Origin of the sequence: Prosthecobacter sp. (assembly GCF_044227185.1) — a bacterium.
Taxonomy (GTDB): Bacteria; Verrucomicrobiota; Verrucomicrobiia; order Verrucomicrobiales; family Verrucomicrobiaceae; genus Prosthecobacter.
Genome location: NZ_JBGAFO010000015.1, coordinates 1 through 57,423 on the forward strand (window position 1 = coordinate 1; position 57,423 = coordinate 57,423).

Annotated in this window: 49 protein-coding genes (1 of these 49 only partly in view); 33 read left to right on the forward strand and 16 right to left on the reverse strand. The window is 61.7% G+C overall.

The genetic code is table 11. From position 1 onward, the window contains the following. The first annotated feature begins 453 nt into the window (after positions 1-453). From ACILSQ_RS27290 to ruvB, 4 genes are all read left to right on the forward strand, one after another. On the forward strand, positions 454-1,701 hold the full coding sequence (locus ACILSQ_RS27290; RefSeq protein ID WP_395746862.1) for a phenylacetate--CoA ligase family protein: 1,248 nt from the start codon (positions 454-456) through the stop codon (positions 1,699-1,701). 141 nt (positions 1,702-1,842) lie between these two features. Beyond that, positions 1,843-2,517 (forward strand): ABC transporter ATP-binding protein, encoded by a 675-nt coding sequence (locus ACILSQ_RS27295; protein ID WP_395746863.1) that lies wholly within the window; start codon positions 1,843-1,845, stop codon positions 2,515-2,517. Next, positions 2,514-5,729: an FtsX-like permease family protein gene (locus ACILSQ_RS27300; protein ID WP_395746864.1), complete on the forward strand. Its 3,216-nt coding sequence runs from the start codon at positions 2,514-2,516 to the stop codon at positions 5,727-5,729. Before ACILSQ_RS27295 ends, ACILSQ_RS27300 begins: the two co-directional genes overlap by 4 nt. 39 nt (positions 5,730-5,768) lie before the next feature. Beyond that, positions 5,769-6,782, forward strand: coding sequence for a Holliday junction branch migration DNA helicase RuvB (gene ruvB, locus ACILSQ_RS27305; RefSeq protein WP_395746865.1), 1,014 nt, complete (start codon positions 5,769-5,771; stop codon positions 6,780-6,782). A gap of 9 nt (positions 6,783-6,791) precedes the next feature. On the opposite strand, the gene ACILSQ_RS27310 is transcribed toward ruvB, so the two are convergent. Continuing rightward, positions 6,792-7,376, reverse strand: a complete 585-nt coding sequence (locus ACILSQ_RS27310; protein WP_395746866.1) for a hypothetical protein — start codon at positions 7,374-7,376, stop codon at positions 6,792-6,794. Between the two features lie 122 nt (positions 7,377-7,498). Here ACILSQ_RS27310 and ACILSQ_RS27315 point away from each other — a divergent pair, with 122 nt between their 5' ends. Continuing rightward, positions 7,499-7,987 (forward strand): hypothetical protein, encoded by a 489-nt coding sequence (locus ACILSQ_RS27315; RefSeq protein WP_395746867.1) that lies wholly within the window; start codon positions 7,499-7,501, stop codon positions 7,985-7,987. Positions 7,988-8,273: 286 nt separating this feature from the next. Here the strand turns inward: ACILSQ_RS27315 and ACILSQ_RS27320 are convergent, their stop codons facing one another. From ACILSQ_RS27320 to ACILSQ_RS27340, 5 genes are all read right to left on the reverse strand, one after another. After that, positions 8,274-9,338 (reverse strand): hypothetical protein, encoded by a 1,065-nt coding sequence (locus tag ACILSQ_RS27320; protein WP_395746868.1) that lies wholly within the window; start codon positions 9,336-9,338, stop codon positions 8,274-8,276. A 474-nt stretch (positions 9,339-9,812) separates the two neighbouring features. Next, positions 9,813-11,270, reverse strand: a complete 1,458-nt coding sequence (locus ACILSQ_RS27325; RefSeq protein WP_395746869.1) for an APC family permease — start codon at positions 11,268-11,270, stop codon at positions 9,813-9,815. A gap of 91 nt (positions 11,271-11,361) precedes the next feature. Further along, positions 11,362-11,703, reverse strand: a complete 342-nt coding sequence (locus ACILSQ_RS27330; RefSeq protein WP_395746870.1) for a hypothetical protein — start codon at positions 11,701-11,703, stop codon at positions 11,362-11,364. 51 nt (positions 11,704-11,754) lie between these two features. Continuing rightward, complete coding sequence (locus ACILSQ_RS27335) at positions 11,755-13,107, reverse strand: MFS transporter (RefSeq protein WP_395746871.1); 1,353 nt, start codon at positions 13,105-13,107, stop codon at positions 11,755-11,757. Between the two features lie 187 nt (positions 13,108-13,294). Beyond that, positions 13,295-13,516 carry a hypothetical protein gene (locus tag ACILSQ_RS27340; RefSeq protein WP_395746872.1) on the reverse strand — a complete coding sequence of 74 codons (222 nt, stop codon included), beginning with the start codon at positions 13,514-13,516 and terminating at the stop codon, positions 13,295-13,297. 133 nt (positions 13,517-13,649) lie between these two features. Here ACILSQ_RS27340 and panB point away from each other — a divergent pair, with 133 nt between their 5' ends. Both panB and ACILSQ_RS27350 read left to right on the forward strand, forming a co-directional pair. Further along, positions 13,650-14,408 (forward strand): 3-methyl-2-oxobutanoate hydroxymethyltransferase, encoded by a 759-nt coding sequence (gene panB, locus ACILSQ_RS27345; RefSeq protein ID WP_395746873.1) that lies wholly within the window; start codon positions 13,650-13,652, stop codon positions 14,406-14,408. Between the two features lie 76 nt (positions 14,409-14,484). After that, positions 14,485-15,468, forward strand: coding sequence for a DUF3500 domain-containing protein (locus ACILSQ_RS27350; protein ID WP_395746874.1), 984 nt, complete (start codon positions 14,485-14,487; stop codon positions 15,466-15,468). A gap of 8 nt (positions 15,469-15,476) precedes the next feature. On the opposite strand, the gene ACILSQ_RS27355 is transcribed toward ACILSQ_RS27350, so the two are convergent. Together ACILSQ_RS27355 and ACILSQ_RS27360 are read right to left on the reverse strand one after the other, a co-directional pair. Continuing rightward, entirely contained in the window at positions 15,477-15,632 is a 156-nt protein-coding gene (locus tag ACILSQ_RS27355) for a hypothetical protein (protein ID WP_395746875.1), read from the reverse strand. A 24-nt stretch (positions 15,633-15,656) separates the two neighbouring features. Then, complete coding sequence (locus ACILSQ_RS27360) at positions 15,657-17,390, reverse strand: sodium:calcium symporter (protein WP_395746876.1); 1,734 nt, start codon at positions 17,388-17,390, stop codon at positions 15,657-15,659. 118 nt (positions 17,391-17,508) lie between these two features. Here ACILSQ_RS27360 and ACILSQ_RS27365 point away from each other — a divergent pair, with 118 nt between their 5' ends. The 3 genes from ACILSQ_RS27365 to ACILSQ_RS27375 all read left to right on the forward strand — a co-directional run bounded on the left by ACILSQ_RS27365 (position 17,509) and on the right by ACILSQ_RS27375 (position 21,291). Continuing rightward, a complete protein-coding gene (locus tag ACILSQ_RS27365) occupies positions 17,509-18,831 on the forward strand; it encodes a S8 family peptidase (RefSeq protein WP_395746877.1) in 1,323 nt (440 codons plus the stop codon). 161 nt (positions 18,832-18,992) lie between these two features. Then, a complete protein-coding gene (locus ACILSQ_RS27370; RefSeq protein WP_395746878.1) occupies positions 18,993-21,014 on the forward strand; it encodes an ATP-dependent helicase in 2,022 nt (673 codons plus the stop codon). Positions 21,015-21,072: 58 nt separating this feature from the next. Then, a complete protein-coding gene (locus ACILSQ_RS27375) occupies positions 21,073-21,291 on the forward strand; it encodes an addiction module protein (RefSeq protein ID WP_395746879.1) in 219 nt (72 codons plus the stop codon). Positions 21,292-21,612: 321 nt separating this feature from the next. Here the strand turns inward: ACILSQ_RS27375 and ACILSQ_RS27380 are convergent, their stop codons facing one another. Then, positions 21,613-22,050, reverse strand: coding sequence for an FKBP-type peptidyl-prolyl cis-trans isomerase (locus ACILSQ_RS27380; protein WP_395746880.1), 438 nt, complete (start codon positions 22,048-22,050; stop codon positions 21,613-21,615). 192 nt (positions 22,051-22,242) lie between these two features. On the opposite strand from ACILSQ_RS27380, the gene ACILSQ_RS27385 reads away from it, so the two are divergent. The 3 genes from ACILSQ_RS27385 to ACILSQ_RS27395 are packed head-to-tail and all read left to right on the forward strand — an operon-like array spanning position 22,243 to position 23,767. After that, on the forward strand, positions 22,243-22,710 hold the full coding sequence (locus ACILSQ_RS27385) for a GyrI-like domain-containing protein (protein WP_395746881.1): 468 nt from the start codon (positions 22,243-22,245) through the stop codon (positions 22,708-22,710). A gap of 48 nt (positions 22,711-22,758) precedes the next feature. Beyond that, positions 22,759-23,217: a hypothetical protein gene (locus tag ACILSQ_RS27390; RefSeq protein ID WP_395746882.1), complete on the forward strand. Its 459-nt coding sequence runs from the start codon at positions 22,759-22,761 to the stop codon at positions 23,215-23,217. 16 nt (positions 23,218-23,233) lie between these two features. After that, a complete protein-coding gene (locus tag ACILSQ_RS27395) occupies positions 23,234-23,767 on the forward strand; it encodes a hypothetical protein (RefSeq protein ID WP_395746883.1) in 534 nt (177 codons plus the stop codon). 48 nt (positions 23,768-23,815) lie between these two features. Here the strand turns inward: ACILSQ_RS27395 and ACILSQ_RS27400 are convergent, their stop codons facing one another. Next, positions 23,816-24,418, reverse strand: a complete 603-nt coding sequence (locus ACILSQ_RS27400) for a hypothetical protein (protein ID WP_395746884.1) — start codon at positions 24,416-24,418, stop codon at positions 23,816-23,818. Between the two features lie 218 nt (positions 24,419-24,636). Between ACILSQ_RS27400 and ACILSQ_RS27405 the strand changes: the two genes are divergently transcribed. The 6 genes from ACILSQ_RS27405 (at position 24,637) to ACILSQ_RS27430 (ending at position 33,095) form a co-directional block, all read left to right on the forward strand. Continuing rightward, positions 24,637-26,715: a DUF1549 domain-containing protein gene (locus ACILSQ_RS27405; protein WP_395746885.1), complete on the forward strand. Its 2,079-nt coding sequence runs from the start codon at positions 24,637-24,639 to the stop codon at positions 26,713-26,715. 20 nt (positions 26,716-26,735) lie between these two features. After that, positions 26,736-28,025 carry a DUF1501 domain-containing protein gene (locus tag ACILSQ_RS27410; protein WP_395746886.1) on the forward strand — a complete coding sequence of 430 codons (1,290 nt, stop codon included), beginning with the start codon at positions 26,736-26,738 and terminating at the stop codon, positions 28,023-28,025. Between the two features lie 175 nt (positions 28,026-28,200). Beyond that, complete coding sequence (locus ACILSQ_RS27415) at positions 28,201-29,511, forward strand: Gfo/Idh/MocA family protein (protein WP_395746887.1); 1,311 nt, start codon at positions 28,201-28,203, stop codon at positions 29,509-29,511. Positions 29,512-29,596: 85 nt separating this feature from the next. Next, positions 29,597-29,791, forward strand: a complete 195-nt coding sequence (locus ACILSQ_RS27420) for a hypothetical protein (protein WP_395746888.1) — start codon at positions 29,597-29,599, stop codon at positions 29,789-29,791. A gap of 4 nt (positions 29,792-29,795) precedes the next feature. After that, positions 29,796-30,218, forward strand: coding sequence for a type II toxin-antitoxin system VapC family toxin (locus tag ACILSQ_RS27425; RefSeq protein WP_395746889.1), 423 nt, complete (start codon positions 29,796-29,798; stop codon positions 30,216-30,218). Positions 30,219-30,341: 123 nt separating this feature from the next. After that, positions 30,342-33,095 carry a phosphoenolpyruvate carboxylase gene (locus tag ACILSQ_RS27430; protein WP_395746890.1) on the forward strand — a complete coding sequence of 918 codons (2,754 nt, stop codon included), beginning with the start codon at positions 30,342-30,344 and terminating at the stop codon, positions 33,093-33,095. Positions 33,096-33,236: 141 nt separating this feature from the next. Here ACILSQ_RS27430 and ACILSQ_RS27435 read toward each other — a convergent pair whose 3' ends face one another. Beyond that, on the reverse strand, positions 33,237-34,070 hold the full coding sequence (locus tag ACILSQ_RS27435) for an AraC family transcriptional regulator (protein ID WP_395746891.1): 834 nt from the start codon (positions 34,068-34,070) through the stop codon (positions 33,237-33,239). Positions 34,071-34,187: 117 nt separating this feature from the next. On the opposite strand from ACILSQ_RS27435, the gene ACILSQ_RS27440 reads away from it, so the two are divergent. From ACILSQ_RS27440 to ACILSQ_RS27460, 5 genes are all read left to right on the forward strand, one after another. After that, positions 34,188-38,864, forward strand: a complete 4,677-nt coding sequence (locus tag ACILSQ_RS27440) for a family 16 glycoside hydrolase (protein ID WP_395746892.1) — start codon at positions 34,188-34,190, stop codon at positions 38,862-38,864. Between the two features lie 61 nt (positions 38,865-38,925). Beyond that, complete coding sequence (locus ACILSQ_RS27445) at positions 38,926-40,146, forward strand: nucleoside monophosphate kinase (protein WP_395746893.1); 1,221 nt, start codon at positions 38,926-38,928, stop codon at positions 40,144-40,146. A gap of 54 nt (positions 40,147-40,200) precedes the next feature. Continuing rightward, the gene (locus ACILSQ_RS27450; RefSeq protein WP_395746894.1) at positions 40,201-40,803 is read left to right on the forward strand and encodes an MFS transporter; all 603 of its coding nucleotides are present in this window, start codon (positions 40,201-40,203) and stop codon (positions 40,801-40,803) included. A 36-nt stretch (positions 40,804-40,839) separates the two neighbouring features. After that, positions 40,840-42,861 carry a prolyl oligopeptidase family serine peptidase gene (locus ACILSQ_RS27455; RefSeq protein WP_395746895.1) on the forward strand — a complete coding sequence of 674 codons (2,022 nt, stop codon included), beginning with the start codon at positions 40,840-40,842 and terminating at the stop codon, positions 42,859-42,861. A gap of 7 nt (positions 42,862-42,868) precedes the next feature. Next, complete coding sequence (locus ACILSQ_RS27460) at positions 42,869-43,633, forward strand: formylglycine-generating enzyme family protein (RefSeq protein WP_395746896.1); 765 nt, start codon at positions 42,869-42,871, stop codon at positions 43,631-43,633. 86 nt (positions 43,634-43,719) lie between these two features. On the opposite strand, the gene ACILSQ_RS27465 is transcribed toward ACILSQ_RS27460, so the two are convergent. Then, positions 43,720-44,346 (reverse strand): hypothetical protein, encoded by a 627-nt coding sequence (locus ACILSQ_RS27465; RefSeq protein ID WP_395746897.1) that lies wholly within the window; start codon positions 44,344-44,346, stop codon positions 43,720-43,722. 31 nt (positions 44,347-44,377) lie between these two features. Then, positions 44,378-44,758 carry an ApaG domain gene (locus ACILSQ_RS27470; protein WP_395746898.1) on the reverse strand — a complete coding sequence of 127 codons (381 nt, stop codon included), beginning with the start codon at positions 44,756-44,758 and terminating at the stop codon, positions 44,378-44,380. Positions 44,759-44,843: 85 nt separating this feature from the next. Here ACILSQ_RS27470 and thiD point away from each other — a divergent pair, with 85 nt between their 5' ends. The 3 genes from thiD to ACILSQ_RS27485 are packed head-to-tail and all read left to right on the forward strand — an operon-like array spanning position 44,844 to position 46,974. Then, positions 44,844-45,656, forward strand: coding sequence for a bifunctional hydroxymethylpyrimidine kinase/phosphomethylpyrimidine kinase (gene thiD, locus ACILSQ_RS27475; RefSeq protein ID WP_395746899.1), 813 nt, complete (start codon positions 44,844-44,846; stop codon positions 45,654-45,656). Further along, the gene (locus ACILSQ_RS27480) at positions 45,653-46,759 is read left to right on the forward strand and encodes a S41 family peptidase (RefSeq protein ID WP_395746900.1); all 1,107 of its coding nucleotides are present in this window, start codon (positions 45,653-45,655) and stop codon (positions 46,757-46,759) included. The genes thiD and ACILSQ_RS27480 overlap by 4 nt, the downstream gene beginning before the upstream one ends. Positions 46,760-46,764: 5 nt before the next feature. Then, positions 46,765-46,974, forward strand: a complete 210-nt coding sequence (locus ACILSQ_RS27485; RefSeq protein ID WP_395746901.1) for a hypothetical protein — start codon at positions 46,765-46,767, stop codon at positions 46,972-46,974. Between the two features lie 138 nt (positions 46,975-47,112). Here the strand turns inward: ACILSQ_RS27485 and ACILSQ_RS27490 are convergent, their stop codons facing one another. Further along, on the reverse strand, positions 47,113-48,627 hold the full coding sequence (locus tag ACILSQ_RS27490) for a Gfo/Idh/MocA family protein (RefSeq protein WP_395746902.1): 1,515 nt from the start codon (positions 48,625-48,627) through the stop codon (positions 47,113-47,115). An 81-nt stretch (positions 48,628-48,708) separates the two neighbouring features. Here ACILSQ_RS27490 and ACILSQ_RS27495 point away from each other — a divergent pair, with 81 nt between their 5' ends. The 5 genes from ACILSQ_RS27495 (at position 48,709) to ACILSQ_RS27515 (ending at position 54,247) form a co-directional block, all read left to right on the forward strand. Then, positions 48,709-50,184, forward strand: coding sequence for a sulfatase (locus ACILSQ_RS27495; protein ID WP_395746903.1), 1,476 nt, complete (start codon positions 48,709-48,711; stop codon positions 50,182-50,184). A gap of 59 nt (positions 50,185-50,243) precedes the next feature. Next, a complete protein-coding gene (locus ACILSQ_RS27500) occupies positions 50,244-50,471 on the forward strand; it encodes a DUF433 domain-containing protein (protein WP_395746904.1) in 228 nt (75 codons plus the stop codon). Then, positions 50,468-50,797 (forward strand): DUF5615 family PIN-like protein, encoded by a 330-nt coding sequence (locus ACILSQ_RS27505; protein ID WP_395746905.1) that lies wholly within the window; start codon positions 50,468-50,470, stop codon positions 50,795-50,797. The genes ACILSQ_RS27500 and ACILSQ_RS27505 overlap by 4 nt, the downstream gene beginning before the upstream one ends. A 446-nt stretch (positions 50,798-51,243) precedes the next feature. After that, positions 51,244-52,743: a sulfatase gene (locus tag ACILSQ_RS27510; RefSeq protein WP_395746906.1), complete on the forward strand. Its 1,500-nt coding sequence runs from the start codon at positions 51,244-51,246 to the stop codon at positions 52,741-52,743. A gap of 67 nt (positions 52,744-52,810) precedes the next feature. Beyond that, positions 52,811-54,247, forward strand: coding sequence for a Gfo/Idh/MocA family protein (locus ACILSQ_RS27515; protein WP_395746907.1), 1,437 nt, complete (start codon positions 52,811-52,813; stop codon positions 54,245-54,247). Positions 54,248-54,266: 19 nt separating this feature from the next. Here the strand turns inward: ACILSQ_RS27515 and ACILSQ_RS27520 are convergent, their stop codons facing one another. Both ACILSQ_RS27520 and ACILSQ_RS27525 read right to left on the reverse strand, forming a co-directional pair. Continuing rightward, on the reverse strand, positions 54,267-55,511 hold the full coding sequence (locus tag ACILSQ_RS27520) for a response regulator (RefSeq protein ID WP_395746908.1): 1,245 nt from the start codon (positions 55,509-55,511) through the stop codon (positions 54,267-54,269). A 20-nt stretch (positions 55,512-55,531) separates the two neighbouring features. Then, positions 55,532-56,974: a sensor histidine kinase gene (locus tag ACILSQ_RS27525; protein ID WP_395746909.1), complete on the reverse strand. Its 1,443-nt coding sequence runs from the start codon at positions 56,972-56,974 to the stop codon at positions 55,532-55,534. Positions 56,975-57,269: 295 nt separating this feature from the next. On the opposite strand from ACILSQ_RS27525, the gene ACILSQ_RS27530 reads away from it, so the two are divergent. Next, positions 57,270-57,423: the start of a glycerate kinase gene (locus ACILSQ_RS27530; RefSeq protein ID WP_395746910.1), read on the forward strand. It continues 977 nt past the right edge of the window; the window shows 154 of its 1,131 coding nt (coding positions 1-154); it begins with the start codon at positions 57,270-57,272; its stop codon lies off the right edge, out of view.

A 57,423-nucleotide genomic window follows, 5' to 3' on the forward strand; every position in this document is an offset into this window, starting at 1 on the left:
GGGGCTGGGGCTGGGAGGGAGCGGGGATGTTTGAATGGACTTGTGAAGAGTGATGGCTCGATGGTTGGGGGGGCCATGGGTGGGAGGGGGCAATGGGTGTGCGTGGATTGACGATTGATGAACAGGGATTGTTGATTTTTGAGGGGGTGGTGTCTGGGGGCTTTAGGGCGCGAGGGGGATGGTGGTGAGAGTTTGACCGGACTCGTGAAGAGTGATGGCTCGATGGTTGGGGGGGCCATGGGTGGTGGGGGGCAATGGGTGTGCGTGATTGACGATTGATGAACAGGGATTGTTGATTTTTGAGGTGGCTGAGGTGGTGGCTCGAATCGTCGACGACAACGTGGTGATTTTCCTTATTCATTGGGTTGTCTGACCGCGTTGCTTGACCCCGGTTCATGCCTCGCCATGTCTTGAAGGGTGTCTGAGGGTCCTCCATTGATCGACCGGGTTCGTTTGCGCTCCAACCAGTGGCGCAAACTGCGCTCCATCGTGCTCAATCTGGCCACGACGGACAGTTTTTACGGGAAGAAAATCCGCGAGTGGGAGCTGAAGGTGAGCCGGCTCAACCGCGTGGAGGATTTCATCGCGCAGGTGCCGTTCACCACGAAGGCGGACATTCAGGCGGACCGGCTGGCGCATCCGCCGTTTGGCACGAACCTGACGCGGGCGCTGCACCAGTACACGAGATTTTGCCAGACAAGCGGCACGAGCACGGGAATGCCGATGGCGTGGGTGGACACGCCGGAAAGCTGGGACGCCATGCTAAAGTGCTGGCAGCGGGTGTTTGACGCCGCGGGGCTGGTCAAAGGGCGGGACCGCATTTTCTTCGCGTTTTCGTTTGGGCCGTTTCTTGGCTTTTGGACGGCGTATGAGGCGGCGGCGAAGGACTTCCTGGTGATTCCCACCGGAGGATTGTCGAGCCAGGCGAGGCTGGAGGCGATGGCGCGCTATGGCGCCACGGTGCTGTGCTGCACACCCACCTATGCGCTGCGGCTAGGAGAGCTGATCGGCGCGGCGTCGGGGGTGGAGCGGATGAGCCTGCGCATCAACAAGATCATCGTGGCCGGTGAAACCGGCGGCAGCGTGCCCGAGGTGCGCAAGCGTCTGGAGGAGCTGTGGGATGCGCGGGTGTTTGACCACCATGGCATGACCGAGGTGGGCCCGGTGAGCTATGAGACGGAGGACATGCCACGGCAACTGGTGGTGATGGAGGAAGCGTATCTGGCGGAGATCGTGGATCCGAAGACCGGAGTGGAAGTGGGCGAAGGCGAGTGCGGAGAGCTGATCCTTTCCACGCTGGACCGCACGGCGTGCCCGCTGCTGCGCTACCGCACGGGAGACTGGGTGAAAAAGAAAACTCACCGCGGCCGGCTGATGCTGGAGGGCGGCATCCTGAGCCGTGTGGATGACATGGTGGTGGTGCGCGGGGTGAACATTTATCCCAGCGCGGTCGATGCCGTGGTGAGGCAGTTTCCAGAGGTGGTGGAATACCTGGTGGAGCAGCGCAAGGTGGATGCGATGGACGAGATCGAGCTGGTGCTGGAAATGGACGGCAATGTGGCGAAGCAACTGATCAAGCGGATCGAGGCGAAGCTGAAGGACACTTTTTCCCTGCGCATTTCGGTGCGGCTGGCCGAGCCCAACAGCCTGCCAAGGCATGAGTTCAAGGCGAAGCGCTGGCGGATTGTGACGGCTGAGTGAGTGATGAATGACGAATGACGTGAAAAGGGGCGGCGCTTTCACCCAGCAGACCCTGGCAGTTCATTATGACCTCGTCGTTCCACATTCGTCATTCGTGATTTTCCTGCTGTTCAACTCTCCTAGCGTGCCTAGGCTAAGCCCATGCCACTCCTCCAACTGACCCATGTGTCCAAATCCTACACCGACCCGGGCAGCGGCGCGCAGGTGCCGGTGCTGCGCGAGATCAATCTGAGCATCGAAGCGGGGGAAGCGGTGGCGATTGTGGGCCCGTCCGGCTGCGGCAAGAGCACGCTGCTGAACATTCTGGGCACGCTGGATCTGCCGGATGCGGGCGAGATCACCTTTGACGGGGAGGCGCTGGCGAAGCTGAGCGCGAAGCAACTGGCGGCGGTGCGCAGCCAGAAGATCGGCTTCATCTTCCAGCTTCACCATCTGCTGCCGCAGTGCTCCGTACTGGAGAATGTGCTGCTGCCGACGCTGGCGCTGAAAACGCCGCCGCAGGATGCGATGCAGCGCGCGGAAGGACTGCTGGAACAGGTGGGGCTGAAAGACCGCATGAGCTGGAAACCCGCGCAGCTCTCCGGCGGGGAACGCCAGCGCGTGGCCTTTGTGCGCGCGCTGATCAACCAGCCGCGACTGATTCTGGCGGACGAGCCCACGGGCGCGCTGGATGAGACGAGCGCCGCCGCTTTGACGGACCTGCTGCTGACGCTGCAAAAGAGCAGCGGTGTGACGCTGGTCATGGTGACCCACCACCGCGCACAGGCGGAGCGGATGGGGCGTGTGCTGACGATTCACGAAGGCGCCCTGCAATGAAACTCACGGATTACGTTTTCCAGTCCGCACGTCATTACTGGCGTGGTCACCTGGGCCTGCTCTTTGGCACGTTTCTGGCCGCGACGATCCTGACGGGCTCGATGCTCGTGGGTGACTCCGTGCGCGCCAGCCTGCGGCGCGTGGCGGCGCTGCGGCTGGGGAAAGTGGAAGGAGGCGTGCTGGGTGGCGACCGCTGGTTCACGGAGGCGCTGGCGCGCAAAACGCACGCCGCGCCGCTCATCATCGCCACGGGTGCGGCGAGCGCCGCCAATGGCAAGGTGCGGGTGAACGGAGCGCAGGTACTGGGCGTGGAGGCCGGATTTTGGAAGCTGAGCACGAGCACGAAGAACATCGCCTTTGATAAATCGGCGGTGGCCATCAATGAGCCGCTGGCGCGGAAGCTGGGTGTGAAGGCGGGAGACACGATCCTGGTGCGGCTGGAGCGGCCGAGCGCGATCTCGCGCGATGCGCCGCTCTCCGGCAGCACGAACCAGGATGTGTCACTGCGGCGCACGGTGGCCGCGGTGCTGAGCGCGGAAGACTTTGGCGCCTTTCAGCTCACGGCCTCGCAGGTGCCGCCGGACTCCGTGTTTGTGAATCTGGCGGACCTGCAGACGCAGATTGAAATGGACGGGCGGGTGAACGCGCTGCTGCACCCGCAGTTCAACGTGCTGCGCTCGCATCTGGAGGAGCACCGCACGCTGGAGGACTTCGCGCTGAGGCTCAAACGGATCGAGGGCGCGAAGAAGGAATGGGAGATCAGCACGAGCCGGGTGTTTCTGGACCGAGGCGTGGCGGAGAAGCTGGACGAATTTAAAGGATCGTACGGAGTGCTGACCTATCTGGTGAACGGGATCACTTCGAAGCAGGGGGCCACGCCTTACTCCATGGTGACGGCGACGGGGCACGGCAAGGATGATGAGATCACGATCACGCAATGGCTGGCGGATGACCAGAAACTGGCCGTGGGAGATGAACTGGAGGTCAAATACTTCGTGGTAGGCCTGGGGCGCGATTTGAAACAGCAGTCGGCGAAATTCAAGGTGGGGGCGATTCTGCCGATGGATGATCCGAAGGTCACGAAGGCGTGGACGCCGGAGTTTCCAGGTGTTTCGGACGTGGACAACTGCCGTGACTGGGAGCCGGGCATCCCGATGGACATGAAGGCGATCCGCGACAAGGACGAGGAGTACTGGGATGAATTCAAAGGGACGCCGAAGGGGTTCATCACGCTGGAGGCGGGGCAGAAGCTCTGGGGCAACCGCTTTGGCCAGCTCACCGCCATCCGTCTGCCCGATGAAGGGCAGACGCCGGAGGCGAAGGCGAATGTGCTGGCGCTGCGGCTGCAGCTCTCCGACATCGGGCTGGTGCCGCGGGATTTCAAGCGTGAGGCGGGAAGCGCGGCGAAGGGGAGCGTGGACTTTGGCGGGCTGTTCATCGGGCTGAGCCTGTTTTTGATCGCGGCGGCGCTGGTGTTTGCGGCGCTGCTGTTTTTGTTCACGCTGGAGCGGCGGGCCTCGCAGGTGGGGCTGCTGCTGGCGCTGGGGTGGACACGCGGCCGGGTGCGGCGCGCGTGGCTGCTGGAGGCGGGCGTCATCGCGGTGGCGGGCGTTTTGCTGGGCGTGTTTGGGGGCATGTTTTACACGGAGACGGCGCTGCATGGACTTACCGCCGTGTGGACGGGAGCGACGCAGGGGCTGCCGCTGGTGTTCAGCGCAAGCTTTGGCACGATCTTCAATGCGGCGCTGGGCACGCTGGTGGTGGTGGTGCTGACTCTGGCGTGGGCGAGCCGGAAGCTCTTCAGAGTGCAGGCGCGCGATCTGCTGGCAGGCTCGTGGAGCGAGGATTTGAAGCAGGCAAAGAAAAAGGGCGGGAAGAAGATTCCGCTGCTGCTGGTGTGTCTTGCGGGAGGACTGCTGGCGGGCGGGTTTGTGGTGAAAAATCCGGAGGCGGTGGCGGGGATGTTCTTTGGCTCCGGCATGCTGATGCTGGTGGCGGGGCTGCTGCTGCTGCTGCGGGGATGGATGCGGCGTGACAGCGGCACTCTTGCGCGATCTCTCTCACAGATCGGCTCGCGGAACATTTCGCGCCGGCCTTCGCGCAGCCTGGCGGTGATCGGCATGATGGCCGGGGGCATTTTCCTGGTGGTGGCGGTGAACGCCTTCCGCATGAGCGCCGGAGACAGCACGGCGCGCGACTCCGGCACCGGGGGCTTTGCCCTGGTGGGCGAGTCTTCGCTGCCAGTGTATGAAGACCTGAATGCGAAGGCGGGATGGGATGCCTTTGGCCTGGACGAAAAACTGATGCCGCAGGCACGGGTGGTGCCCTTCCGCGTACGGGAGGGTGATGATGCGAGCTGCCTGAACCTGAACCGTGCGCAAAAGCCGGTGCTCGTGGCGGCGGATCCCGCCAAGCTGACGGGGCGCTTTGCGTTTGCGTCAGGATCGTGGGAGAGCCTGGCGCCGCTGGGGGCGAGCGACGGAGCTGGGGAGCAGCCGCTCCCGGCGATCGCGGATCAGGCGACGGCGATGTGGGGGCTGGGCAAAGGGGTGGGAGACACGCTGGACTACCAGGACAGCGCGGGGCGCACGTTTCATGTGAAAATCACCGGGCTGCTGGCGGGCTCGGTGCTGCAGGGGAAGATGATCATCACGGAGCAGGCGTTTCTCTCGAAGTATCCGGATGCCGCGGGCTACCGCTTCTTCCTCATTGATGCGAAACCGGAGCAGGCGGCGGATGTGTCCAAGGAACTGACGCAACAGCTTGAGCAGCGGGGGCTGGCGCTGGAGCCGGCGAAGCAGCGGCTGGAATTGTTTCTGAGCGTGCAGAACACCTACATCGGCATCTTCACGGTGCTGGGCGGCCTGGGCGTGCTGCTGGGGACGGCGGGGATCGGCGTGCTCATCGCGCGGCATGTGCTGGAAAGGCGCGGCGAGCTGGGGCTGATGCAGGCGCTGGGATTCCGCGCGGGAGCGCTGCGGTGGATGATTCTGGGAGAGCACGGCGTGCTGCTGGTGCTGGGGGTTATTTTAGGCGTGATCACCGCCGCGCTGGCGGTGCTGCCGCAACTGATCGAACGTGGAGGCGGGCTGCCCATTGTTTTCCTGGGCGAGCTGATCGCAGCGGTGCTGGGATGCGGGCTGGTGGTGTGCGTGTTTGCCGTGAGCATGGCGGTGCGCGGGCGGCTCACCGAAGCGATCCGACGGGAGTAGAGCGCACACCGCCTTGCACTCTGCGCGGCGCACGCTCCTATGTGGGGAGTGAATCCCGCGCTCAACGAACCCGACTCTCCCTTTGATCTCGCCCTCCGCCCGGCGGATTTTTCCGAGTTTCATGGCCAGACGAAGGTGAAGGAGCAGCTTCTGGTGATGGTGGAGGCCGCGAAGATGCGCGGGGAGTCGCTGGACCATGTGCTGCTGTGCGGGCCGCCGGGGCTGGGCAAGACGACGCTGGCGAACCTGATCGCGAATGCGGTGGGCACGAAGCTGCACACCACGAGCGGACCGCAGATTGACCGTGCCGGAGATCTGGCCGGCATTCTCACGAACCTGCAGGAGCGGGACATTCTTTTCATCGACGAAATCCACCGTCTCCATCCAAGCATCGAGGAGTACCTGTATCCGGCAATTGAAGACTACCGGCTGGACATCATCATCGACCAGGGGCCGAAGGCGCGGACGATCCGCATCGACCTGCCGCCGTTCACGCTGGTGGGGGCCACGACGCGGGCGGGCATGCTGACGGCGCCGATGCGGTCACGCTTTGGCATTCCGAACCGGCTGGACTACTACACTGCGGAGGAGATTCAGCATATTTTGATCCGCTCCGCGCGGCTGATGAATGTGGGCATCGAGCCCGCAGGGGCGCTGGAGATCGCGCGGCGTTCACGCGGCACGCCGCGCATTGCCAACCATCTGCTGCGCTGGGTGCGGGACTATGCGCAGGTGAAGGCGCAGAACATCGTGACCGAGGAGGTGGCGCGCCAGGCGCTGAGCATGCGCGACATCGACGAGTCCGGACTGGATGACATGGACACGCGGATTCTGGAGGCGATCATTGGCAAATTTGACGGCGGTCCGGTCGGGATGGGCAGCGTGGCGGTGGCGGTGGGTGAGGACACCAGCACGCTGGAGGATGTGCATGAGCCCTATCTGGTGATGCAGGGCTACCTCAAACGCACGCCGCGCGGACGCGTGGCGATGCCGGCGGCGTATCGCAAGCTGGGGCTGATCCCGCCGAACACGGGGCAGTCGGAGCTGTTTTGAGCGGTGCTGTTACTTCACCAGCTTGAGGAGGACGACGGCGGCTTCCTCGCGCACCCAGCGGCCGTGCACTTGATGCCAGACGTGGACTTCATGGCGGGCGGTTTGCTTGAGGATCTGGGCCAGAACATCGGGTGAACCGGCGGCGGGCGCCTGCTTCTGCTCCTTGTTTTCAAACTGGGCCACCAGCCATGACCGGGTCTCGGAAGAAACGGAGCGTGTGCTCACCTCCACCCGGATGTTGTTCCCGGTCCGCTGCAGCGAGACGATTTCGGTGAGTTCTTCGTCCGGGTTTTTGAAGGTGAGACCACCGTCGTGAACCATGTGCGGGTCGATGGAAACCGACGCGGAGCGGATTCTCTGGACGGCCTGGGCCAGGGTGCGGAGGCGGGCGGAGAGCTTGTCGGTCGCACTGGTTTCGATCATGTGGCTGACCAGCTTGCGCTCCTCCGGGGTGCTGAAGCAGGCGGCGAAATTCACATCGTGGTAAAACTGAGTGATTTCCGCGGGAGCCGCCACGGCGGGAAAGACGGGCTCGGCCGCCGAAAGCCAGGAGCCCAGGGCGAGGAACAGGGACAGAAGAAGGCCGGTTTTCATATGGATTTAATTAATAATATGGTAATTCTAACAGAAACAGACTGTTTCGTCAATTTTCTGTTTCTGTTTCGGCATGATGCCCGGCCTTGCGTGCGGGTTCTTCGGCATTACAGCATTGCCGCATGTGGCGCGAACTCACCACCCTCTGGCAGAGCATCTGCGATCCGGAGTATTTGCATTTGCTGCTGGAGCCGCTGCCGTTGTGGGGGCTGGGGATCGGGCTGACGTTTTTGATGGTGGCGTTCATGTTTGGCGAGAAGAAGAGCCGGATGCTGGCGCTGGCGGTCATCTGTGTGTCCTGCGCCAGTGTGTGGCCCTATCTGGATCTGCGGGACAAGGCCACGCCGCGCATTCTGGCGACGCGCTCGCCGGATTTTGCGCCGCTGATCCAGGAGCAGACGCAGCGGCGGAAGGACTGGGCCTGGCCCTACTATGCCATGGCGCTGCTCAGTTTCGCGGCGGTGGTCACGGCGCGCTCTCCCAAAAACCGGCTGGTGGTGTTTGTGGTGGTGATTTTTGGCGCGCTTCTGTTCTGGTTCAGCATCTGGATGCACAAGAAGGAGTGCGAAGTGTATCACCGCAACATCGTGCGCTTCGTGCCGGTGAGGTGAACTGAGGAGACCTTGAAGTCCAACTCCGGAATTTCCGACCACGGATCACACGGATTATCACGGATAATACCACGATCGTTTGAAAACGGGCCTGTGGTGAGGCGTTCGGTGCTCACCTGCAAGCGGAGCGGCACCCAGAGCCGGTTAAAAACCGGCGCTCCCAGTACGGGGGGCTGGCTCGGCCGCGCAGACCTGTTTTCAACTGCTTCTGGTATAACTGAACTGAAGCACAGGATTAATCCGTGCTGGTCGTGCTATTCGTGGTTTAAATGAGGTTAAAGCTCCTTCACTCCTCAGCGTAGGAGTCGCCTTCGGTGGGAATCACGAGCTGGTTTTTGATGAGATCGAAGTACTGCCCCTTGCCGTAGGAGTGGATGTAAAGGCGCTGTTTGCGGCGTTTCAGACCCTCGAGCACGATTTCAACCTGCTTGAAGTCCACCTTGTCCTGAAAATCGGAGAACCAGTAGAGGCCGTCCGCGTTGCGGACTTCGTCGCTCAGCAGGGCGAGCCAGGTGAAGCCGACACCCACATTGTGGACGAAATAGGTCTGCGGGCGGCGGGAAAGCTGAAGGAAGAGATCCTTCATGGGGATGGGCTTTTTGGGGTCGATCTTGTAAGCAGCCGTTTCCATGTAGGTGGCGCCGCCCATGCGCCAGAATTTTTCGAACTCGATGGCCGAAGTGCGAAAGACCCTGGTACCGACGAGAGGTTTCTTCGGCTCTTCCAGGCCGCAGCCGAAATAGAGGACGACGACGCTGCCTTTCGCCACCTTGTCCACCTCCCGGACGACGCGCTCCAAATGAGGGGTCATGGAGGAGGAGACGTCGAGGACGACGGCGAGTTTGCGGGCCTTGATGTTCAGACCAAACAAGGGGCCAAAGGTCATGCCATTCTGGGCGCCCAGGCCGACACCTTTGCCAAAGCCGCCGCCGGCACCGGCGAGACCGAATCCACCCCCACCCGGGGAGCCACCCAGCGGCTTGGATGACGGGGAGAAATCGAGCATGTCCGGCACGTCCGCGGGCAGCGAAAGGTTGCTCATGCCATTGACGGCGATTTTGCGGATGGGCACCGACTGCTTGAGCCAGGGGTTTTTCTTCTGCTGAATCTTATGCTGCAGCGCCTGCTCGGCCTGGGCCCCCTGCACCGAGCCGCCGCCCGGGAGGAAGTCGATCTGCCGGTCCATAACCTGATGCACCACGATCAATGCGGCGGCGATCAACAGCAGCGCATGGACGCCGATGCTGAGTGCGAGGGAGCGGCCGCCCCACTTTTCCCAGCGCTGGCGCCAGGAGCTCTGCGGCGGTGCATCCGCAACTGTGACGAGGGCCCGGGGCGACCTCCTGACCACTGACTTGAGGGGTGGGAGGGATGGAGCTCTGTGGGGTGTTTGCGGCGGAGGACTCGGAACATCCGCCGAGGCGGGCATTCTTTGAGTGGCTTTGTTTTTCGGCGGCGAAGCAGGAGGTGCGTCCGACGCGGCTGCGGCTGCTGGCTCGGGCTGACTCGAGCGTGATCTGAATGAGACCCGGGGGGACTCGCGGCCCTGAACCAACATCCGTTTATGGCTGACTTCCTTGGACAGAGAACCGCCGCCCGCCTCTCCCGCAGCCGAAGGCTCGGAGGCCGGCGTGGGGGGCGGCTTTTCCACGGCCTCTTCATCCACCGATGGAAGGTGTGTGAAGTCCTCGGGATGGGAAGGCATGGCAGGTAACGATGAAACCGTCCCCACGTTCCCGAATTTTCAGCCAACTGCGAGAGCGGAATGGAAAATCTGCGGTGCAGGGCAGCGGCCTACACCGGACCACCTGAGCCAATCACGACCTCAAGGTTCCTTGCGCAGCTTGCTGTGCTTGATCCCGTAAAGGAAGTAAATGACCAAGCCGATGGTCATCCAGACAAAAAGACGGATCCAGGTGTCCGGAGGGAGGAGGACGGTCTGGGCCACGCAGATGCCAGCGCCGAGAATGGGCACCAGCGGCACCCACGGTGTGCGGTAGGGGCGCGGCATGCCGGGGTTGGTCCTGCGCAGCACGATGATGCCGATGCAGACCACGGTGAAGGCCATGAGCGTGCCAATGGAGACGAGCTCCCCGAGGAGGTTCAGCGGCAGGAAGCCCGCCAGCACCGAGCACAGGAGACCTGTGACAATGGTGGTGATGTGCGGCGTGCCGTATTTCGGGTGCACCTTAGCAAACATGGGTGGCAGCAGACCGTCTTTGGCCATGCTGAAAAACACGCGCGGCTGTCCCATGAGCAGCACCAGGATGACCGAACTGAGGCCGGCCAGCACTGCGATCTCGACCGCCATGCGCAGCCATTTCAGGCTGTCTCCGGCCACTTTTTCCAGCGCATAGACCACAGGGGCGTCCACATGCAGTTCCTTGTAGTTCACCATGCCGCAGAGCACGATGGAAACCAAAACAAACAGCACGGCACAGATGGCCAGAGAACCGATCATGCCCCAGAACATATCCTTCTGCGGATTTTTGGTCTCCTGCGCCGCCGTGGAGACAGCATCAAAGCCGATGTAGGCAAAGAAGATCACACCTGCGCCTTTAAGGATGCCCGGCCAGCCGTATTTTCCCAGCTCCCCGGTTTGTTCAGGAATAAAGGGGGTGAGGTTGGCGGGATTGATGTAGCCCCAGCCGAGGCCGATGATGAGGAGAATGATGACCACCTTGATGGCCACCATGATGTTGTTAAAACGCGCGGACTCCTTCATGCCCACCACGAGCAGCCAGGTGATGACCCAGATGAGCAGCATGGCCGGAATGTTCACGAAGTGGGAAGTGTGAACGATATGACCGTCCACATAGTCGAGCGGCGCGCGGCACCATTGCTCCGGGAGATCGACGTTGAAAAAGTCCTTCATAAAGGGAAGGAAGTGCTTGGACCAGCCCACGGCCACGGTGGAGGCGGCAAACATGTATTCGAGAATGAGATCCCAGCCAATGAGCCAGGCCACCAGTTCTCCCAAGGTGGCGTAGGAATAGGTGTAAGCGCTTCCGGCAATGGGAATGGCCGCCGCGTATTCCGCGTAACAAAGTCCGGCAAATAAACAGCCCAGCCCCGAGAGAACATAGGAGAGGGCTACGGCAGGTCCCGCAAAGTCAGCCGCCGCGTGGCCGGTGAGAACGAAGATGCCTGTGCCGATCACCGCACCAATGCCAAGGGAGACGAGCGCCCAGCGTGAGAGCACGCGCTTCAGACCGTGGGAATCGTCAGAGGACTCGGCGGCAAGCTGAGCGGTGGATTTGGTGATGAAGAGACCTTTTTTCATAAGTGAGGGGCGGCAAAAGCGGCGCGAGTATGTGAGGAAGCCCACGAAGCCGCAATCATTAAAAGTGCCAAGGAACCGGCTATTTCTCCCATCAACGGGCCGCCGCCCAGACGATCATGCCGCAGGCGCAGACGGTGCCCGCCAGGCCGACGAGGAAGACGATGTCCGCGGCAGACTCCACGCGGTGCATGCGGCGGATGCTGCGAGTGCGCAGGGCCCAGTAGGAGAGCAGGCAGGCGCAGAGGAAGACCATGGCATTGACCGCCAGGATGTCATCCACGAGCGTGCGCACCTGCTCGGAACGCGTGAAGGTCTGGACGATGCTGATGACCGTGAGGCACACGCCCACCATGGCGGCGGAGGCACTGAAAATATGGATGGCGATGTCCCGCTCCAGCGGAGCATCGGGCTTGTTTTGCTGACTGGGTTTCATGTGGGGGCTGCAAGGAGAGCGGGCGAGATCTGGCCGGATCAAAGCAGAGCATCAAGTTTTCACATCATCCGAGTCCGCCGCCTTTTTCCTCATGGCAAAGAAGCTGAAGATGATGGAGGCGGAAACGAGCGCGGAACAGCACATGTAGTACAGCCCGCCCACATAGGAGCCGGTCATTTTTTCCACGGTTCCGAGCAGGGTGGAACCGCAGAAGCCACCCAGATTCCCCAGCGAATTGATGAGCCCGATGCTGCCAGCCGCCGCGGCCGCGGTGAGGAAGAGATTCGGCAGAGCCCAGAAGGCAGGCATGTAGCTCTTGAACCCGGTGAACGCAGCCATGAAGCACACCACCGTCAAAACCAGATTTCCCTGGGTCTGCGGCAGGAGGCCGAGCGAAACGGAGCCCAGGATGATGGGCACGATGGCATGCCAGCGGCGCTCCTTGTGGCGGTCCGAACTCCAGCCGGCGACAAGCTGACCGACCAGCGCCGCCGCCGGTGGCAGCGTGATGAGCCATTTCAGCGTGTCGTCCTTCAACTGATACCAGTCTTTGAGGATGCTGGTCATGAACAACTCCATGCCAATGCTGCCGGTGGTCATGCAGAAATAAGCCAGAGCGAGCAGAAGCACCTGGGGATGCTGGAGGGCTTCGAGCACGGTCAGGCGCTTGCCCCGGCTGGTGAGTCCGCGCTCACGCTCCAGTTCGTTCTGCAGCGCCAGTTTCTCCTCGTCCGTGAGCCAGGCGGCATGCGCGGGCTTGTCCACCAGCTTGTAGAAAACGAAGCCCCCCAGGAGGAGCGCCGGGAGGGCCCAAAACACATACACCCATTGCCAGCCGACCATGCCCAGCAGCGCCGGATGCGCGGTGTCAGCCCCAATCTTGAGCAGCTCAAAGGAAACGAACGGGCTCAGGATCTGCGCCAGCGGCGCCGCCACGAGGAAGATGGCGAGAGCACGCGCGCGGTCGCGGCTGGGGAACCAGTGGGTCAGATAGACAATGACGCCGGGAAAGAAGCCGGCCTCCGCCAGTCCCAAAAGAAAACGCACGGTGTAGAACTGCCATGGGGTTGTGACCGCAGCCGTAAGCCCCGCCATCATACCCCACGTGATCATGATGCGGCAGATCCACTTCCGCGCGCTCCAGCGCTCCACCATCAGCGTGCCGGGAATCTCCAGCAGCACGTAGCCAATGTAAAAAATGCCCGCGCCAATGCCGATGACCGCATTGTCAAAGCCCGCCAGATCCTTGGTCATGGTCAGCTTGGCCACCGCCACATTCTGCCGGTCCACGTAGGCGATCATGTAGCTGACAAAGAGGAGCGGCAGCAGACGCCAGTAGGCTTTGCTCCGGGCACGATCAAGCGCCGCAGAATGAGGAGTGTGGTCCGGAAGGCTGGGTGGCATGGGCGGAATCCGAACTCTATCCAGCGGGAGGATGTGAGGTCAATGAGTCAAGGGATGAAGAGGTCAAGGCGGGGCGAAGAACGGTGTGGAGGAGCGTGGGGACAGAGCCGGGGAGGACGCGACGTCCCCGAAGCAACACGGCCTGGCTCCTTGACCGTTTTGACTTCTGGCTTGAGCGCTGAGCGCCTCAAGACTTCGGCTTCACCTGAAACTTGTTCGGGCTCTTGTCGAACTTCTCCTTGCACTCGGCCGTGGCGAAGATCACGCGCTTGCCAGCCACGGTGCTGCGGAAAATCAGGCGGGCGTCCTTGTGGCAGACGGGGCATTCAGAGTTCACCGGGGCATCGGCGGCGAGGCCATTGAGCGTCAGGGATGCCGTGAAGGCGACGAGGGTCAGCAGTGTTTTCATGGTCAGTGGGTGGGTGGAAAAGCAAACCTTGCCTCATTCAACGCATGGGACGCGAGCTGTCACGCATGATTTTCCACGCCCGACAGTTCACCCGCTTGAATTTTGCCCTGCGGCGACGATGAACTGGAGGTTCATGCTCACCTCACTCGCCGATCTTCCAATGCGCAAAGCCAGCGGCCCCAAGCTGGCCGTTTTGACCGCGTATGACTACCCCACCGCACGCGTGCTGGATGAGGCCGGGGTGGACCTGCTGCTGGTGGGGGACTCACTGGGCATGGTGGTGCTGGGCCTGCCTGACACCACGGGGGTGACGATGGAGATGATGCTGCACCACACCACGGCGGTGTGCCGGGGAGCGAAGCGCGCGCCGGTGATCGCGGATCTCCCTTTCGCGAGCTATCTCACTGCGGAGACGGCGGTGAGCAATGCGAAGCGGCTGATGGAGTGCGGCGCGGCCTGCGTGAAACTCGAAGGCGGCGTCTCGATGCTGCCGCAGGTCGAGGCGATCATAGCGGCAGGGATTCCTTTCGTCGGGCATGTGGGCATGCTGCCGCAAAGCGTGAAGGAAGAAGGGGGCTACAAGAAAAAGGGCAAGACGACCGAATCCATCGAGCATCTGCTGGCGGATGTGCGCGCCCTGGATCAAGCGGGCGCGGCCGCGATTGTTCTGGAGAGCATCGTACCCGAAGTGGCCGCGCGGATGACGGCCGAGGTCAAGGCCAGCACCATCGGCATCGGTGCGGGCAGCGGCACCGACGGGCAGGTGCTGGTGACGCCGGACCTGCTGGGGAGTTTCCCGTGGTTCCGCCCGCCGTTTGCCAAAGCACGCGCTGACGTGGCGGGGGAAACGCTGCGGGCGGTGCGGGAATACATGGCTGAAGTCCAGGGATGACGCGCCCAAGGGGGGGGGGCTGGCTGCCCGGTATTTCGCGCTGGCCTTTTCCGCCAGACTCTGAGATCATGCCGAGATGAACCCATCCCCTGCCCTTCTGAACGGGAAGCACGTCAGCCGCCGCGAAATCCTCCGCACCCTGGGCGCGACCGCCGCATTTGCAGCCTTCCCGTCCCTGCGAGCAGCCGCTGCGGCGGGCAAGGACTCGCTGGCCACGCAGTTTTACAAGAGTCTCAGCGAGGAGCAGCGGACCAAGATCGTGCTGCCGCGCGACCACCCGCAGCGGGGCTATGTGAGCAACTGGTGGTACATCTGCCCGGAGCAGAGGCTGCATACGTTTTACAGCAAGGACCAGCAGGACCTGGTGAAGCAGATCTTTGAGTCCCTGCACCATCCTGAACACCGGGAGAAGATGAACTGGCAGGTGCAGAAGGATCTGATGGGCAAGATCAGCAACACGCCTTCCGTCGGCTTTTTTGGCAAGCCTGAAGACGAGGATTTTGAGTTCATCTACACCGGCCATCATGTGACGCGCCGCTGCGACGCCCACACCGACAAGGGCCGCGGCTTTGGCGGCCGCCCGATTTTCTATGGCAACTTTGCCAAGGGCTTCAACGAGTCGAAGGACCATGAGGGAAACCCGTTCTGGTACCAGGGGCTGGTCTTCAATGAGTTCGTCCAGGCGCTGGACGGCAAGCAGCAGGAGAAAATCCTGGTGGGCCGCGAGCCACGGTCGGAGAGACCGGAGAGGGTCATCGAGAAACGGAAGACCGACCTCCCCGGGCTTTCAGGAGCGGATCTCAGCAAAGACCAGCAGGCAAAGCTGCTGGAAACGATCCGCCGCATGCTGGTGTGCTTCCGTGAGGATGACGTGGCAGCAACCATGAAGACCATCACGGACAAAAAGCTGGTGGAGCGGGTGTTTGTGTCCTGCTACGGCGGAAAGTACGACGTCGGCGCTGACAAGGTGTGGGACACGTGGCAGATCGAAAGTCCGGAGTTTGTGTGGTACTTCCGCGGGTACCCGCACATTCACGGTTACTTCCATCTGCCGGTCTGAGGCAGAGGCTAGCTGCGCTCGTCCATATCCGGGGTGTGGAGATCCACGCCGTGAATTTTTTCGGCTTCGCGGGGAGTGGTGAGCACCTTGTAAACGCACCACGCAAAAAGCGTGGTGACGGTGCCGACGGAGAGCAGCATGACGATGAGGCCGGAGGTGGTCATGGGGAGGAAGGCTGTGGCGATTAATCACTCGTGTTTGTCGAGGCCCTGCTGAGCGCGCCTGAAGGCGTGGGAGCGCGCGGCCATGACGGAAAAGAGAATGAGGAAGAAGACGATCAGTCCCATGCTGAGCTGCGCGGGCAGCCTGGCTTTTTCTCCCGCCAGATCGGTGATGTAAGAGGAGGCGGGGCCGGGCTGGAAGGTGGCGAGATCGAACCCCAGGACCTCCTTCAGCAGCCAGAGCGCGAAGATGGAGAGCAGGAACGCCGGGCAGACCCAGCGGATGACGGGACGGAAGAAGCGCGGCACGGGGAAGGCCGCGCCCTGGTTCATTTCAGCGAAGCCGCGATCGATTCCCCAGACCCAGCCGAACACAAGGGTCTGAAAGGTGGCGAGCATGAAGATGAGAAAGGTGCCGCCCCAAAAGTCCAGGGTGTCGAGCGCCTTCAAATCCTGGGTGAACCAGGCCACGAAACCGGTGCCGAGGGTGGTAAGCGCACCGAGCAGAAGCACCGAAACACGACGCCCAACGCCGAGCGCCTCCTCAATGAAAGCGATGCCGGGCTGCAGCATGGAAATGGAGCTGGTGATGGCGGCAAGGAAAAGCATGAAGAAAAAAGCGCCGCCGAAAAAGGCCCCGGCGGGCATCCGCGCAAAGACCAGCGGAAGCACCTTGAAACCCAGGCCCACACCGGCCTGCCCGGCGATGCCTGCGACTCCGAGAAAGGCGACCGCCGCCGGCACGGTGATGAGGCCGCCCAGCGCCACCTCGCAGAACTCATTCGCACTGCTGGCGGTGAGGCCGCTGAGCACGACGTCATCCTTTGGCCGCATGTAGCTGGCGTATACGATGATGATGCCAAAGCCCACGGCGAGGCTGAAGAAGATCTGCCCTGCCGCGGCGAGCCACAGGCTGGGATTGGCGAGCTGGGCCCATGGCGAGGTGGTTTTCATCACGAGCCTGCCCTGACTGGATGCCACGGCGGCCTGCGCCTCCGCCACGGCCTGCGCGCCGACGATCTCGCGAGGTTTTTTATCCGAGCCCGGTGTGGTGTCCACCAGCAGCACCTTGCTGGGATTCCACATGTAGCCGAGACCGTTCTGCACATTGTCATGGGGTCTGGCGGGATCTGGAGCGCCGAGCGTGAGCACGCGCACCAGCACCACCATGGCGAGCACGATGAGCAGCGGCAGGCCGATGTTGCACATCTTTTCGATGCCGCCGGAAAGCCCGCGATAGATCAGCCAGAAATTGAAGACAAAGACGAGGAGCAGCCAGGGCAGCGTCTTGTCCATGCTGAACTCCAGCGAGGCGGCATCTGCCGCAGCACCGGTGAAGGCGTTGTAATAGTCCACGGTGCCCTGTGCATCGGGCAGGTGCAGGCGGCCTGACCAAAAATTGAAAGCGTAGCCGAGGCACCAGCCTTCGATCACCACGTAGTAGAGGTAGATGACGACGGGAACGATGACGCCAATGACGCCGGCGTATTTGGCCCAGGGTCTTTGAATGATGACGGCAAAGGCGCCGGAGGCGGAATTGTAACCACGGCTGCCGGCGTAGCGGCCCATGGCCCACTCCGCCCAGCCGACGGGCAGGCCGATGATCAAAAAGGAAATCGCGTAGGCGAGCATGAAGGCGCCGCCGCCATACTGAGCGGCGAGGCCAGGAAAGCGGAGGAAATTGCCCAGGCCCACCGCGCTGCCAGCGACGGCCATGATGACACCCAGGCGTGAGCCCCAGGCTTCTTTGTTTTGCGACATGTGGGCGAGGTTAGGCAGTGCGGCGAATCACAACAAGGCAGGAGTTTGCGAAAGTGCTGTGTTTCGGCAAAAGCAGAACTCGCGCCAGAGCGGTGATGTGCGAGATTTTCACCTGTACATGCGCACCAACCGCCTGCCCGTCCTGCTTTTTGCCACCGCCGTGCTGATGATGGTGGGCTCGGTGCTGTGGCTGCTGTGGGAGTCGCGGGGGGCATCCCCCGCCCAGGCGGATGTGACGCAGGCCAGGCGCAGCGGGAACTCCGGAAAGCCGACGGCGTTTACAGCAATGCCGCAGACGCAGACGCCTGCGGTGAGCGCCCCTGCCCCGCCTGCACCCGTGGCAAACCCAGCGGCAGGGCCCACCATCGCCACGCTCAATGTGCCGGGGTCCATGCCGAATGAGGCGCTGCTGACCTTTCGCACACCGGAGGCGCTGGCGGCATTCCGAGAGCGGGCGGCGGCGCTGGGTCTGGAAGTCATTGGATACGACATCAAACTGCGCACGGCGCGGGTGCGCTTTCGTGATACGCAGGGGCTGGAGCGTGACCTGAACGCGCATGCCGAGGACTACACCTACATCGGCCCGAATTTGATCACGCGGATTCCGGGGCTGCCGCCGCCGCCACCGGCCACGGACACTGCAAATGCGGGCGGGAGCGTGCCCTTTCGCAGCCAGGGTCTGGAAGCCATCGGTGCGGGTGGTGATCGCACGGGCTGGGGCCAGGGGGTGACGGTGGCGGTGGTGGACTCGGGGATTTCGAATCACCCCTCGCTCGCGAACACCCAGATCACCCATTACGATCTGGTGAAGGATGGGAGCGCCTTCAATGGTCACGGCACGGCGATGGCTTCGCTGATCGCGGGGAATGATGCGAGTGTCGGTGGTGTGTCACCGGCGGCGAAGCTGCTGGATTTCCGTGTGGCGGACAAGAACGGAGAGAGCAACACCGCGCTGGTTTCCTCCGCGATCATCCAGGCCACGGACCAGGGTGCGCGAGTCATCAACATCAGCCTCGGAGCGACGGGGGACTCGCCGGTGCTGGACGAAGCGGTGCGCTATGCGCAGAGCCGCAATGTGGTGGTGGTGGCCGCGGCGGGCAACGAGCAGCAGACGGCGCTTTCCATGCCCGCGGGCATCCCGGGTGTGCTGAGCGTGGGCGCGGTGGATGCAAACGGCACGCAGGCGTATTTTTCCAATTCCGGCGAAGGGCTGGTGCTGGTGGCGCCAGGGGTCGGGATTGTGTCTGGCTATGCGGATGGCAGGCTCGTGATCGGCAGCGGGACCTCGCAGGCCACGGCGATCACGAGCGGGGTGGTGGCGTATCTGCTCGGGCGTGGCTATTATGGGCCGAACATCATTCCGCTGCTGACTCGGACGGCGGAGCCGCTGCAGGCACCGGCCGCGGCGGTGGGTGCGGGGTTGATTCAACTGCCGAAGTAAGGGGGAGGGGCTGGATCGGCGAGAAGTCGAGGTGAACCGTGGTGCGGAGCGGCTTGATCGAGGACGAGTTCGAGTAGGAGGACGAGGACGAATTTTCTTCAGCGGCACACCTTGGCTGTTTGCCCCTCTTGACCTCCCGACCTTCTCCCTCTACTTCCCCCATGGCCCGCAACTACACGCTGCACAGCACGCACGAACCCAGCACCCGCATCGACTACAAGGCGGAGCTGAACGAGCAGCAGCATGCGGCGGTGACGAGCCCGCCGGGGCAGGCTCTGGTGATTGCGGGCGCGGGCAGCGGCAAGACGCGGACGCTGACGTATCGCGTGGCGTGGCTGCTGGACAACGGCATCCAGCCGGAGTCGATCCTGCTGCTCACCTTCACGAACAAAGCGGCACGCGAGATGCAGGAGCGTGTGCAGGCGCTGGTGACGCATGACGCGAGCCGCATCTGGGGCGGGACGTTTCACTCCATCGGCAACCGCATTCTGCGATACAACGCGGAGCGCCTGGGCTACCGCAAGGGATTCTCCATCATGGACCGGGAGGACCAGAAGGACCTGATGGAGACGGTGCTGGGCAGCAGCGGCATCGACACGACGACCTACCGGTTTCCGAAGGCGGAGGTGCTGGGGGACATTTTCTCGCTGGCGGACAACACGCTGTGCAGCGTGAAGGAGATCATCCACACGCGGTATCCTTACTTTGAAGAAGTGGCCAGCGGGATCATCAAGATGCGCACGCTGTATCAGGAGAAGAAGCGTGAGACGAACTGCATGGACTTCGACGACCTGCTGGCGCTGACGGTGCAACTGCTGGAGGAAAACGAAGACCTGCTGGAGCGCTACCGCAGGCAGTTTGAATTTGTCCTGGTGGATGAGTATCAGGACACGAACAGCCTGCAGTGCCGCATGGTGGAACTTCTCACGGGGCCGCAGGGGAACCTGATGGTGGTGGGAGATGATGCGCAGTCGATTTACTCATGGCGCGGCGCCGATGTGTCCAACATCCTCGAATTTGACCAGCACTGGCCGAGGGCACGCGTGCACAAGATCGAGGTGAACTACCGGAGCGTGCCGGAGGTGCTGAACCTGGCCAATGCGGCGATCGCCATGAACCGGGGGCAGATTCCGAAGAACCTGGTGCCGGCCCGGGCTTCGAAGGGGGTGCTGCCGGCGCTGGTGTCGCTGGACAGCTCTTCCGCGCAGGCGGCGTTTGTGGCGCAGCGCATCCTGGAACTGCAGGACGGAGGGGTGGAGTTGAACGACATCGCCATCCTCTACCGTGCGCATTTCCACAGCATGGAAATCCAGATGGAGCTGACCCAGCGCGGCATCCCGTTTCAGATCACCAGCGGGCTGCGGTTCTTTGAGCAGGCGCATGTGAAGGATGTGGCGGCTTTCATGAAGTTTGCCGTGAACCGGCAGGATGAGGTGAGCTTTATGCGCATGGTGCGGCTGTGCGAGGGCATCGGCAATGTGAGCGCGGCGAAGCTGTGGCAGGAATGGCTGAAGTCCGAGGCGGCCCGGGCTGAGACGATGCCGGGCACTTTTTCCGAGGTGCTGCTGCCGCTCAAGGTGCCGAAGAAGGCGAAGGCGACCTGGGACCAGTTTGCCTACACGCTGGATGAACTCATCGACAAAGAAGGCAAGGCCGTGGCTCCGGCGCAGATGATCCGCAGCATCACCGAAGGGGTGTATGAGGATTACATGAAGGCGAAGTTTAAAAACTACGAGCAGCGCCAGCAGGACCTGGAGCAGCTCAGCAACTTCAGTGACCGCTTCACTGATCCGCTGGAGTTTCTCAGCCAGCTTTCCCTGCTCAGCGGGGTGGACACCGACAACAATCCGGCGCAACAGGCGCAGCAGGACCGCGATGCCGTCACGCTCACCACGGGGCACCAGGCGAAGGGACTGGAGTGGAATGTGGTCTTCGCGGTGTGGCTGGCGGACGGCATGTTTCCGCACAAACGTGCCATTGATGAGGGCGGTGACGCTGCGCTGGAGGAGGAGAGGCGCCTCTTTTACGTCACCGTGACACGCGCGAAGGATGAGCTGTACCTGACATATCCCGTGATCAACCACCAGGCGAGGGATGGAGACATCATGATGCGGCCCTCACGGTTCATCACTGACCTGCCGAAGGATCTGGTGGAGGTGTGGAATGTGAAGAGCGGGTGGTGAGAGGGTGGAATATCCGGGTTGTCGTTTGCCTGTTCTCATGCAATTATTACTCCCTGTCATGATCGCCGAGAAACTTCCCTCCATCGCTGGGCTCAGCATCGAAGAAAAGTGGACCCTTGCCGTGGAACTTTGGGACGAGGTTAACGAACGTCAGAGCGAGCTGCCGACAAATCAGGCCATTCTTGATGTGGTCGAACAGCGTTTTGCCGACTACGAACGCGACCCCAGCACGGCTCTGACTCTGGAGGAGTTCAAACGCAAATACCGCCTGCCGTGAGCGGGCATGAGATCATTCTCCTGCAAGGAGCCCAAAGTGATCTCCTGAGCATTTATGCCGTCCAGGGGCGAGAAGACTTATCTGCGTGTCGATCAGGCTCTCGGCATTCTTCGGCTCTTTCCAGAGGCAGGCCCCATGCACTATAAAAACCGCGTGCGACGGCTCGTCGTCACGCGAACTCATTTTGGTGTTTTTTACTCTGTCACAGGGAACCGTGTGCAGATCGGGGCGGTCATGGATTTGCGACAATCACCCAAAGTGATCGAAAAGAGGCTTCACGACTTATAGAAAGCACGTGGCCGCGGAGCGGTCTCACACGGCTCAATCCATGATGTCGATCAGTTCCACGACGAAGTGGAGGGTGGCGTTGGGGGGGATGCCGGAGGCGGGCTGGCCCTGGAGGCCGTAGCCTAGGTAGCCGGGGATCTCGAGTTCGATCATGCCGCCTTTGTTGATGTGCTGCAGGCCTTCGGTCCAGCCTTTGACGACCTGGTTCAGGCCAAAGGTGATGGGCATGCCGCGAAGGTAGGAACTGTCGAAAACGCGGCCGCTGAAGAGCCAGCCATGGTAATTGACCTCCACGCGCTGCTGCGGTGTCGGCGCGGCGCCGGAACCCGCACGCAAGACGCGGTATTTCAGGCCGGATTCGGTGGTGGTGAAGGTCTTGGGCGCCTTGGGGTCAATGGTGCCCGCGCCTTCGGGGAGCTTGGGAAAGGGAACGGCCTCATCGGCGCGGGACCATCCTGAAGTGAGGAGCATCAAACCGCAAAGGGTGAGACTCAGGAGACGACACGGAAGAAGAGCGAGGCGGGAGCAGGAGCGAGGGGCGTTCATCCAACAGAACTGAGCGGAGGGAGAACATTCGTCAAGCGTTTCCAGGTCGTGAGCGCGGAGTGCGTGCTCGACAAGCGAGGCTGTGCCCCTGTAAGGTAGGCAAAGCCGCTATTCAGCATGCACCATTCTGTGGAAATCACGAAAGTGACCGCCGTTCCAACGGCGGTGATTCGCGGGCGCGTGCCGCAGAAGGAACTGCCGCGGTTTGTGCCTGCCGCCTGCGGGGAGGTGTGGTCGTTCGCCCGCGCCGCAGGGCTGCCGAAGCCGGGGCGGCATGTGGCCCTGTATTTGGACCGTCAAGGAAGCGTGGAAGTGGGCGCGGAGGTGTCGGAGCCCTTTGCGGGCAATGAGCGGGTGCACTGCTCCGAACTGCCCGCAGGCCGGGTGGCGACGACGGCTCATTTCGGCCCCTATTCCGGCCTGGGCGAGGCGCATGCGGCGATCCGGAAGTGGTGCGACGACCAGGGGCTGAGATTTCAAACCGTTTGCTGGGAAGTCTATGGCCACTGGGAAGAGAGCTGGAACGCCGATCCCGCCAAAATCCGCACGGATGTGTTTTACCTGCTGGCCGACGGGCAGGACTGATGTGCATGCGACAACCTCCCCCAAACCCGCGCCCAGCCTCAACCTGACATGCCTGAATACAACACCATCAGCACCGAGCAGTGGCAGATCATGCTGCCGAGCGACTGGGCGCAGAAGCCGCAGACCGACGGGCCTGCATCATTTTATTTCGAGTCCAAGGACGGGACCAAGGGGGCCTATATTTCCGTTTTTACGCGGACCAATCCCGGCTCCCCTGCGCTGGCGGATCTGGCGGCCTGGAGGGACACGGAAATCCGCAACCTGCATGCAATGCCCGACCACCATTGGGAGATCCTGGAGGAATGGCAGCATGACGAAGGCGGCACCGCCATATCAGCGAGCGACTGCCTGGACCGCAGCGCCAACTACCGCATCGTCTGCCTGCGCATGACGCAGTTTCCCTGGCTGGTGCGGGTGAGCCTGCATGATTACAACTGCACGGACTATGAAGCCTCCAAGCAGGCCTTTCTGCCCCTGATTGATTCGTTTGCGCCGGTCATTGAGTGAACCATAGCCCCCTCCGATGCAGCCAGCCACCCACACTTTCCGCATTCTTGCCTGCTTGAGCCTGCTTCTCACCGGCTGCTCCAGTCACAAGAGCTCTCGCGGTGAGCAGCGGGTCAACTGTGACACCCCTGCCATCTCTGACCTCCGCACGGCGGACAGCCTGACGCTGTACTCTCTCCTTCCGCTAGAGACATGGAATCTGGATAATGATCCGAAGCGGACTGCGGCCCGATTCAAGCGTCTGCCGACCTTTCATGACTTTCCTGTTCTTGGCAGCTTCACGGTTTCGCCTGGAAAGGAGACACGCGTCTGGCAGAACTTGCTGGTGGAGCGGCCACGATTCCTGTGTGACTTCATGCCCCGGCATGGGGTCCGGGCGGTCAAAGATGGAAGGCACACTGATTTCCTGATGTGCTTCTCCTGCGGGGATCTCCTGGTATACCGGCATGGCGGGCCTGAAACAGACCATCGTCCAGTGTGGTCCGCAGAGGTCAAGGTCCGCCTGAATCGAGAGTTTGATCAACGCCACCTCGAACGCGACAAGCCCTGACCAAGCTTTGGAAGCGGGCCCTTCCCTGTTTTTGTTCCAGCCGGTTGCTCAAAGGGACGCCGTGGTGGTGGCCGCCGCGGCCTCGAATTCGTCCACATAAGGCTCTCCGGTGATCTTCTCGATCTTCTCGCGGTTTTCCTCGGCGCTGAGAGGCGGCTCCTCCTCCCCTTCCTTGATGGCGCGGCCGTGCCAGGTGAGGTGCCAGTCCACGCGCTTCCAGCCGCCGTCCACCCGTTTGAAGGTGTAATGGAGCTTGGGTCTGCGGAAGCCAAAACCGTCATCGATGGGGCCGATGGTCATTTTCACTTGGAGCGGCTCACCATCGGCTATCTGCTTAATTTCGATAGGAGCCTGGGACTTGTCACCTTTGAGCAGGAAATGATTTTCCTTCTCCTCGGTGAGGCCATGGCGGTGGAAGGCATTGATGGACCAGTCGTAGGCCGGAAAGGTCTGGGCGATGTCCCACATGGTGGGCTCCTTGTCTTCCGGGAGTTGCACCACATCCTCGATGATTTTTTCCGCCATGGCCGGCCGCTTGAAGGCAAGGAAGCGCTCGTCTCTGCCCCTCTGCGCCCGGTGCTCCGGGGTCTCACAAGCTGGGAGGCAAAGCGTCAGGCACAGGGCTGTCAAAAGAGGGGTGCAGGGATTCATGCGGAGAGTGCCGGCGGCACGCGTCTGATACAGAAGGATGCAGGCCAGTTTTTCCAAGATTCAAAGGGTGATAAGTCTGCCACAAATCCCTACCAGTTTCCCGCTCCGGGCGCAAGCGGCCAGCCCGAGGCGGCTAAAGGATTCGGAAAAGAGGTGAAACTTCCGAGCGCCCTTTTCGTTTAACCCGGCATCGAGCTGAATCAGCGGCCGATCTCACCATGAAAACGCGCCTTTTCCTCCCCTTCGCCTGCGCACTGTTTGTCACCACCACCAGCCTTCAGGCAGACAATGAGGTCTATCGAACCTGGACGGACGCCCAGGGACGAAAACTGGATGCCACCTTCCGCGGCATCGAAAATGGCAACGTCTTCCTGCAGGTGCGCAATGGCTACGTCTATCGGCTGCCGCTTGATAAACTTTCCGCCGCCGATCAGCAGGCCGCCAAAACCCTCAAGCCGGAAGGTCTGGGAATCCCCTCAGACCCCAATCTGGCGCAGGCCGCCGCGCAGATCGACATGCTGGTGGAGGCCGGGCTGAAGAAGGCCGAGCAGAAGCCCAACCCTCTGGCCTCGGATGAGCAGTTCGTCCGCCGGGTGTTTCTGGACCTCGCGGGCCGGATTCCCACCCGGGAGGAAACGCTGGAGTTCATCAACGACCCGAGCGTCTCCAAGCGCGCCCACGTCATTGACCGCCTGCTGAAATCCGATGGATTCAACAGCCATCTGTTCAACTACTTTGCCGACATGCTGCGCATGGCGGACGTGGCGCAGAAGGCGCGCTTCTACACCTACCAGGACTGGCTGAAGGGGCAGCTCGCTGACAACGTGCCATGGAACAAGATCGTGTACTCCATGATGACTGCGGACGGCAAACTGCTGGAAAACGGCGCCACGGGCTACCTGCTGCGCGATGCCGGCATGCGGCTGGACAATCTGAGCCTGACGCTGAGCACCTTCATCGGAGCGAACGTCTCCTGTGCGCAGTGCCATGACCATCCCTTTGCCGACTGGACGCAGAGGCAGTTCTATGAAATGGCGTCCTTCTTTGGCGCCACCGAAACCTACGGGGCCAAGGGCAACACCCCGGGGGTGCAGGGCATGCGCAAAGTGCTCGCCTCCCTGGGAGACAAAAAGCTGGAGAAGCAGGCAAAGAACCTCCTGCGGGTGAACGGCCTGATGGTGGAGGACACCACGGAGAATGACCTGAAGCTGCCGGACGACTACAAATACCCTGACGCCAAGCCCGGAGAACATGTGGTGCCGAAACTGATCACCTGGAGCGATGACAAGAACAAGAAAGCCTACCAGGGCGTGCAGACCACCAAGCATGATGAGCAACTGCGCACGCAGTTTGCCAAATGGATGACCTCGCCTGACAACCCGCGGTTTGCCATGACCATCGCCAACCGCATGTGGAAGCACATCTTTGGCATCGGGGTGAAGGAGCCGGTGACGGACCTGGATGACCCGGCCGCGAGCGTGAACCCGGCTCTGCTGCATCATCTGGCCAATGAAATGGTGCGCCTGAAATTTGACCTCAAGCAGTTCCTGCGCGTGCTGTGCAACACCCAGACCTACCAGCGCGAGGCGACCAGTCATGAACTGGCTGACGGCACCCCGTACCTCTTCCCCGGCCCGATCCTCCGGCGCATGACGGCCGAGCAGGCCTGGGACTCCTGCGCCACGCTGGTGGTGGGCGCCGATGTGGACAAGTTCAAAGGGCATCGTGGCGCAACCTACGCGAAGGCGATGAACATCGATCTCAGCGGCAATGCCTCGCCAGACGTCGTCAAAGGCCAGATTGAAAACGCCATTGCCAGCATGCGCCAGTTTGGCGGAGGCGGAGGCAACCCCAAGAACAACGCGAAGAAAAAGCGTGCGATGAACCAGGAGGAGGACCTCACCGTGGCGCCGCCGGTGCGCAACGGCATGGTGCTGGCCCGTGCCTCGGAACTGCCGCAGCCTGAAAAGGACCAGCATTTCCTGCGCATGTTTGGCCAGAGCGACCGCCAGATCGCCGACAGTGAAAGCGAGGAGGGCAGCATCCCGCAGGTGCTGATGCTCATGAACGGAGAGGCGCAGCGGGTGATCGGCCAGAATGACTCGCTGGTGGTGCAGACAGCCAGCGCGCAAAAGACGCCCGAGCAGCAGGTGGAAAGCCTCTACCTCAGCTTCTTCAGCCGCAAGCCCCGGCCGGATGAACTGGACAATGCAGTGGCAGGGCTGAGCAATGGCATGACCATGCGCGACCTGACCTGGGTGCTGTTTAACACCCGTGAATTCATCTTCGTGGAATAACCCCCTTCCCCTTCACCATCATGAAACTTCAGAACCAGCTTGATCCCATCACCCGGCGTGCGTTTTGCGAGCGCTGGGCCAGCGCCGCGCTCGGAGTGACTGTGCTGCACGGTCTGGGTGGCAGCGCGTTTGCCGCGGAGGCAGCCAAGACCGCGGCCCCGTCCGGCCCCGGCTTTGGCAAGGCGAAGAACGTCATCTTCCTCCAGATGATCGGCGGCATGACGCACATCGACACGCTGGATCCAAAGGAGGGGCCCACGCAGGGCCCGAAGAAACCGATCAAAACGAAGGCTGACTTTCAACTGGGCGGCATCATGGAGAACCTGGCCAAGCAGGCGGACAAGATCAGCATCATCCGCAGCATGACCTCCAAGACCGGAGTGCATGCCGCCGGGCAGTACGTCATCCGCACCGGCTACGAGCAGCGTGGCACCATCAAACATCCCAACATTGGCGCGTGGGCGCAGCATTTCCTGGGCTCCAGCCACAAGACGCTGCCCTCCAGCGTGTGCGTGAACCGCCAGCCGCAAAATGGCAACGGCTTCTTCCCCTCCAGTTTCTCCCCCCTGCCCATTCTGGACCCCGATGCGGGACTGCAATACGCGAAGAGCGAGGCCACTCCGGAGCAGATGATCAAGCGCCTGGTGATGCTGGATCAACTGGATGCAGGATTCCGCGACCGCTTCCAGACCTCCGAGGTGAAGAGCTACACGCAGTTTTACGACAAGACGATCAGCATCATGTCCAGCACGGACCTGGAGGCCTTCCATCTGGACGAAGAACCGGCCGCTTTGAAGGAAAAATATGGCAAAGGCAAGTTTGGCCAGGGCTGCCTGCTGGCGCGCCGACTGGTGGAGAAAGGGATCCGCTACATCGAAGTCGCCAAAGGCGGCTGGGACATGCACAACAACATCGACGACGGACTCGATGAACACGGGGCCGAACTGGACCAGGCGCTCTCCGCGCTGCTGGAGGATCTCAAGGAACGCGGCCTGCTGGAAAGCACGCTGGTGGTGCTGTGCTCGGAATTTGGCCGTGGTCCCAAGATCAACGGCAATGGCGGGCGCGACCACCATCCGAAAGTCTTTTCCACCCTGCTGGCCGGTGGCGGCATCAAGGGCGGCTTCATCTACGGCTCCAGCGACAAGGAAGGCATGGCCGTGGCCGACAAGCAGGCCAGCCCGCAGGATTTCCTCTCCACCATCGGCTGGAGCCTGGGCCTGCCGATCGATGAAGTCGTCATGTCCCCGAGCAACCGGCCGTTTACGGTGGGAGACAAGGGCAAGGCGATCATGGAGGTGTTTGCGTAGAGACGGCGGAGGTCAAATGACGAAATCAGAATGAGGAATGACGAATCAATGGGTCAATGAGCAATGTGGCCCTCATCGGTTCACCAGCCTGTCATCCCATCCATTCATCATTCGCCATTCTGGTTTCGTCATTTCCTCGCAAGCCTCTTGAAATGACCGCCGTTTTTTAGGCCTCATGACCTCCCGCCGCCATTTTATTTCCGCCACTTCCGCTGCGTTTGCCGCCTCTTCGTTTCACATCTTCGGGGCAGATCCGGCAAAGAAGTACCGCACGGCGCTGATCGGCTGCGGCTGGTGGGGCATGAACATCCTGAAGGAGGCCATCGCCTCAGGGCGTGCGAAAGTTTGCGCCCTCTGCGATGTACATGAAGATGTGGCTTCGAATTCCAGTGATGAGGTCAACGGCCTCAACGGAGACGAGCCCAAGCTCTACAAGGACTACCGCGAGCTGCTGGACAAGGAGAAGCCGGAGATCGTGATCATCTCCACCCCGGACCACTGGCATGCGCTGCAGAGCATCGCCGCGTGCAAGGCGGGGGCGCACGTCTATGTGGAAAAGCCCACAGGACACACGATCAATGAGAGCAAGGCGATGGTGAAGGCCGCGCGCGAGGCTGGAGTGGTGGTGCAGGTGGGTCTGCACAGGCGCATCGGCCCGCATCATGTGGAGGCCATGAAGTTCCTCAAATCTGGTGCCGTGGGAAAGGTGGGCATGGTGCGCGCGTTTGCCGACAGCAAGGGCGGCCCCGAAATGGCCAAGCCCAACAGCCAGGTGCCGGAGGGCATGGACTGGGAGATGTGGTGCGGCCCGGCCCCGCTAAGGCCCTTCAACACCAAGCTGCACCCCGGCGGCTGGCGCAACTTCATGGACTACGCCAATGGCACCATGGGGGACTGGGGCGTGCACTGGCTGGACCAGATCATGCTCTGGAGCGGCGAGAAGGGACCGAAGAAAGTCTTCTGCACCGGAGGGCGCCCCGTGGCGGGCCCCGCGGTGCTGAATGACAAGGAGCAAACCACCGACGCACCGGACCACCAGGTGGCCACCTTTGAATTTGAGCAATTCACCGCCGTGTGGGAGCACCGCAAGTTTGCCGACAACAACAACGAGAAGCACAAGATCGGCTGCTACTTCTACGGGGAGAAAGGTGTACTCCACATCGGCTGGCGCGATGGATGGACCTTCTACCCCGCGGACCCCAAGAGCCCCGAGCAGCACGGCAACCACCAGCTTCAGGAGCCGCACGGCCACAACATAGCACTGCTCTGGACCGACTTTATCGACGCCATCGAAAAGAAAAAGCAGCCCGTCGCCGACATCGAAAGCGCTCACCGCTCCTCCTGCCTGCCGCTGCTGGGGATGATCAGCTACAAGGCGGGGCGCAGCATCCAGTGGGATGCTGAGAAGGAGCAGATCATTGGAGATGAGGAAGCCTCCAAGCTGATGAGCCGGGAATACCGCACGCCCTGGGTATATCCGGTTTAAAAGCAGTCTTCGCCTCCGGGCTATCCAAAGTGGCCGCAAGATATTTGAGATTGCGAGCCGCGTGGCAGCAGTGCATTTTATGGATGTGAGCACGAACTCTGAAACTGGCAAGCCAGTGGTCTCCCCAACGGAGGCCACGCAGCCAAGGCTGCGCTACGAACCAAAGCCGAAGGGCTCATGGAAAAAGCTGGTGGGTGCCATGAAAGACTGTGACCTGTCCGAAGAAGCTTTTCGTCTCGGTGCCGAATGGCGTGAGCAGATGAATCGCGAAGGCAGGTAGAGCCATGTTTGTAATCTTGGATACCAATCACTACCGGGAATTGGTTCATGAAACCCCGCTTGGAGACCGATTAAGGCAGCGGTTGATCGACGCCGATGCCGATGCATTTACCACGGTGATCACCGCTCAAGAAATTTATCAAGGCTGGGCGGCTGAGATCAACCGGAAGTCAGCGGGAAGCAACCAGGTGCACGCATATAAGCAGTTTTTGCTCGCCCTGAGAGCATTCGAGAGAATCACCATCCTGCCTTTTGATGAAGATGCTGCCGTGGAATTTCACCGCCTGCAAAGTTTCCGGCTAAGAGCAGGAACGATGGACCTCAAAATAGCCGCCATCGCCGTGTCTCACACAGCATTGTTGCTCTCCCGCAATCTGACAGATTTTCAGAACATTCCAGCCCTCCGGCTTGAAAACTGGCTGGATTGATCCAAACGCAACAGATCGGGCCTTCAAATTATTGCCACTTCGCCTTGCGATTTCCTTCTGCTTTCGGCATGGCTCATAGAATCAGGCATCCTTCCTGCTTTGATTCCCCAGCTCCACCCAGCCATGTCCGAATCTCCCCCGCAAAACCTCCGCATCCACGGCTTTCAACTTCTCGAAGACGACCTGCGCTACCTGATGGAGGCCTTCTCCGCTGTGCTGAAGCAGCTCGGGGAGCCTGAACTGGCCGACAGCCTTCCCTGGATCGGCAGCGGAGTGCCGCAGAAAACGAACCGCTCGCTGGGGCAGGCGTACTCCATCGCCTTTCAACTGCTCAACGTGGTGGAAGAGCGTGCGGCCTCGCAGATCCGGCGACTGCGTGAGAAGAAGAACGGCCCGGAGGCTGAGAAGGGCCTGTGGGCGGACAATCTGAAACAACTGCGCAGTCTGGGGCTGAATGAGGCGGACATTCTCGCTGCGCTGCGGGATGTCTGCGTGGAGCCGGTGCTGACCGCCCACCCCACGGAGGCGAAACGCGAGACGGTGCGGGAGCTGCACCGCGAGATCTACAGCCTGATGAACCGGCACGAGAACGCGGCCTACACCCCGCGTGAGCAGGCGCGGCTGCAAAGCCAGCTTCAGACCCAGCTCGAAAATCTCTGGCGCACCGGGGAGATCCACGTGACGCGGCCCAGCATCGAGGCCGAGCTGCAAAACGCGCTGCATTACCTGCGCGATGTTTTTCCAGAGGCGCTGACTCGCGCACACGTCCACCTCCGCGAGGCCTGGCAGGCTGCGGGATATGATGTGGCGGAGATCGACTCCCTGCCCCCGCTGATCCGCTTCGGATCGTGGATCGGCGGCGACCGTGACGGGCATCCCTTTGTGACAGCGGACGTCACACGGCATGCCCTGCAGGTGATGCGCAAAAACGCGCTGCGGGTGCAGCGGCGGGCGCTGGAGTCCCTGGCCTTTCATCTGCCGCTGAGCTCGCTGTTTCAGGTGACGCCGATACTGCTGACGGAACTGATCAATTCGCTCAGTGCGCAGCTCAAAGCCGAGCCTGGCGTGGACCTGGCCTACATTCTGGAGCGCAACAAGGAGGAGCCGTGGCGTGCTGCTGTGTACCTGATGCACGCGAAGGTCCTGCTGGCCATCGAGAAGCCGGGCTCACCTGCCGCGTATGTGCAGCCGGGCGAACTGCGAGCGGACATTGATGTCCTGGCGCAGACGCTGCTGGATGTCGGATCGAAAGCCGTGGTGATCGAGCAGATCGTTCCGTTTCGCCGCAACCTCACCGCCTTCGGATTTCACTCCGCGGTGCTCGATGTCCGGCAAAATTCGGCCTTCCATGAAAAGGCACTGGATCAGCTCCTGCGTGCCGCCGGCCTGCTGGACGGCGGCTCTTTCATCACCTGGAGTCTCGAACAAAAGCGGGAGTTGCTGGAGCGGGAACTCGCCTCGCCGCGCCCCTTCCTCGCACCTGGCATCTCCGCAGGGCCGGAAGCCGACACCGTGCTGGACTGCTACCGGGTGCTGGCCGAGCATCGCACGAAGTTTGGCAATGCCGGCCTTGGTTCCCTGATCATCTCGATGACCCGCAATGTGGAGGACATGCTGGTGGTCTTTCTGCTGGCCCGTGAGGCCGGACTCATGACCTGGAGTGAGGAAGGCCTGGTCTGCCCGCTGCCAGTGGTGCCTCTGTTTGAAACGATGGGGGATCTGGAGTCGGGTCCGGGGATCGTGGAAGCCTTCCTGTCGCATCCCATTGCCAAGCGCAGCCTGCTCGCGCAGAGCAACGGAGGCACGCCGGTGTTTCAAATGATGGTCGGCTACTCCGACTCGAACAAGGACTGCGGCATCGTGGCCAGCCAGTGCGCCCTGCACCGCGCGCAGCGGGAGCTTTCCAGCACGATTCAGCGCCATGGAGTGCGGCCCATCTTCTTCCATGGCCGCGGCGGCACCGTGGGACGTGGCGCGGGCCCCACGCACTGGTTCATGGAGGCGCTGCCGCATGGGTCTCTGAGCGGCGGCATGCGCATGACGGAGCAGGGCGAGACCATTGCGCAGAAATACGCGCACATCAGCTCCGCCGTGTACAACACCGAGCTGCTGATGGCCTCCGCCACGGCGGCCACCGCGCGCCACCGCTGCACGGAATCCAGCGCACACCCGGCTCTGGAACCTCTCTTTGACAAACTGGCCGCTGACAGCCGGGATGCCTACCGCGCCTTTCTGCACGCGCCGGACTTCATGAAGTTCTACCGCCAGGCGACGCCGATCGATGCTTTGGAAAACGCGCGCATCGGCTCCCGCCCGGCGCGGCGCACGGGGCAGGCTTCGCTGGACGATCTGCGGGCCATTCCCTGGGTGTTTTCATGGACGCAGTCACGCTTCTACCTGCCCGGCTGGTTTGGCGCGGGAAGCGCCCTCACGAAACTCAAAAAGGATGATCCGAAGAGCTACGCCACCCTGGCGGCGAGCATCCCGGGCTCGGCCTTCCTGCGCTACGTACTCACCAACATCGAAAGCTCCCTGGTGAGCGCCAACACGGATCTCATGAAAGCCTACGCGGGCCTGGTGGAAGACGTGGCGGTACGCGATCGCTTCCTCGGGACTGTACTGGGCGAATTCGAAGCCACGCGTGCCATCATCGATGATCTCTTTCAGGGCACCTTTGAAGAACGCCGCCCGCGCCTGGCCTACACGCTCAACATTCGTGAGGAGCCTCTGAAGGTGCTGCACCATCAGCAGATCGCTCTGCTGCGTGAGTGGCGCGGACTCGCCGCCGCCGGCAACACCGAGGCGGCCGATGCGATGGTGTCCGACCTGCTGGTTTCGATCAATGCGATTGCATCGGGGCTGCGAACCACTGGCTAAAGCAATGACGAAACCAGAATGGCGAATGACGAATCAATGACCAAGCCCGCACGCCGGCATTGATCATTCATTCGTCATTCCTCATTCTGGTTTCGTCATTCGAATTCTCGCAGAGTCACCTTTGCTCCCGGCTCTCTCTCGTCATGCCCTGCCTCGATACTCTCCGGGCGCGACGCCGACCCAGCGTTTGAAGACGCGTGAGAAGATCGCCGCGTTCGCGTAGCCCACATTGGCAGCGACGACTTCCAGCTTGTCGTTTCCGGCTTCCAGAAAGCGGCGTGCCTGCTCCATGCGCAGGCAGGTGAGGTGCTGCATGGGGCTGCGGCCGAGCTCCTTCATGCAGAGGCGGCGGAGGTGCTCCGGGCTGCAGTGGCTGCGGTGTGCCAGCTCGGCCAGCGTCCAGTCGCGCATGAGATCCTGCCCGACGTCCGCCCAGAGCCGGGCCACGCGGGGCTCGCGGCTGCGCCAGGGCTGCGCGGTGCGGCGGATGGTGGCGTGCAAAAGCTCCAGCCAGTGGTGCAGCAGGCTGGGCTCGCGCTCGCCCTCCCACTCGGCGCGCAAACCGGAGATGATGCGTACGATTTCATCTGCATGCACGGTGGGCATGACGGGCGATGCCGCGCCGACCACAGGGGTGACAAAGCTGGGCTCATCGTAGCGCACCCAGGCAAAGCGCCAGCGCTCGCGGCTTTTGGCCGCAAAGGCATTCAGCACCCGCGGGGGCGCCAGGCACACAGTGCCGGGCTTCACGCGCTGCCAGCGGCCGTCCAGCAGGATGGCCCCTTCCCCGCTCATGCACGCGAGCACAAAGCTGCCGGTGGGACTCATGCGCACCCGCCGGTAGGGCGGCAGCGCCTCATCCATGCCAAAGCGCGCGATGCGGTGCGTCGTCATCTCCACACAGTCCCGTGCCTCCACCACCCAGCGCCGCGTGCGCGGGCCGTCGATGGTGGTCTCTGTGAGGTCGGGAGTCATGGCGGTGATTTAACCGCTGGTCCGGCGGATGTCACGCGGAGGTGCATTTCAGGCATGACACCGTGCATGAGCTCCTGCTAGCCTGCGATTATTCAACCCGTATTCCCGACCACCACCATGAAGCACCTGCTTTCCCTGCTCCTTCTCGCCACCGCGCTGCACGCGGAACCTGTGTCCATCTTCGATGGAAAAACGCTCGATGGCTGGGACTACGATCCCAAGATCTGGCGCGTGGAGGACGGCATGATCACCGGCGGCTCCACGACGGAGAAGATCAAGGAGAACCATTTCATCTGCACGAAGAAGAACTACGCGAACTTTGAGCTGAAGCTCAAGATCAAGGTCAGCGGAGATCCGAAAACGGGCATGCTCAACAGCGGCATCCAGATCCGCAGCCAGCGCGTGCCAGGCGGCGCGCACATGAGCGGCTATCAGGTGGACTGCGGCGCGGGATGGTTTGGCAAGATTTACGACGAGTTCCGCCGCAACAAAGTCATCTGGGCCCCCACACCGGAACAGCAGGCGGCGCTGGACAAGGCCGTCGATGTCTTCGGCTGGAATGAATATCGCATCCGTGCGGAAGGCACGCGCATTCAGACCTGGATCAATGGTGTGCATTGCATCGACTACACCGAGACGGACAAGAACATCGCGCTGGACGGCCTGATCGGCCCCCAGGTGCACAGCGGCGGTGTGTGCCTGGTGCAGGTGAAGGATGTGACGGTGGAAGAACTTCCCGCCACTCCCGGCGCGCCTACGTGGGAATCGCTGGGTGGCGTGGATGCCGCGCGCAAGCTCGTGGCCCCGCCGCCGAAGCCGCAGGCCGATGCCGCAAAGCCAAAACGGGACATCAGCTACAACAACGTGCAGGGCACAGCGCTCACCGCTCAGGAGCAGTTGAAGAAATTTCATGTGGCCGATGGATATGAAATCGAGCTCGTGGTGCAGGAGAGCGACGGCATCGGCAAATTCGTCAGCGTGTACTTTGACCAGCGAGGTCGATTGTGGACGCAGACCGCCTTTGAATATCCGGTGGATGCGAATGAGAACCCGGCCGCCGCCGAGGCGGTGTATGCGGCCCGGGGCAAGGACAAGGTGCTCGTCTATCCGCGGGAGTCGGTGAATGCGCCGATTCCCGCGGGTGGACTCACCCACCCGACCGTGTTTGCTGATGGCCTCGCGATCCCGCTCGGCATTCTACCCTGGGGCAATGGAGACAGCTGCTACGTGCTGCACGGCCATGACCTGCTGCTTTTGAAGGACACCAACAACGATGGCAAGGCGGACGCGCGTGAAGTCATCCTGACCGGATTCGGCGTGCAGGATTCGCATTTGTTTCCGCATCAGTTCACCCGCGCACCCGGCGGGTGGATCTGGATGGCGCAGGGCCTGTTTAACAACAGCAAGGTGCACAAGCCGGGGAGTGATGTGGTGGTTGACTATCCGAAGTGCGGCATGGCCCGCATGCGCCCGGATGGCAGCGAGTTTGAAATGACCAGCGTGGGTCCGAACAACATCTGGGGGCTTGTGATGACGGGCGAGGGAGAAACCTTCATCCAGGAGGCGAACGACTATGGCTACCCCATCATGCCCTTCCACGAGTATGCCTACTACCCCGGCGGCATGGAGGCGCTGAAGAAGAGCTATCAGCCTGACTTCCCTCCGACCGCTGACTTCCGCATGGGCGGCACGGGGTTGAGCGGGCTGGCCTTGATCGAAGGTAATGTCGTACCGGCTTTAGCCGGCTCTGGATCTCCGGAACCGGCTAAAGGCGGTACTACAATACCCAAACCGGCGTACGTCATGGCCGTCGCCAATCCGATCATCTCCAAGATCCAGACCATCGCCCTGCATCGGACGCAACCGGGCGATGAGAAGCAGGGCAACATCACCGGTCTGCGCCTCGAACAACTCGCCGACCTCCTCACCTGCGACGATCCATTTTTCCGGCCGGTGGGCCTGACGAATGGTCCTGATGGATGCATCTATATCGTCGATTGGTACAACAAGATCATCTCCCACAACGAGGTGCCGAGAAACCACCCCGACCGCGACAAGACGCGTGGGAGAATCTGGCGCATCTTTCCGAAAAGAGCGCGGAGCTCCGAGTCCGCAGCACTCCGCGAAGCCGTCCCTGCTCCTCAAGGTTCCGAAGACAGCGCCACCGGAAAGACGGCGCTCAAGACCCAGCCACCTGCTGCGGGCTCGGGGGCCCGCGCTCCGCAGGCCATTCCGGATTTCACGAAGCTCAGCACGGATGAACTCATTGCCATGCTGGGCTGCGAACCTGTCGCAAAGGCACATCTGGCGTGGCAGACACTTGAGGATGAGATTTTCCCCTCTCGTGCCACGTTTCGCCGCCCGCACCAAAAACCACCTGTCTCAGCCCTTTCCGCCATAGTCGGCGACCCCGCCTCCAGTGTTTCAAGAGCAGTCCAATCGCTCTGGTGCCTTGAGGCAGCAAGGCAGATGTCCACCGAGTCGCTGAAGGGCCTGCTTAAATCCCCGATTCCCTCCATCCGTGCACAGGCCATCAAAAGCGCTGGGGTTTTATGGCCTACCGCAAACATGGGATTGTCCATTCACGGGGATCCAATGAACATAGTCAGTGAGTCGCTTGTTCATGATTTTTCACCTGAGGTTCGCCGTGCAGCGATTCACTCGCTGTCCAAAATGACCTTGAAGAGCACGCTCGCAGATGGCAGGGGCATGTATGCAGTTGGGATGAGTTCAAACGTCCGCATTCCCCACGATGAGGAAATCGTTGCGGCTTTGCTTGAGGCAGCCCGGCCCTCTCTCCCTGGCCCGCTGGGCCAGTCTTCGCGCGGCCCAAAACAAATCCCTGTGCGCGAAGCCTACGACCGTGAGTTCGAACGTTTCCTGGTGCGCATGCTTCTGGAGCGGCAGCCGGAAATCGTGGCGAAGTTTCTGGATTCGGATGCTGCGGCGAAACTTCCCGTCGAAGCACGGGTGCTGGCCTCACTTGCGCTTGAGCCGAAGGCCAGCGCCTCGCGTGTGGCAAAGCTGCTGACGAAGCTCGACCGCGCACCGAATGACGAGGAGCTTCTGCGGCTGGCTCAGTTTCCCGAGGAGCCCGGAGTGGGCGATGCCTTGAAGGCGCTGCTGACGAAGGAAAACTCCCGTACAGCAGTCGCTGAGAGACTGCTGGCTCAGCGCACGAAGCTCGATGCCGCAAAGATCGCGCCGCTGCTCACCGAGGCTGCGAGGGAAATGCTTCAGAGTGATGCGGGCACTCCTGCCCGCAATGAGAGCTCCGATGCAGGCAGGAGTGCCCGCATCACCCTGGCGCTGCAGCTTATCGGCGGCTTTCAGCTCACGGCACTCGAAGGCGAACTCATCGCCATGCTGAAGAATCCGCCGGGTGGACCGAGTGTGCGCGCCGCTGTCCTGAACACGCTGCGCGATCTGCGCAGCGGCGCGGATGATCTCTTCGCATCCATCGCCAAATCCGATCCAGATCCCCTTACCCGCGACGCCGCAGTGCAGGCGCTCGCCGCTTCGCGTGCTCCCGATGCCGCGGGCAGGTTTCTCGCCCTCTATCCCAGCCTCCAGCCCGCCCAGCGACGCGGCGCGCTTGCCAGCATCGCCAGTACGAAGGCGGGCGCGCGAGCCATCGTCGCCGCCTTGCTGGACAAGACATTGCCGCAGGCGGATCTCGATGGCCCGACGGTTGAAAAACTCGCCACGGTGCTTGGCAGCGATCCGGCACTGGAGAAGCTGCAAAGCCAGCTCGGCGGAGTCTTCCGCGAAGTGCTGCTGATGGATGGCGAAGAGACTGCGTGGGTGGACTCCAAAATCACGCTCGACGGTCCCTTCACGGTCGAGGCATGGGTGCGGCTGGCTCCTGGCATTGGCAATCAGGATGACCTGCTCGGCGTGCCCGGGGGCTGCGAGATGAATTTCTTTGGGTCGAAGTTCCGAGTCTTTGCCGGTCCGCAGTTGCGTGATGTCGTGGTCGCCACGAAACCCATGACGCCGGATCTGTGGACACACATCGCAGTGACGCGGGATGCGCAGGGCATTTGCCGCATTTACCAGAACGGCGAACTGGATGCGACCGCCAGCAAGCCCGCGCCGCAGAAGTGGGAAAACTGCCGCATCGGCTGGAGCGGCCCCAAAGGAGGGACCGAGGGGGCGATGACCGAGTTCCGCGTGTGGAAGCGCGAACGCACCGCGCAGGAAATCCGCGCCAGCTTCGACCGCATTCTCGAATCGTCCGAAGGCATGACGCGCTACGACTCCCAATGGGGCAGGCCCGGCAAAGGCGCCCGCGTCGCCAAGACCATCGACACGCCGCCGCTGCTCACGGAGGAGCAGGCAAAGACGTTGGACGCGAAGTTTAAGCGCTTCACCGCCCTGGCTCCGAAAGGCAATCCGCAAAATGGCAAGGCGCTCAGCGCGCTCTGCATGGCCTGCCATCAGATCGGCAGCGCGGGCGGGCAGATCGGCCCGAATCTCAGCGGTGCAGGTGCGATGGGGCTGGAGGCTGTGCTGCGGAACATCCTGACGCCCAATGCCGCCATGGAGCCCGGATACCGCATCTACCGGGTGGAGATGAAAAACGGCGATCTGATTGATGCCTTTTTTGTGAGTGAAGACGCACAGGCCACCGTCATCCGCCAGGCAGGGCTGCCGGACCGTCGGCTGGACAAAAAGGACATTCGCAGCACAAAATTCATCCGGCGCTCCCTCATGCCCGAGGGACTGCTGGATGCGCTGCAAGACCAGCAGGTGGCTGATCTGCTGGCCTACCTGATGACCTTAAAGGGGTAAAAGGAGGATGAGTCCTGTTTGACAGAGCGTCGGGAATCCCGATAGCGCTCTGCAAATCGCAATGCCGACCACCCTCCAAGACCCCGCCACCAAACCTGCCGCGCCGGCAGATCTGGAAATCAAAGATGCCCAGCTCATCTTCAACCACGTGTGGAAACAGCTCGAGGCGGAGTACGGCCGGGAAAAGCTGCGCTTTCCGAAAGAGCTGATCCTGCTGGGCGGCGCGCCAGGAGCGGGCAAGGGCACGAACACCGACTTCATCCGCAGCGTACGGGGGATCACCGCGAAGCCCATTGTGGTCAGCGCCCTGCTGGACAGCCCGGAGGCGCAGAAGCTCAAAGCCCAGGGCGGCATGGTGGGAGACCGGGAGGTGGTGGGCATCCTCATCCGCAAGCTGCTGGAGCCTGAGCAGCAGAACGGCGCCATCCTGGACGGCTTCCCCCGCACCAAGGTGCAGGTGGAGTGCCTCAAAATGCTGTTTGATGAAATGATCCGCCTGCGCCGCGACTTTTCCGAAACGCCTGACGCCGCGCATTTCAAGCAGCCCATCTTCCACATCATGGTGCTGTTTGTCGATGAGGCGGAGAGCATCGCGCGCCAGTTGAAACGCGGCACGGAAGTGCTGGCGCACAATGAGGAGGTGCGCCGCTCGGGCCTCGGCGAACTGTGGGAGGAGCGCGCCACGGACTTCGATGCCGCGCTGGCACGAAACCGCTACAAGGTCTTCAAAGAGAAGACCTACGATGCGCTCGTCTCGCTCAAGGAGATCTTTCACTACCACTTCATCAATGCGCAGGCACCCCTCGCGCAGGTGCAGGACAACATCATCCGTGAGCTTGAGTACCAAAGCTCCCTGGAGCTGGACCCACGAACCTTTGACCAGCTTCGCGACCTGCCGCTGGCCAGCGAGATTGTGCGTCATGCGCGTCAGGACCTCGTGCGCCGTCTGGACAGCTACAAGGTGGAAAAGCCGGAGCTGATGCAGGCGGTGGTCACCTTCATTGAGGAGAAGATGATGCCGATCATCGTACGCCACGCCATTTCCGGACGCGCGGACATCAACACCGAGGACAAGCTTTTCCACGATCCCGAGGCGCTGGCGATGCTCATCGACATTTTTTCCGAACGCGGCTACCACGCCACGGCGGACCTGCACCGCATCGAAATCCCGGAGCGCTTTGACCTGCAGACCGGCCAGATTTCCTGCCGCAAGAAGAAGGTTTTCCGCTTCCGCATCATCTTCAAGGGGTCGGAAATCCGCCGCGGGCAGTTTCTGCCGTAGAGCGTGCGGTTTGCAGGTTGCGGGAACCGCCCGCTCCCTCTACACATCACGCTCATGTCCACCATCGTCGTCACCCAAAAAAATGGCGTCGTCTGCATCGGCGCAGACACGCTCAGCTGTCTCGGCTCGCTGCGGCAGAAAGCGCAGCACGTCGTCAACAAGACCAAGATCACCAAAGTCGGAGACACCTTCATCGGTCTGACCGGCACCTCGGCGAGCCTGGTGGTGATGAACAGCTACTTTTCCAATCCGGAGAGGCCGCGCGATTTTTCCTCCTGTGAGTCCATCTTTGAAACCTTCCGTCATGCGCATGCCTGGCTGAAGGCCGAGTACTTCATGTCCGCCATGCCGGACAAAGGGGAGGAATATGAAACGACACAGTTTTACGGTCTGATGGCCAATCCGCATGGCATCTTTGCCATCTACTCCTACCGCTCCGCCCAGCAGTTTCACAAATTCTGGGCGGCTGGCTCTGGACGGGACTACGCACTCGGCGCGATGCAGACGGCGTATGACAAAGGCAAGACCGCAGAGGAGATCGCGCGAGCCGGCCTGGAGGCCGCGGCCGAATTTGACAGCGCCACCAGCGCACCGTTTGAGATTCACAATGTGCCGCTGCACTCCGCCGAGAAACCGAAACGTTCCCGCAAGAAGTAGCCGCCTGCCTCTTTCTTCTCTTCCTCCTCCCCAACCATGAAGCGTCTTTTTCTTCCTTTCCTCGCCCTGAGCGCCGCCCTCGCGGATGGCCCCAAGGACAACCTCGCCGACAACGTGCGCCCCGTTCCGCCTCCCGGAGTGGCCGTTCCTGAGGCAGACAAGACACGCCTGAGGGAAGGTTTGAAAAAACTCCGCACCGCCATCGATGAGGCGGCGAAGGCACAGGCGAAGAACCCGCAGCTCGCCGATCTGCTGCCTGACATCGAGATCTACCACAAGGCGGTGGACTGGGCGCTGCGCTACAATGAAGTGCACAAGCTGGGCGAACTCAAAAGCGCGGACGAAATTCTCGCCGAGGGTCTGCAGCGCGCCGAGCAGTTCAAAGGCGGCCAGGCTCCCTGGACCAAGCAGAAGGGGCTGGTGGTACGGGCCTATCGCTCCAAGATCGACGGCTCCGTGCAGCCCTACGGCATGATCATTCCCGAAAGCTATGTGGGGGCTCCTGTGCGGATGGACATCTGGTGCCATGGGCGGGGCGAAACGCTCAGTGAACTGGCTTTCGTGGACCAGCGCCGCAAACAGACGGGACAGATCGCTCCGAAAGGCGCGCTGGTGCTGCACCCCTACGGGCGCTACTGCTGTGCCAACAAGTTTGCGGGAGAGATCGATCTGATGGAAGCCATCGATCACGCGTCCAAGTTTTACGGCATCGATGAAGATCGTGTGATCGTGCGCGGTTTCAGCATGGGCGGTGCGGCGGCATGGCAGTTTGCGGTGAATTACGCGGACAAATGGTGCGGGGCCAATCCCGGCGCGGGATTCTCCGAGACGCCTGAATTTCTCGGCGGCTTTCAGAACGAAGATGTGAGCGGCGCGCCGTGGTATCAGCAAAAGTTGTGGCACTGGTACAATGCCACGGACAATGCGCTGAATTTGGAAAACTGCCCCACCGTGGCCTACAGCGGGGAGATCGACAAACAAAAGCAGGCGGCGGACATGATGGAGAAAGCCCTGCGTGGGGAGAACGTGGACCTGCTGCACATCATCGGCCCGCAGACCGCGCATAAAATTCATCCGGATTCGCTGATCGAGATCGAGAAGCGTCTGGCCAGCATTGCGGCGATCGGCCGGAACCGCGTGCCGAAGGAAGTCCACCTCTCCACCTGGTTCCTGCGCTACAACCACATGTTCTGGGTCAAAGTGGACGCCCTGGAGCAGCACTGGGAGCGCGGCCGCATCCATGCGCGCATCACAGGCCCCTCTGAGATCACGATCAAACTGCAGAACATCAGCGCCTTCACGCTGGACATGCCCTCCGGCCACTGCCCGATGCCGCTGCTCTTCAAGCCTGTGGTCAGCATTGACGGCCAGATCCTGGAGGTGACGCGCCCGAAGCTGGACCGATCCTGGCTGGTGCATTTCCAGATGAAGAATGGCAAGTGGACACAGACGCTGGACAACGAAGGCGACGGCAAGCTGATCAAAAAGCACGGTCTGGAAGGTCCCATCGATGACGCCTTCATGGACAAGTTCGTCTTCGTGAAACCCACCAAGCCCGGCTTCAATGAGAAAGTAGATGCCTGGGCCAAGGCCGAGCTGGAGCGCGCGCAGTTTGAGTGGCGCAGGCAGTTCCGCGGCGATGCCCCCACCAAGGACGACATCGCCATCAGCGACGCCGACATCGCCGCGAACAACCTGGTGCTGTGGGGAGATCCGCAGAGCAATGCGGTGCTGGCGAAGATCGCGGACAAGCTGCCGGTGCAGTGGAGCAAGGACAAGCTGGTGGCCAATGGCAAAACCTACGATGCCGCCACGAATGCGCCGGTGCTCATTTACCCGAATCCGCTGAACCCCACGAAGTATGTGGTGATCAACAGCAGCTTCACCTATCGCGAGTATGACTACCTCAACAACGCGCGCCAGGTGGCGAAGCTGCCGGACTGGGCGGTGATCGACCTCACCAAGCCGAAGACCAGCCAGGCTCCCGGCGGGATCAGTGATGCGGGATTCTTTGGCGAGAGCTGGGAATGGAAAGCGGCCCCTGCCCCGAAGAAGTAAGCAGGTCATGCACCGCGCTCTCACCGCTCTTGCCCTGCTGCTGCTGACGCCTTGCGCCAGCGTCCAGGGGGCCAAGATTGAAACGGCGTTTACGAACAGCCTGGAGATGCCGTTTGTGCGCGTGGCTAGCATCGGCGGCGTGCTGGTGTGCCGTTATGAGACGCGGGTGAAGGACTACCAGCCGTTTGCGACCGCCACGGGTGTGGACTGGAGGAAGCCTGACTTTCCGCAGACGCCGCAGCATCCGGCGATCAATGTGAGCTTTGCGGAGGCGCAGGCGTTTTGCGAATGGCTGGGCAAGAAGGAGGGGCGAAAGTACCGGCTGCTGACGGATCAAGAGTGGAGCGTGCTGGCGGGGCTGAAGGAAGATCCAAACATCGCGCCGAAGGAGCAGCCGCCGAGCACGGGTGTGCACCACTGGGGCACGGGGCCGCTGACAAAGAATGTGGGCAACTTCTGCGACGAAGCCTTTGGCAGAAAGTACCGCAACAGCTACGACGCCAAATGGCTGGAGGTGGACGACGGCTATCCCGACACCGCCCCCGTGGGCAGCTACCCAGCGGATGCGAATGGCTTGTTCGATTTCGCCGGCAACGTCTGGGAGTGGGTGGATGGATGGTATGACCCACCGAACAACACGCTGCGGATTGTGCGGGGTGGTGCGTTCAGAGCGGGCAGTGAGAAGCGACTGCTGGCTTCGTTTCGCGGACCGGACCCGTACAACGTACACCTGGACAGCGTGGGGTTTCGGGTGGTGTGTGAGAAGGAGTGAGAGCTTCAGCTCGCTCTGGGAGGTTCCTCACTGGATAAAGAGTCCACAGGAACCAGCCAGATTCTGAACCGCTGATATGACGCTAATCAGACGCTGATGCCGAGTCCTTCCAGGGGCCGGCTACGTGTCAGATTGGGAGCTGTTTTGTTGTCCCACACACCCATGCGTCGTGCAAGTTTGTACCCAGAGTAGTCTGTCAGCCGAGGGAATTTTTGACGGTGGTAAACCGCCCAGTAGTTAACGATCTGATGACTGAGCTGTCGTAACCAAAGAGGGTTTTGCACGGCGAATGCCTGTATGAAAGGCCGCCAGTCTTCACTCATCCTTTGCTCCAAAGCTGTGAGGATCTCCTGCACGTAGTCTTTGAAGAGCAGCGCCACAAAGGGCGTGCTCCAGGCCGACGGCTGGGAAAGGAGCTGCACAGCCCAGATTTCCCGCTGATAGCCTGAATAATGGCGTGTGAAGATCGCGGCGAGAATGGCAGCCTGAGCGTCCGTCAGATTCAGCGAAGCCGTGACCGCCAATTCAGGAAAATATACTCTGGAAGGGATGGCACACTCACCCAAAGCAGTGATCGCCCTGAATCTGTCATGCTCAGGGAGGGACACGTCGGCAGGGGGAATCCCCCTCATAACGACGCGAACATCATCAGCTAGAGATTTCGGAAATGCGGCCAAGACGACTTCAAGAGTGGCCTGCGAATGAACACGCATGATTTTGGCGCAAATCCATTTCAATCCCCACTCACACCATCATCGGCGGATGCATCTCGATGGGCGGGATCTTGGTGCAGACGCGGCGGCCGTCGGGGGTGGTGCCGAAGAAGGAGCCGGTGGCGGTGCTTTCGGTTTTGATGACGTGGTAGGAATTGTAGCTGAAGGTCTCGCCAGGAGAGAGGTTGGGGAACTGGCCGACGACGCCGTCGCCTTCGACGACCATGGTGTCGCCGTCGGTGTCGCGCACGATCCACTTGCGGCCAAAGATGCGCACGATGTCGTGGGAGTCGTTGTGGATCGAGAGATGATACACAAAGGGATGCGGCCGGTCCGGCGGAGCAGGCCGTGTGGGGTCGTAGGCGATGCTGTCCACCGTAACCGTGAGACCGGGTAACGGATCGAAATTCATGGATTAAGTTAGTTCATGCGCGGGCTGCCACAAGCCGGGGTTTGCAAAAAGCAGCCAGACCCCTACCATCCAGCCAGCCGCCGCCATGACATCCCCTCCCGTCGTCCTTACCATTGCAGGTTCAGACTCCTCCTGCGGAGCGGGGGTGCAGGCGGATTTGAAGGCCATTTCAGCCCTCGGCGGCTATGGGCTGAACGCCCTGACCAGCGTGGTTTCGGAGACGCCGGGGCTGGTCTCGCAGGTGCGGCTGCTGGAGGGGGAATTCATTGCGGATCAGATGCGTGTGCTGTTTGGCGGGTTCCCGATTGCGGCGGCGAAGACCGGGATGCTGGGCGGGCGGGAGCAGGTGCTGGCGGTGGCGGAAACGTGGCGGGAGTACGGGCATGGGCGCATTCCCCTGGTAGTGGATCCCGTCATGGTCGCCACCAGTGGAGGGAGGCTGCTGGAAGATGCAGCGGAGCGCACCTTGACCGAGGAACTGCTGCCGCTGGCAACGCTGATCACGCCGAACATGGATGAAGCGCGGGTGCTCTGGGGGCGCGAGGTGACGAGCCCGGAAGCCATGGAGGCCTGCGCGCGGGAGCTGAGCACGCGTTTTGACGCCGCCGTACTGGTGAAAGGCGGGCACCTGCATGGCGATGCTGCCGATGTGCTCTGCCTCGATGGAGAAATCCTCTGGTACAGCGCACCGCGCACGCCGGGGGTGCGCACGCACGGCACGGGCTGCACTTTTTCCGCCGCCATCGCCACCGGGCTGGCGCATGGGATGGGACTGAATGAGGCCGTGGAGGCGGCGAAGGACTTCGTGAGCCGGGCGATCGCCGAGCATTTCATGTGGCAAAGTGCTGGCGCAGGCGTCGTACATGCTCTCAATCATCTGCAACAGACCGCCGAATGAGACGACTCGCCTTACTTTTGACCTTCAGCACCTCCGCATTTGCCGCCGGCGGCACGGAGCCGAAGGACATCACGCAGGGTGGCATCCAGACGGCGTTTCGTCTGCTGCAGAAGGAGTACATTCGCAGCAGCGATCTCACGTTTGATGTGCTGAACCGCGCCGCGCTCTCCGGGCTTCTCCAGCGTCTCGACTTCGGCGCGGAGCTGGTGCCGCGGAGCAGCGAGGCCAAGTCGGGAGCGCTGACCGGGGTGCAGGCCGAGCTGATCACGCCGCAGACGGGCTACCTGCGCCCGCGTGAATTTACGGCGCGGGAAACGAAGGAGCTGGAGCAGCACCTGCGTGAGTTTGCGGAGAAAAAAGTGGAGCATCTCATCCTGGACCTGCGGAGCCCGGCACCGCCGGGGGACTTCAATGACGCGGCGGACATGCTGAGCCTGTTTGTGCCGAAGGGCGAAGTGCTCTTCAAAATGAAGCAGATCAAGCAAACCGGCCAGACGACCTCCGAAGCGGAGATCAACCACCGCGAGCCGGTGTGGACGCGGCAGATGCTCGTGCTCATGGATGACGAGACGAACAACCTGGGTGAAACCCTGGCCGCCGTGCTGCGCCAGCGGAAGCAGGCGCTGCTGATCGGCACGGCCACGCGTGGCGGCGCGGTGCGCTATGAGACGGTGCCGGTGGATGCGGAATGGTCGCTGCGGTTTGCCCGCGCCGAGGTGCTGCTGACGGACGACAGCTCTGTTTTCAAAAAGGGGCTGCAGCCTGACTTCGTGGTCTCCATGCCGACCAGTCTCAAGCGGCAGGTCTTCCATGCCACCGACAGCCAGGACGTCAAAAGCTCCATCACTGACAAGCCGCGGCCGCGCTTTAACGAGGCTGCGCTGGTGGCCAACACCAATCCCGAACTGGACTCCTATCTCAAGCGTTCCGCCGGCCAGGCGCTGCCTGAGGATGCCCCGCGCCCCTCGGACACGGTGCTGCAGCGCGCGGTGGACTTGATCACCACACGCGCCTTGTTTCAGTCCGCCAAGATCGACTGGAACCGCAAGGCCGCGACCAGCCAGGAACCTCCGGCCCGCCGTGCCATACCTGTAACGAAGTGAGAGACATGGAGATCGCCGACCGCATCGAAACCACCGCCACGATCCGCCGCGTGCTCAGCGCACGCACCTGCCACGCCGTGCTGCCGAATGGGAAGGAAATCTTTGGCACCATTCAAAAGCATCTGCCCGACTTCCCGCTTCAGGAAGGAGCTGCCGTGCGCGTGCGCATGCATGTGTGTGACTTTTCGTATGGGGAGATGCTGGGCGGGGTGTAATAGGGCTTCACAGGCAGGCGGGGGGAAGCGAACGCAGCAGCAGCGGGCCCCGTGCTCCCGCGCGTCGGTTTTTGACGGGCGAGAACAGGGGAGCTGGCGGGAGCACTGATCGACGGACAGGAGTGTCCATCTACTGCCTTACACTTCCTCCGGCACGACGAAGGGCGGACGATATTTGTCCTTCAGCATCGCATTGGCGTCGTCTTGGTCGATGAAACGCTCGGTTTTGCCGTCCATCTTGAGGACGGGGCCGAGGGTGAGCTGATCTTTGATGAGATCGACCTCGTTTTTGCCGAGGTGCTCCTTCATGCGCTCGAAGCTTTCGGTGCCGAGGTTGCTGCCTTTGATCTGTTCGAGGATCTCCTCGGGCTTTTGCTTTTTACCGAGGCGGTAGCTGATGTTGCCGGTGTGGCAGAGGGCGCTGGAGAGGTGGCCCTCCAGGATGTCGGCGTGGAGATCGTCCACGCGGCGGCTGCGGCAGGCTTCGATGAAGTTTTTGAAGTGGTCTTCAGCGCCTTCGAATTTTTTGATCTCCTTGCCTTCTTTATCGAAGACAATGGCGGCGGAGTAGCTGGGCACCACGACGGTGCCCCCTTCGCATTCCACGATGACGCCCACGCCCGCACCGTTGACGCCTTCCTTGCCGTCTTTGCCCGGGATAGGCTGGAACTTCACGCCCTTGCTGGTCTGCATGAGCTTGTCCATGTTCTTTTCGCCCTTGGCACCGGGCAGGCCGCGCACTTCAAAGATGAGGGGGGCCTTTTCGTAGCCGTGGTAGATGATCTGGGTGTTGGCGGTTTCGCCGTCGTCCACATAGCCGAGGCGGCCGCCGACGCTCCACACGCTGGGGGAGAGCTCCATCTCGCCGAGGAACCAGCGGGCGATGTCCATCTGGTGGATGCCCTGGTTGCCGAGGTCGCCGTTGCCGTAGGCCCAGGTCCAGTGCCAGTCGTACTTGAGCTTCTTGCGCATGAGCGGTCCTTTGGGGCCGGGGCCGCACCAGAGATCGTAATCAATGGATTCAGGGATGGGCTGTGGGCCCTCCGTTTTGCCAATGCTGGGGCGGCTCTTGTAGCAGAGACCGCGTGAGACCAGGATCTTCCCGAGGTTGCCCTCCTGCACATACTTTACCGCCTCGCCGATGCCTTTGCGGCTGGAGCGGGACTGGGTGCCGGTCTGCACCATCCTGCCGTATTTGCGCGCGGCCTTGACCATCTGGCGGCCCTCCCACACGCAGTGGGACACGGGCTTCTCGACATACACATCCTTCCCCGCCTGCACGGCCCAGATGGTGGCCAGGGCATGCCAGTGGTTGGGCGTGGCGATGCTTACCGCATCGATGTCCTTGTTCTCCAGCAGCTTGCGCAAGTCGGAGTAACCCTGGACCTTGATCTTCTCCTTGTCGTAGCCTTGCAGCCCCTTGCCAAGGATGTCGCTGTCCACATCGCAGAGGGCGGCGACACGCACGCCGGCACCGTCTTTGTTGAGCTTGTTGTAGCCGCTGATGTGCGAGCCGCCGCGGCCGCCGAAACCGATGACGGCCACGTTGATGGTATCGCCGGGGCTTTTCTGGGCCCAGGAGGTTTTGGCGATGTAGAAAACGCCGGCGGATGTGGCGGCGGACTGCTTGAGGAAGGAACGACGGTTGGTCATGACGTGGAGGAGAACGCCACACAACGCGCCGCCTTTCCTTTTTGACAAAGAGCGGTGCATCCCTTCGTTAGCGGCACAACCATGACACGCCTTCTCGCCTTCCTCCTTTCGTCATTCGTCCTCGTGCATTCGTCGTTCGCAGCGAAGCCGAATGTCCTCTTCATCCTCTGCGATGACCTGCGGCCGGATGCGCTGGGCTGCTACGGCTCCAAGCATGTGAAGACGCCAAACATCGACCGCCTCGCGAATGAAGGCGTGCGCTTTGCCAACATGTTCTGCACCACCTCGCTGTGCTCGCCGAGCCGCGGCTCCATTCTCAGCGGACTCTACGCGCATGCGCATGGAGTCACTGACAACTTCACTGAATACCCGGCCACGCTGCGCAGCTTCCCATCCGTGCTGCATGATGCGGGATATGCCACGGCCTATTTTGGCAAATACCACATGGGCGAGGAGAATGACGATCCGCGCGCAGGCTATGACACCTTTGTCACCCACAAAGGCCAGGGCAAATACTTCGACACCGAGTGGAATCTCAACGGCAAGAAGCGCGAAGTGATCAAGGGCTACTACACCACGGTGGTCACGGATCTGGCCCTGGACTGGCTGAAGCAGCAGAGCGCGGACAAGCCCTGGTGCGCGTGCATCGGCCAGAAGGCGCCGCACAGCTTTTACACGCCGGAGCCGAAGTATGCGCATGTGTTTGACGACGTACGCGTCCCCTACCCCGCCACGGCCTTCATGCTGGATGACAAGCCGGCCTGGATCAAACAGCGCCTCTACACCTGGCATGGCATTTACGGGCCGCTGTTTGAGTGGCGCAAAAAATTCCCGGACGACAGCCCGGCCGCCGTGAAGGACTTTGAAAACATGGTGCATGGCTACTGGGGCACCGTCCTCAGCGTGGACGACAGCGTGGCCCGCGTGCGTGCCTGGCTGGAGGAAACAAAGCAGCTCGACAACACGATCATCGTCTTCATGGGAGACAACGGGCTGCTCGAAGGCGAGGACGGCATGGTGGACAAGCGCACCGCGCACGAACCCTGCCTGCGAATTCCTCTGATCGTGCGTGCGCCGAAGATGACGAAAGAAAGCAAGGTCATCCCGCAGCAGGTGCTCACCGTGGATGTGGCCCCCAGCCTGCTGGAACTCTGCGGCGCACCGCCGCTGAAAAACATTCATGGGAAGTCCTTCGTGAAGCTGGTTAAAAGCGGGGATGCTGACTGGCGCAGGAGCTGGTTCTACCACTACAACTATGAAAAGCAGTTTCCCTACACCCCCAATGTCCGGGCTGTCCGCACAGACGAATGGAAATACATTCACTATCCGCATGGCGACGGATCTCCGGACAAGCACATGGCCGAGCTCTATGATCTGAAAAGCGACCCGGGCGAAACGAAGAACCTCATCAGCAAACCCGAACTGGCCGGCAAGGTGAAGGAACTTCAGGCGGAGCTGGCCAAACTCATGCTGGCCACCGGACTCGATGCACAGACAGACAAGATGCCGATCGACGAAGGGGTGAAGAGCGAGCTGCCGGATGCGAAGATCCGGTGAGGGAGGAGACCAAGCGGGCTCCACCTTGACTCCGAAGATCGAATGAACCATCTTAAATCATGAATCTGCTGGACCGCATCACCATCGAAGCTGGAAAGTGTGGAGGACGCCCCTGCATCCGGGGCTACCGCATCCGTGTGAGTGACATTCTGGAATTGATTGCCGCAGGAGCCAGTCACGAAGAGATCTTGCAGGATTACGAATTTCTTGAGGCTGACGATATCAAAGCCGCCCTTACCTATGCAGCACAGCAGATGGATCACACGATTCTGGCCATTGCTGCGTGAAATTTCTGGTGGACAATCAACTGCCCGCGGCGCTCGCCCGTTGGTTAAGCGCCAGAGGACACGATGCGGTTCATGTTCTGGATCGCGGGCAGGGACAGACCGATGATCGCCAGATCTGGTCTGAAGCTCTCGCTGAAAATCGTGTCGTCGTGTCCAAGGACGAAGATTTTTTTATCCTGGCCACACGCCCCGGGGAACAAGGAAAGCTGCTGTGGCTGCGTCTTGGAAACTGCCGAACCCAGCATTTGCTGACCAAACTCGATCAAATCTGGCCCGCTATAGAAGCCGCATTGTCTTCAAATCAAAGAATTGTCGAGGTGAGATGAGAGGCTGCTTACATTGAAGTGTTGCGCTGTTAAGCTCTGAGGTGTTTGCATGTGACCTCCGCCTCCCGAAAAAGCACTCCCGTCTCATATAAATCCTTGTCAATGCCCGCAAGATGAGACAGCGTCTCATTTCATTCTCCAGCCGTTATTTCATGCATCGCGTCCTCGTTTCCTTCCTTGCTCTGACCGGTCTTCTGGCCGCCCAGGCTCCTTCGGCGAGTCCAACACCGCCGGTCCCTGTTCCGCCCCCGGTAGCCTCGGAACCAGGGACGCCTGCGCCTGCGGCCCCTGCTCCAGCAGCTCCGGCTGCCGCGATGCCGCCCACTCCGGCCGCGGGCAGCCCTGCCCCTGCCCCTGCCCCTGCCCCTGCCCCTGCCCCTGCCCCATCCACTCCTGCAGCTCCGGTTCCTGCGGGCCCCGGCGCTCAGACTCCCGGTGCCGCGCCAATGCCAGCGGGCACGCCTGCAGGTACGGCGGCCACACCTCCTGCTGAGCCGCCGCCTGGCCCGCTGCCGCCCATCCAGCCGCCACCGATGAAGGTGCCTGTGGTGCCGCAGCTTCCGGCCGGGCCGCCGCCGAACATCATCGTCATGCTCATCGATGACATGGGCTGGACGGATCTCGGCTGCTACGGCTCAAAGTATTATGAGACGCCGCACATCGACCAACTGGCGCAGGATGGCATGCGCTTCACTCAGGCCTACTCCGCATGCACGGTGTGTTCGCCTTCGCGCGCAGCCATGATGACCGGGAAGTCGCCGGCACGACTGCATATCACCGACTGGATTGCCGGCCATGTGCCGAGCAATGGCCGCCTCCTGATTCCGAAATGGACGATGCACCTGCCGTTGGAGGAGGAGACGCTGGCGGAGCGGCTCAAAACACGCGGCTATGCCACGGCCAGCATTGGCAAATGGCATCTGGGCGAGGAGGAGTTTTATCCCACCAAGCACGGTTTCGATGTGAACATCGGCGGTGCACACATCGGTTCTCCGCCGAGCTATTTTTCACCCTACAAGATCGCCACTCTGCCGGATGGCCCGAAGGATGAATTTCTCAGCGACAGGCTCACCGATGAAGCGGTGAAGTTCATCGAGAAGCACAAGGAGAAGCCCTTCTACATCTACCTGCCGCACTACGGCGTGCACACCCCGATCATGGGCAAGCCCGAGGTCATCGCGAAATATCAGGCCAAGAAGGCGGTGGGCGGGCACAGCAACCCGGTCTATGCCGCGCTGGTGGAGAGCATCGATGACAGCGTGGGCAAGCTGCGCGCCAAGCTGAGCGAGCTGAAGCTGACGGAAAACACGATCTTCATCTTCACCAGCGACAACGGTGGACTGAGCCATCTCGTCAGATCCCAGGGCTGGTCTCGTGGTCCTACTGACAACAGCCCCGCACGCCTGGGCAAAGGCAGCGCGTATGAGGGCGGCGTGCACATTCCGCTTATTGTCTCCTGGCCCGGCCTGGTGAAACCCGGCAGCACCTGCGATGTGCCGGTGATCACCTATGACCATGTGCCCACTCTGCTCGCAGCCACGCAGACCGCGCTGAAAAAAGACCAAGTCGTGGATGGAGAGTCTCTGCTGCCGCTGCTGGGCGGTACGGACACACTGGCCCGCGAGGCCATCTACTGGCACTACCCGCACTACCATCCCGGCAGCGCCACGCCTTACAGCGCCATTCGCGAAGGCGACTGGAAGCTCATCCTCTTCCATGAGGACAACCACCTGGAACTCTACAATCTGAAGCTCGACGCCGGTGAGGTGGACAACCGCGCCCCGTTTGACTCCATCCGCGCCCTGCAACTGCGCGACAAGCTCATGGCCTGGCTCAAGGACACCGGCGCGCAGATTCCGGAGCGGAATCCGAAGTATGATCCTGACAAGCCTCTCAATGAGCCGAAGAAGCCCGGGGAAAACAAAAAGAAAAAGCAGGCCGAGTAGCAGACTCCGGGAACGCTGAGATTTCCCGGGAAACTCCGCTCACCTGGTGCGTTGTAATGGCACCACCATGAGCACCAGCCAGCCTGCCTCCTCCCGCCGTCAGTTCCTTGCCCGCAGCGCCACCGCCGCCGCGGCGCTGGGATTTCCCGCCATCGTCAGCTCCAAGTCGCCAAATGAGAAACTGAACCTCGTTTTCATCGGGGTCGGCGGACGTGGCGCCTCCAACATCAAAGAGCTCACGGGCGTGGCGTTGTACGTGCCGCCGCGTGGAAAGAACGCCGGCAAAGCCCCGGGCGCCGAGCCCCCACCGCCGGCGGTGGAACCGCGTGAAAACGTGGTGGCGCTCTGCGATGTGAACGGCGAGAACCTGGACCGCGCGGGCGCTGCGTTTCCAAAGGCGAAGAAGTTCCGCGACTTCCGCAAGCTGTACGACTCCGTGAGCGCGGGCGAAATTGACGCCGTGGTGATCAGCACCACCGAGCACACGCATGCCTACGCCACCCTGCCGGCGCTGCTGATGAAGAAGCCGGTGTACTGTGAGAAGCCTCTCTCGCACAACGTGGCCGAGGCCCGGTTCATCACCGAAGCGGCCGCCAAGGCTGGTGTGGTGACCCAGATGGGCACACAGATTCACGGCATGCCCAACTACCGCCGCGTGGTGGAGCTGATCCAAAGCGGAGCGATTGGCAAGGTGACGGAGGCTCATGTCTGCGTCTCGCGCGCCTGGGGGCTGCAGAGCAAGGAGGAGGCGGAGAAGAACGGAGACATCGTCCACGTCATGGAGCGGCCTGCCGCTGCGGAAACACCGCCGCCGTACCTGGACTGGGACCTGTGGATCGGCCCGGCGCCCATGCGCCCCTACAGCAGCGTCTATTTCCCCGGCCCGAAATGGTACCGCTGGTGGGACTTTGGCAATGGCACCATGTCTGACCTGGGCAGCCACTGGAATGACCTGCCCTTCTGGGCGCTGAAACTGGATGCGCCGCTCAGCGTGGAAGCCTTTGGACCGCCGCCGCATCCCGAGATCGCCCCGGCCTCCATGCACGCGGTGTATGAATACGGGCCGCGCGGCGACATGCCGGCCTGCAAGCTGCACTGGCACCAAGGCGCGGACAAACCCGATGTCTGGAAGAACGATCCGCTGATCAGCAAGTGGAGCAATGGTGTGCTCTTTGTGGGCGACAAGGGCATGCTGCTCTCCGACTACGGCAAGCACATCCTGCTTCCCGAGGCCAGTTTCAAGGACTTCCAGCCGCCGAAACCTTTCATCGCCGACTCCCCCGGCCACCATGCCGAATTCCTGGCCGCCATCCGCAATGGAACTCCCACGGGGAGCCCCTTCAGCTATGCCGGTCCGCTGACCGAGGCGAACCACCTCGGAAATGTGGCGCACAGAGCCGGGGGCAAGATCGTGTGGGATGCCAAAGCCATGCGCATCACGAACAACGAGGCGGCAAACCGATTCCTGAGCCGTGTGCCTCGGGAGGGGTGGAGCCTGGGCTGAGCCGACGACGCATCCACGCCTACGCGGCGACCATTTCGTCGCGCATCTTCCAGCGCTGCTCATGCGTGAGCAGGCTGCGGAAGAAGTCCTCTTCTTTCTTGGGCTCCAGGCTGGTTTCGACCGGCAGGCTGAATTCAAGCTCGAGGCCGCGGGGCTCCAGATGGCGTGCTTCGGCCGTGCCGCCATGGAGATGCATGGTGACGTAGCAGGCCATCATGTTTACGCCAAAGTCATCCGGCTTGCGGCTGCGGGTGTAGAAGGGGTCAAACAGATTCACCGGCTTGTCCGTGCCCTCCCAGAGACCGGTGTCCCGCACGTACATCACCACATGTGAGCGGCCTTTTGCATCATGCCGCACTTTGGCGCTGATGTGAATGCTGTCCCCGGGGCTCAAGTGCGTGAGCTCCTCCATGAAGATGAGACGCCACATCTGGCGGAAGCGCGCACCATGAACCATGAGCGGAGGCAGATGCGCATCCACGGCAACTTCGACGCGCAGGTTCTTCTCCTTCATCTGCGGCGCGAACAGCTCGACCATCTCGCTGAGGATGCTGCTGAGATGGCACTGGTCCGCGCGTTCGAGCCGCTTCGAGTGCGAGGCCTCGGCCAGCCGCGCCAGCATGGACTGGATGCGCTCAAGCTGTGACTGGGCCTGATTTTGCACGTCAATCCAGAACGAAGGATCGCGCGGGTGGGCGCCGCCGATCTCCTCCATCAGCTTCATGGGCGCCAGATCGATGAAGGCGCGCACAACGGTGAGGGCATTGCGCAGGTGATGGTTCAACCCTTCCGCCAGAATGCCCAGGCCGGACACTTTGTCTGCAGAGAGCATGTTGCGGACGGATTCCGCCTTTTCCACCAGGAGGCGCTCGCGCTCCACCAGCGCATGATAGTAGTCCAGCGCGTGCTTGATGACCACGCTGAGCTCGTCCGGGTCCCAGGGCTTGTGCAGGTAGCGGAAGCAGCGCCCGGAGTTCACGGCGTCCACGGCGGCCTGATAATCCGTGTAGGCGGTGACGAGAATGCGTACGAGATTGGGGTTGAGCTTGCGCGCGTGCTCCATCAACTCGACGCCGCTGGGGCCCGGCATGCGCTGGTCTGTGAGCAGCAGGCCTATCTGAGGGCCGTACTGCTGCAGGATGCGGTAGCCGTCCATCGCATTGCTGGCGGTGTGGATGGTGTACTCGTCGCCGAAGATCTCCTTGAAGTAATGCAGCGCCTTCTCCTCGTCATCGACGTAGAGGATGTGATAAGGCGAAAGCATGGGGCTCGGCATCATCAGGCTCAGGTGTGCACGGGTTTCTTCAGGCTGAGGGTGAACTGCGTATGGCTGCCCTCCGCGGTGTCGATCTTCACTTCGCCCTCCATCTGCTGAATCATGCGGAAGCAGATGCTGAGCCCGAGGCCCATGCCCTGGCCCACCTGCTTGGTGGTGAAGAACGGATCAAAAATCTTTGAGAGGTTCTCCTTGGGGATGCCGGAGCCATTGTCCCGAACGATCAAGTCAACGCCGTCCGCGGTTGCGCGGGCTTTGAGCCAGACCGTCGGCTCCGGCCGCCCCGCCAGCGCGTCCAGGCTGTTCTGCACGAGATTCAGCAAAATCTGAATGAGGTAGTTTTCATCGCCCTGGGCGAGGATTCCCGCCGGAATCTCATCCATCAGCGTCACTCCGCGGTCACCGATCTCCTTGGCCAGGAGGCGGAGGGCCTTGCGCGAGGTGTCATGCAGGTCCACGGGCCGTGCGCCGCGATTTTCCGGATGGGCAAAGGTGCGCAGGTCTGAGACGATGGAGGACACGCGGTCAATGCCCTCGCCGATGTCCTCGGCAATGCTGTTAAACGTCTCGGCCATCTCAAGCGGGAGGGCCCGGCTCTTCTTCTTGAGCAGGTAGATCGCTGACTTCACGTAGTTCAGCGGATTGTTGATCTCATGCACGATGCCGGCGCTGAGGCGGCCGATGGAGGCGAGCTTTTCGCTCTGGTCCAGCTGGGCCTCGGTTTCACGCAGGCGCTTCAGGGTGGCGGTGAGCTCTTCATTGCGCGCGGAGAGTTCTTCGCGCTGATCCTCCACCTTGCAGCGGTTGGCAAACTCGCGCACGCGGATGGCGTGGTGCTGACGGCTGCCGAAATAGAGCACCACGCAGTTCAGGAGGATGAAGCCGGTGTTGTTCACAAAGATGCCCAGCTCCCGTGAGTCGCTGAAGTGAAGATTTGGCAGCGTGGCGGCGAAGTAGGCCAGCACCACGAGGCCGAGCGTGATGCCGATCTCGCGGAAGGTCCAGTGAAACACAAAGGCCGTGGCCACGATGCAGAGCGTGAGACCGGCGTAATAGCCGGACCCGGAGTCGCCGCTGAGATAAATCATGAAGCAAATCATGAGCGCCGGCAGCAGAGGCAGGATGACGGGATAAGCGCGGCAGTATTTGCGACCGAGGGAGCCATTCAATGCGAGCAGCAAGGGAACGCAACTGGCCGCGCAGGCCAGGCGCAGCACCAGGAACTGCCAGTAGTCGGCCGGGTAGGCCATCCAGTCGAGGAAACTGCACAGAGGGACGAGGACCATGACGAACCAGGCCCCCATGCGCGCATTGCGCAGGTTGAGCTCCATCTGCTCCTGCTCGAAGCGGTTGGGTGGAGGCGAAATTTCCTCCGGCCCACCGGGATGAAAGTGGTCGGTGCTGGGTGCGATCAGAGGCGGACTGATCTCTGCCAGAGCTGCGATTGACATAATTACTATAAAATTAATAATAATTACGTCGATAAAGCAAGGTCTATTCAAGGTTTTTTACAAATCTCTGACACCACCCCAGAGGGGCGGTGAAGAGATGGCAAGAGCTTGCGTCTCAATTCGTTGGGGAGGTGGCAAGTCTTCAGCGCTCGAGGGCAAAAGAAACGCAAAATGGCTGGCTCGGAGAGGGCGGCCTCCTCAGCAGCGGGGTTCGGAGCCGTTCTTATGAAGCGGTTCGTTTTGCGCCTTCCTGAGCGCTTGGCAGGGCACCACCTCTCGCCATCATACGCGCCCCATGCGCATTCTCATCGCCATAGATAAATTTAAAGGCTCCATTCCTGCCGCCGTGGCCGCCGAGGCCATCGCCGCAGCTTTGAAGCAAGCTTTACCGGAGGCGGAATGTGACCTGTGCCCGATCGCTGACGGGGGCGAGGGAACCGCTGAGGCGG

Coding starts and splice junctions, on each gene's coding strand:
- ACILSQ_RS27295 (WP_395746863.1), top strand. CDS start 1,843: ATGCCACTCCTCCAACTGACCCATGTGTCCAAATCCTACACCGACCCG.
- ACILSQ_RS27300 (WP_395746864.1), top strand. CDS start 2,514: ATGAAACTCACGGATTACGTTTTCCAGTCCGCACGTCATTACTGGCGT.
- ruvB (WP_395746865.1), top strand. CDS start 5,769: ATGTGGGGAGTGAATCCCGCGCTCAACGAACCCGACTCTCCCTTTGAT.
- ACILSQ_RS27310 (WP_395746866.1), bottom strand. CDS start 7,376: ATGAAAACCGGCCTTCTTCTGTCCCTGTTCCTCGCCCTGGGCTCCTGG.
- ACILSQ_RS27315 (WP_395746867.1), top strand. CDS start 7,499: ATGTGGCGCGAACTCACCACCCTCTGGCAGAGCATCTGCGATCCGGAG.
- ACILSQ_RS27325 (WP_395746869.1), bottom strand. CDS start 11,270: ATGAAAAAAGGTCTCTTCATCACCAAATCCACCGCTCAGCTTGCCGCC.
- ACILSQ_RS27330 (WP_395746870.1), bottom strand. CDS start 11,703: ATGAAACCCAGTCAGCAAAACAAGCCCGATGCTCCGCTGGAGCGGGAC.
- ACILSQ_RS27335 (WP_395746871.1), bottom strand. CDS start 13,107: ATGCCACCCAGCCTTCCGGACCACACTCCTCATTCTGCGGCGCTTGAT.
- ACILSQ_RS27340 (WP_395746872.1), bottom strand. CDS start 13,516: ATGAAAACACTGCTGACCCTCGTCGCCTTCACGGCATCCCTGACGCTC.
- panB (WP_395746873.1), top strand. CDS start 13,650: ATGCTCACCTCACTCGCCGATCTTCCAATGCGCAAAGCCAGCGGCCCC.
- ACILSQ_RS27350 (WP_395746874.1), top strand. CDS start 14,485: ATGAACCCATCCCCTGCCCTTCTGAACGGGAAGCACGTCAGCCGCCGC.
- ACILSQ_RS27355 (WP_395746875.1), bottom strand. CDS start 15,632: ATGACCACCTCCGGCCTCATCGTCATGCTGCTCTCCGTCGGCACCGTC.
- ACILSQ_RS27360 (WP_395746876.1), bottom strand. CDS start 17,390: ATGTCGCAAAACAAAGAAGCCTGGGGCTCACGCCTGGGTGTCATCATG.
- ACILSQ_RS27365 (WP_395746877.1), top strand. CDS start 17,509: ATGCGCACCAACCGCCTGCCCGTCCTGCTTTTTGCCACCGCCGTGCTG.
- ACILSQ_RS27370 (WP_395746878.1), top strand. CDS start 18,993: ATGGCCCGCAACTACACGCTGCACAGCACGCACGAACCCAGCACCCGC.
- ACILSQ_RS27375 (WP_395746879.1), top strand. CDS start 21,073: ATGATCGCCGAGAAACTTCCCTCCATCGCTGGGCTCAGCATCGAAGAA.
- ACILSQ_RS27380 (WP_395746880.1), bottom strand. CDS start 22,050: ATGCTCCTCACTTCAGGATGGTCCCGCGCCGATGAGGCCGTTCCCTTT.
- ACILSQ_RS27385 (WP_395746881.1), top strand. CDS start 22,243: ATGCACCATTCTGTGGAAATCACGAAAGTGACCGCCGTTCCAACGGCG.
- ACILSQ_RS27390 (WP_395746882.1), top strand. CDS start 22,759: ATGCCTGAATACAACACCATCAGCACCGAGCAGTGGCAGATCATGCTG.
- ACILSQ_RS27395 (WP_395746883.1), top strand. CDS start 23,234: ATGCAGCCAGCCACCCACACTTTCCGCATTCTTGCCTGCTTGAGCCTG.
- ACILSQ_RS27400 (WP_395746884.1), bottom strand. CDS start 24,418: ATGAATCCCTGCACCCCTCTTTTGACAGCCCTGTGCCTGACGCTTTGC.
- ACILSQ_RS27405 (WP_395746885.1), top strand. CDS start 24,637: ATGAAAACGCGCCTTTTCCTCCCCTTCGCCTGCGCACTGTTTGTCACC.
- ACILSQ_RS27410 (WP_395746886.1), top strand. CDS start 26,736: ATGAAACTTCAGAACCAGCTTGATCCCATCACCCGGCGTGCGTTTTGC.
- ACILSQ_RS27415 (WP_395746887.1), top strand. CDS start 28,201: ATGACCTCCCGCCGCCATTTTATTTCCGCCACTTCCGCTGCGTTTGCC.
- ACILSQ_RS27425 (WP_395746889.1), top strand. CDS start 29,796: ATGTTTGTAATCTTGGATACCAATCACTACCGGGAATTGGTTCATGAA.
- ACILSQ_RS27430 (WP_395746890.1), top strand. CDS start 30,342: ATGTCCGAATCTCCCCCGCAAAACCTCCGCATCCACGGCTTTCAACTT.
- ACILSQ_RS27435 (WP_395746891.1), bottom strand. CDS start 34,070: ATGACTCCCGACCTCACAGAGACCACCATCGACGGCCCGCGCACGCGG.
- ACILSQ_RS27440 (WP_395746892.1), top strand. CDS start 34,188: ATGAAGCACCTGCTTTCCCTGCTCCTTCTCGCCACCGCGCTGCACGCG.
- ACILSQ_RS27445 (WP_395746893.1), top strand. CDS start 38,926: ATGCCGACCACCCTCCAAGACCCCGCCACCAAACCTGCCGCGCCGGCA.
- ACILSQ_RS27450 (WP_395746894.1), top strand. CDS start 40,201: ATGTCCACCATCGTCGTCACCCAAAAAAATGGCGTCGTCTGCATCGGC.
- ACILSQ_RS27455 (WP_395746895.1), top strand. CDS start 40,840: ATGAAGCGTCTTTTTCTTCCTTTCCTCGCCCTGAGCGCCGCCCTCGCG.
- ACILSQ_RS27460 (WP_395746896.1), top strand. CDS start 42,869: ATGCACCGCGCTCTCACCGCTCTTGCCCTGCTGCTGCTGACGCCTTGC.
- ACILSQ_RS27465 (WP_395746897.1), bottom strand. CDS start 44,346: ATGCGTGTTCATTCGCAGGCCACTCTTGAAGTCGTCTTGGCCGCATTT.
- ACILSQ_RS27470 (WP_395746898.1), bottom strand. CDS start 44,758: ATGAATTTCGATCCGTTACCCGGTCTCACGGTTACGGTGGACAGCATC.
- thiD (WP_395746899.1), top strand. CDS start 44,844: ATGACATCCCCTCCCGTCGTCCTTACCATTGCAGGTTCAGACTCCTCC.
- ACILSQ_RS27480 (WP_395746900.1), top strand. CDS start 45,653: ATGAGACGACTCGCCTTACTTTTGACCTTCAGCACCTCCGCATTTGCC.
- ACILSQ_RS27485 (WP_395746901.1), top strand. CDS start 46,765: ATGGAGATCGCCGACCGCATCGAAACCACCGCCACGATCCGCCGCGTG.
- ACILSQ_RS27490 (WP_395746902.1), bottom strand. CDS start 48,627: ATGACCAACCGTCGTTCCTTCCTCAAGCAGTCCGCCGCCACATCCGCC.
- ACILSQ_RS27495 (WP_395746903.1), top strand. CDS start 48,709: ATGACACGCCTTCTCGCCTTCCTCCTTTCGTCATTCGTCCTCGTGCAT.
- ACILSQ_RS27500 (WP_395746904.1), top strand. CDS start 50,244: ATGAATCTGCTGGACCGCATCACCATCGAAGCTGGAAAGTGTGGAGGA.
- ACILSQ_RS27510 (WP_395746906.1), top strand. CDS start 51,244: ATGCCAGCGGGCACGCCTGCAGGTACGGCGGCCACACCTCCTGCTGAG.
- ACILSQ_RS27515 (WP_395746907.1), top strand. CDS start 52,811: ATGAGCACCAGCCAGCCTGCCTCCTCCCGCCGTCAGTTCCTTGCCCGC.
- ACILSQ_RS27520 (WP_395746908.1), bottom strand. CDS start 55,511: ATGCTTTCGCCTTATCACATCCTCTACGTCGATGACGAGGAGAAGGCG.
- ACILSQ_RS27525 (WP_395746909.1), bottom strand. CDS start 56,974: ATGTCAATCGCAGCTCTGGCAGAGATCAGTCCGCCTCTGATCGCACCC.